This window comes from Tahibacter harae, from assembly GCF_024437735.1.
GTDB classification, from domain to species: domain Bacteria; phylum Pseudomonadota; class Gammaproteobacteria; order Xanthomonadales; family Rhodanobacteraceae; genus Tahibacter; species Tahibacter harae.
Genome location: NZ_JANFQO010000017.1, coordinates 57,672 through 114,109, shown reverse-complemented (window position 1 = coordinate 114,109; position 56,438 = coordinate 57,672). Strand labels below are relative to the sequence as shown.

General features: G+C 69.0%; 48 protein-coding genes, 2 pseudogenes and 1 riboswitch (2 of these 51 cut by a window edge). Of the genes and pseudogenes, 21 read left to right on the top strand and 29 right to left on the bottom strand.

Going from position 1 to position 56,438, the window contains the following annotated elements; all coding sequences use genetic code 11:
* Positions 1 to 700, top strand: the 3' portion of a protein-coding gene (locus NM961_RS17425) for an amidohydrolase (protein ID WP_255915686.1). The gene continues 116 nt to the left of window position 1, outside the view; the window shows 700 of its 816 coding nt (coding positions 117–816); its start codon lies off the left edge, out of view; it ends in the stop codon at positions 698 to 700.
* A gap of 218 nt (positions 701 to 918) precedes the next feature.
* Here the strand turns inward: NM961_RS17425 and NM961_RS17420 are convergent, their stop codons facing one another.
* The 4 genes from NM961_RS17420 to NM961_RS17405 form a co-directional block, all read right to left on the bottom strand.
* The gene (locus tag NM961_RS17420; protein WP_255915685.1) at positions 919 to 4,368 is read right to left on the bottom strand and encodes a S8 family serine peptidase; all 3,450 of its coding nucleotides are present in this window, start codon (positions 4,366 to 4,368) and stop codon (positions 919 to 921) included.
* Positions 4,369 to 4,518: 150 nt separating this feature from the next.
* The gene (locus NM961_RS17415; RefSeq protein WP_255915684.1) at positions 4,519 to 5,424 is read right to left on the bottom strand and encodes a LysR family transcriptional regulator; all 906 of its coding nucleotides are present in this window, start codon (positions 5,422 to 5,424) and stop codon (positions 4,519 to 4,521) included.
* Between the two features lie 8 nt (positions 5,425 to 5,432).
* Positions 5,433 to 5,780: an arsenate reductase family protein gene (locus NM961_RS17410; protein WP_255915683.1), complete on the bottom strand. Its 348-nt coding sequence runs from the start codon at positions 5,778 to 5,780 to the stop codon at positions 5,433 to 5,435.
* Positions 5,781 to 5,873: 93 nt separating this feature from the next.
* On the bottom strand, positions 5,874 to 6,122 hold the full coding sequence (locus NM961_RS17405; RefSeq protein ID WP_255915682.1) for a hypothetical protein: 249 nt from the start codon (positions 6,120 to 6,122) through the stop codon (positions 5,874 to 5,876).
* A gap of 599 nt (positions 6,123 to 6,721) precedes the next feature.
* Between NM961_RS17405 and NM961_RS17400 the strand changes: the two genes are divergently transcribed.
* The gene (locus NM961_RS17400; RefSeq protein WP_255915681.1) at positions 6,722 to 7,438 is read left to right on the top strand and encodes a CsgG/HfaB family protein; all 717 of its coding nucleotides are present in this window, start codon (positions 6,722 to 6,724) and stop codon (positions 7,436 to 7,438) included.
* 210 nt (positions 7,439 to 7,648) lie between these two features.
* Here the strand turns inward: NM961_RS17400 and NM961_RS17395 are convergent, their stop codons facing one another.
* Complete coding sequence (locus tag NM961_RS17395) at positions 7,649 to 8,149, bottom strand: DUF4166 domain-containing protein (RefSeq protein ID WP_255915680.1); 501 nt, start codon at positions 8,147 to 8,149, stop codon at positions 7,649 to 7,651.
* An 80-nt stretch (positions 8,150 to 8,229) separates the two neighbouring features.
* On the bottom strand, positions 8,230 to 8,565 hold the full coding sequence (locus NM961_RS17390) for a hypothetical protein (protein ID WP_255915679.1): 336 nt from the start codon (positions 8,563 to 8,565) through the stop codon (positions 8,230 to 8,232).
* A gap of 218 nt (positions 8,566 to 8,783) precedes the next feature.
* On the opposite strand from NM961_RS17390, the gene NM961_RS17385 reads away from it, so the two are divergent.
* The 3 genes from NM961_RS17385 to NM961_RS17375 are packed head-to-tail and all read left to right on the top strand — an operon-like array spanning position 8,784 to position 10,460.
* Positions 8,784 to 9,173, top strand: a complete 390-nt coding sequence (locus tag NM961_RS17385; protein WP_255915678.1) for a hypothetical protein — start codon at positions 8,784 to 8,786, stop codon at positions 9,171 to 9,173.
* Positions 9,170 to 9,673, top strand: coding sequence for a hypothetical protein (locus NM961_RS17380; protein ID WP_255915677.1), 504 nt, complete (start codon positions 9,170 to 9,172; stop codon positions 9,671 to 9,673). The genes NM961_RS17385 and NM961_RS17380 overlap by 4 nt, the downstream gene beginning before the upstream one ends.
* A gap of 13 nt (positions 9,674 to 9,686) precedes the next feature.
* A complete protein-coding gene (locus NM961_RS17375) occupies positions 9,687 to 10,460 on the top strand; it encodes an SDR family oxidoreductase (RefSeq protein ID WP_255915676.1) in 774 nt (257 codons plus the stop codon).
* 123 nt (positions 10,461 to 10,583) lie between these two features.
* On the opposite strand, the gene NM961_RS17370 is transcribed toward NM961_RS17375, so the two are convergent.
* Together NM961_RS17370 and NM961_RS17365 are read right to left on the bottom strand one after the other, a co-directional pair.
* Entirely contained in the window at positions 10,584 to 11,462 is an 879-nt protein-coding gene (locus NM961_RS17370) for a PhzF family phenazine biosynthesis protein (RefSeq protein WP_255915675.1), read from the bottom strand.
* A gap of 26 nt (positions 11,463 to 11,488) precedes the next feature.
* Positions 11,489 to 12,376, bottom strand: coding sequence for a LytTR family DNA-binding domain-containing protein (locus tag NM961_RS17365; protein WP_255915674.1), 888 nt, complete (start codon positions 12,374 to 12,376; stop codon positions 11,489 to 11,491).
* A gap of 149 nt (positions 12,377 to 12,525) precedes the next feature.
* Here NM961_RS17365 and NM961_RS17360 point away from each other — a divergent pair, with 149 nt between their 5' ends.
* Positions 12,526 to 13,755, top strand: a complete 1,230-nt coding sequence (locus tag NM961_RS17360; RefSeq protein ID WP_255915673.1) for an acyltransferase family protein — start codon at positions 12,526 to 12,528, stop codon at positions 13,753 to 13,755.
* 30 nt (positions 13,756 to 13,785) lie between these two features.
* Here NM961_RS17360 and NM961_RS17355 read toward each other — a convergent pair whose 3' ends face one another.
* Complete coding sequence (locus tag NM961_RS17355) at positions 13,786 to 14,163, bottom strand: YajD family HNH nuclease (protein ID WP_255915672.1); 378 nt, start codon at positions 14,161 to 14,163, stop codon at positions 13,786 to 13,788.
* A gap of 122 nt (positions 14,164 to 14,285) precedes the next feature.
* Here NM961_RS17355 and NM961_RS17350 point away from each other — a divergent pair, with 122 nt between their 5' ends.
* Positions 14,286 to 14,807: a hypothetical protein gene (locus NM961_RS17350; protein WP_255915671.1), complete on the top strand. Its 522-nt coding sequence runs from the start codon at positions 14,286 to 14,288 to the stop codon at positions 14,805 to 14,807.
* Between the two features lie 54 nt (positions 14,808 to 14,861).
* On the opposite strand, the gene NM961_RS17345 is transcribed toward NM961_RS17350, so the two are convergent.
* The gene (locus tag NM961_RS17345; protein ID WP_255915670.1) at positions 14,862 to 15,734 is read right to left on the bottom strand and encodes a hypothetical protein; all 873 of its coding nucleotides are present in this window, start codon (positions 15,732 to 15,734) and stop codon (positions 14,862 to 14,864) included.
* A gap of 72 nt (positions 15,735 to 15,806) precedes the next feature.
* Between NM961_RS17345 and ligA the strand changes: the two genes are divergently transcribed.
* The 3 genes and pseudogenes from ligA (at position 15,807) to epmA (ending at position 19,549) form a co-directional block, all read left to right on the top strand.
* Positions 15,807 to 17,972: an NAD-dependent DNA ligase LigA gene (ligA, locus tag NM961_RS17340; RefSeq protein ID WP_255915669.1), complete on the top strand. Its 2,166-nt coding sequence runs from the start codon at positions 15,807 to 15,809 to the stop codon at positions 17,970 to 17,972.
* A pseudogene (locus NM961_RS17335) lies at positions 17,969 to 18,274 on the top strand (endonuclease domain-containing protein); the annotation flags it as partial. The gene ligA and the pseudogene NM961_RS17335, both read left to right, overlap by 4 nt.
* 369 nt (positions 18,275 to 18,643) lie before the next feature.
* The gene (gene epmA / locus NM961_RS17330) at positions 18,644 to 19,549 is read left to right on the top strand and encodes an EF-P lysine aminoacylase EpmA (protein ID WP_439334226.1); all 906 of its coding nucleotides are present in this window, start codon (positions 18,644 to 18,646) and stop codon (positions 19,547 to 19,549) included.
* Here epmA and NM961_RS17325 read toward each other — a convergent pair.
* From NM961_RS17325 to NM961_RS17315, 3 genes are all read right to left on the bottom strand, one after another.
* Entirely contained in the window at positions 19,528 to 20,703 is a 1,176-nt protein-coding gene (locus NM961_RS17325; RefSeq protein ID WP_255915668.1) for an MFS transporter, read from the bottom strand. The genes epmA and NM961_RS17325 overlap by 22 nt on opposite strands.
* A 142-nt stretch (positions 20,704 to 20,845) precedes the next feature.
* Complete coding sequence (locus NM961_RS17320; RefSeq protein ID WP_255915667.1) at positions 20,846 to 22,066, bottom strand: DUF4785 domain-containing protein; 1,221 nt, start codon at positions 22,064 to 22,066, stop codon at positions 20,846 to 20,848.
* A 10-nt stretch (positions 22,067 to 22,076) separates the two neighbouring features.
* A complete protein-coding gene (locus NM961_RS17315; RefSeq protein WP_255915666.1) occupies positions 22,077 to 22,931 on the bottom strand; it encodes a Fes1 domain-containing protein in 855 nt (284 codons plus the stop codon).
* A 372-nt stretch (positions 22,932 to 23,303) separates the two neighbouring features.
* Between NM961_RS17315 and NM961_RS17310 the strand changes: the two genes are divergently transcribed.
* Positions 23,304 to 23,855: a hypothetical protein gene (locus NM961_RS17310; RefSeq protein ID WP_255915665.1), complete on the top strand. Its 552-nt coding sequence runs from the start codon at positions 23,304 to 23,306 to the stop codon at positions 23,853 to 23,855.
* 20 nt (positions 23,856 to 23,875) lie between these two features.
* Here NM961_RS17310 and NM961_RS17305 read toward each other — a convergent pair whose 3' ends face one another.
* From NM961_RS17305 to NM961_RS17290, 4 genes are all read right to left on the bottom strand, one after another.
* Positions 23,876 to 24,559, bottom strand: coding sequence for a DUF2461 domain-containing protein (locus tag NM961_RS17305; protein WP_255915664.1), 684 nt, complete (start codon positions 24,557 to 24,559; stop codon positions 23,876 to 23,878).
* Between the two features lie 32 nt (positions 24,560 to 24,591).
* Positions 24,592 to 26,040 (bottom strand): exodeoxyribonuclease I, encoded by a 1,449-nt coding sequence (gene sbcB / locus NM961_RS17300; RefSeq protein ID WP_255915663.1) that lies wholly within the window; start codon positions 26,038 to 26,040, stop codon positions 24,592 to 24,594.
* A gap of 70 nt (positions 26,041 to 26,110) precedes the next feature.
* Positions 26,111 to 28,867, bottom strand: a complete 2,757-nt coding sequence (locus NM961_RS17295; RefSeq protein ID WP_255915662.1) for a serine/threonine-protein kinase — start codon at positions 28,865 to 28,867, stop codon at positions 26,111 to 26,113.
* Positions 28,864 to 29,448 (bottom strand): ECF-type sigma factor, encoded by a 585-nt coding sequence (locus NM961_RS17290; RefSeq protein ID WP_255915661.1) that lies wholly within the window; start codon positions 29,446 to 29,448, stop codon positions 28,864 to 28,866. The genes NM961_RS17295 and NM961_RS17290 overlap by 4 nt, the downstream gene beginning before the upstream one ends.
* A gap of 140 nt (positions 29,449 to 29,588) precedes the next feature.
* On the opposite strand from NM961_RS17290, the gene NM961_RS17285 reads away from it, so the two are divergent.
* A complete protein-coding gene (locus NM961_RS17285) occupies positions 29,589 to 31,076 on the top strand; it encodes a delta-60 repeat domain-containing protein (RefSeq protein ID WP_255915660.1) in 1,488 nt (495 codons plus the stop codon).
* Between the two features lie 147 nt (positions 31,077 to 31,223).
* Here the strand turns inward: NM961_RS17285 and NM961_RS17280 are convergent, their stop codons facing one another.
* The 10 genes and pseudogenes from NM961_RS17280 to btuB all read right to left on the bottom strand — a co-directional run bounded on the left by NM961_RS17280 (position 31,224) and on the right by btuB (position 40,474).
* Positions 31,224 to 31,427 (bottom strand): hypothetical protein, encoded by a 204-nt coding sequence (locus NM961_RS17280; RefSeq protein WP_255915659.1) that lies wholly within the window; start codon positions 31,425 to 31,427, stop codon positions 31,224 to 31,226.
* A gap of 80 nt (positions 31,428 to 31,507) precedes the next feature.
* The gene (locus tag NM961_RS17275) at positions 31,508 to 32,089 is read right to left on the bottom strand and encodes a histidine phosphatase family protein (RefSeq protein WP_305119228.1); all 582 of its coding nucleotides are present in this window, start codon (positions 32,087 to 32,089) and stop codon (positions 31,508 to 31,510) included.
* Positions 32,089 to 33,144, bottom strand: a complete 1,056-nt coding sequence (gene cobT / locus NM961_RS17270) for a nicotinate-nucleotide--dimethylbenzimidazole phosphoribosyltransferase (RefSeq protein WP_255915658.1) — start codon at positions 33,142 to 33,144, stop codon at positions 32,089 to 32,091. Before cobT ends, NM961_RS17275 begins: the two co-directional genes overlap by 1 nt.
* Before the next feature lies 1 nt (position 33,145).
* Complete coding sequence (gene cobU, locus NM961_RS17265) at positions 33,146 to 33,661, bottom strand: bifunctional adenosylcobinamide kinase/adenosylcobinamide-phosphate guanylyltransferase (RefSeq protein ID WP_255915657.1); 516 nt, start codon at positions 33,659 to 33,661, stop codon at positions 33,146 to 33,148.
* The gene (locus NM961_RS17260) at positions 33,649 to 35,187 is read right to left on the bottom strand and encodes a cobyric acid synthase (RefSeq protein ID WP_343231926.1); all 1,539 of its coding nucleotides are present in this window, start codon (positions 35,185 to 35,187) and stop codon (positions 33,649 to 33,651) included. Before NM961_RS17260 ends, cobU begins: the two co-directional genes overlap by 13 nt.
* A gap of 108 nt (positions 35,188 to 35,295) precedes the next feature.
* Positions 35,296 to 36,261: pseudogene (gene cobD, locus NM961_RS17255) on the bottom strand (threonine-phosphate decarboxylase CobD); the annotation flags it as partial.
* A complete protein-coding gene (cbiB, locus tag NM961_RS17250; RefSeq protein ID WP_255915656.1) occupies positions 36,254 to 37,153 on the bottom strand; it encodes an adenosylcobinamide-phosphate synthase CbiB in 900 nt (299 codons plus the stop codon). The pseudogene cobD and the gene cbiB, both read right to left, overlap by 8 nt.
* Before the next feature lie 182 nt (positions 37,154 to 37,335).
* A complete protein-coding gene (cobO, locus tag NM961_RS17245; protein WP_255915655.1) occupies positions 37,336 to 37,956 on the bottom strand; it encodes a cob(I)yrinic acid a,c-diamide adenosyltransferase in 621 nt (206 codons plus the stop codon).
* A gap of 2 nt (positions 37,957 to 37,958) precedes the next feature.
* Positions 37,959 to 38,543, bottom strand: a complete 585-nt coding sequence (locus NM961_RS17240; protein WP_255915654.1) for a hypothetical protein — start codon at positions 38,541 to 38,543, stop codon at positions 37,959 to 37,961.
* An 83-nt stretch (positions 38,544 to 38,626) separates the two neighbouring features.
* Positions 38,627 to 40,474, bottom strand: coding sequence for a TonB-dependent vitamin B12 receptor (gene btuB / locus NM961_RS17235; RefSeq protein WP_255915653.1), 1,848 nt, complete (start codon positions 40,472 to 40,474; stop codon positions 38,627 to 38,629).
* Between the two features lie 139 nt (positions 40,475 to 40,613).
* Positions 40,614 to 40,820, bottom strand: a riboswitch (cobalamin riboswitch).
* Positions 40,821 to 41,185: 365 nt separating this feature from the next.
* On the opposite strand from btuB, the gene NM961_RS17230 reads away from it, so the two are divergent.
* Positions 41,186 to 42,952 (top strand): radical SAM/SPASM domain-containing protein, encoded by a 1,767-nt coding sequence (locus NM961_RS17230; RefSeq protein ID WP_255915652.1) that lies wholly within the window; start codon positions 41,186 to 41,188, stop codon positions 42,950 to 42,952.
* 82 nt (positions 42,953 to 43,034) lie between these two features.
* Here NM961_RS17230 and recN read toward each other — a convergent pair whose 3' ends face one another.
* Positions 43,035 to 44,711: a DNA repair protein RecN gene (recN, locus tag NM961_RS17225; protein WP_255915651.1), complete on the bottom strand. Its 1,677-nt coding sequence runs from the start codon at positions 44,709 to 44,711 to the stop codon at positions 43,035 to 43,037.
* Between the two features lie 119 nt (positions 44,712 to 44,830).
* On the opposite strand from recN, the gene hrcA reads away from it, so the two are divergent.
* The 4 genes from hrcA to dnaJ all read left to right on the top strand — a co-directional run bounded on the left by hrcA (position 44,831) and on the right by dnaJ (position 49,901).
* Positions 44,831 to 45,892, top strand: a complete 1,062-nt coding sequence (gene hrcA / locus NM961_RS17220; protein WP_255915650.1) for a heat-inducible transcriptional repressor HrcA — start codon at positions 44,831 to 44,833, stop codon at positions 45,890 to 45,892.
* A gap of 103 nt (positions 45,893 to 45,995) precedes the next feature.
* Entirely contained in the window at positions 45,996 to 46,538 is a 543-nt protein-coding gene (gene grpE / locus NM961_RS17215) for a nucleotide exchange factor GrpE (protein ID WP_255915649.1), read from the top strand.
* Positions 46,539 to 46,657: 119 nt separating this feature from the next.
* Complete coding sequence (gene dnaK, locus NM961_RS17210) at positions 46,658 to 48,577, top strand: molecular chaperone DnaK (RefSeq protein WP_255915648.1); 1,920 nt, start codon at positions 46,658 to 46,660, stop codon at positions 48,575 to 48,577.
* Positions 48,578 to 48,770: 193 nt separating this feature from the next.
* Positions 48,771 to 49,901, top strand: a complete 1,131-nt coding sequence (dnaJ, locus tag NM961_RS17205; protein ID WP_255915647.1) for a molecular chaperone DnaJ — start codon at positions 48,771 to 48,773, stop codon at positions 49,899 to 49,901.
* A 169-nt stretch (positions 49,902 to 50,070) separates the two neighbouring features.
* Here dnaJ and NM961_RS17200 read toward each other — a convergent pair whose 3' ends face one another.
* Complete coding sequence (locus NM961_RS17200) at positions 50,071 to 50,700, bottom strand: TetR/AcrR family transcriptional regulator (protein WP_255915646.1); 630 nt, start codon at positions 50,698 to 50,700, stop codon at positions 50,071 to 50,073.
* Between the two features lie 286 nt (positions 50,701 to 50,986).
* Here NM961_RS17200 and NM961_RS17195 point away from each other — a divergent pair, with 286 nt between their 5' ends.
* The 4 genes in view from NM961_RS17195 to NM961_RS17180 are tightly spaced (at most 47 nt apart) and all read left to right on the top strand, a layout consistent with a single transcriptional unit that may run on beyond the window.
* Positions 50,987 to 51,853 carry a beta-keto acid cleavage family enzyme gene (locus tag NM961_RS17195; protein WP_255915645.1) on the top strand — a complete coding sequence of 289 codons (867 nt, stop codon included), beginning with the start codon at positions 50,987 to 50,989 and terminating at the stop codon, positions 51,851 to 51,853.
* A 10-nt stretch (positions 51,854 to 51,863) separates the two neighbouring features.
* Entirely contained in the window at positions 51,864 to 53,039 is a 1,176-nt protein-coding gene (locus NM961_RS17190) for an acyl-CoA dehydrogenase family protein (protein ID WP_255915644.1), read from the top strand.
* A 5-nt stretch (positions 53,040 to 53,044) separates the two neighbouring features.
* Complete coding sequence (locus NM961_RS17185; protein ID WP_255915695.1) at positions 53,045 to 54,670, top strand: acyl-CoA carboxylase subunit beta; 1,626 nt, start codon at positions 53,045 to 53,047, stop codon at positions 54,668 to 54,670.
* A gap of 47 nt (positions 54,671 to 54,717) precedes the next feature.
* Positions 54,718 to 56,438, top strand: the 5' portion of a protein-coding gene (locus NM961_RS17180; protein WP_255915643.1) for an acetyl/propionyl/methylcrotonyl-CoA carboxylase subunit alpha. It continues 304 nt past the right edge of the window; only the first 1,721 of its 2,025 coding nucleotides appear in the window; the start codon lies at positions 54,718 to 54,720; its stop codon lies off the right edge, out of view.

The window sequence follows — 56,438 nt, the reverse complement described above, 5'->3', positions numbered from 1 at the left end:
GAGCGACCTGATCGTGCTGCCGGAAACCTTCACCAGCGGCTTCACCAACGAAAGCCTGGGCAATGCCGAGAGCATGGACGGCGAAAGCCTGCGCTGGCTGCAGGCCCTGGCGGGCGAGGTCGGCGCCGTGATCACCGGCAGCCTGGTCACGCGGCTGGGCGACAAATGCGTCAACCGCCTGGTGTGGATGCGGCCCGACGGCAGCTACGAGATCTACGACAAGCGCCACCTGTTCCGCATGGCGCGCGAGCACGAGCGCTACGCCAGCGGCGAATCGCGCCTGATCGTGGAACTCAAGGGTTGGCGCATCTGCCCGCTGATCTGCTACGACCTGCGCTTCCCGGTGTGGATACGCAACCGCTACGACCGCAGCGCCGCCGGCCGTTTCGACTACGATCTGGTGATCTTCGTGGCGAACTGGCCCAGCCCGCGACGCTATGCCTGGCAGACCTTGCTGCGCGCGCGAGCGATCGAGAATCTTGCCTACTGCATAGGCGTCAACCGGGTCGGCAGCGACGGCAACGGGCTGAGCTATTCCGGCGACAGCGCGGTGCTGGATTTCCTCGGCCAGCCCCTGGTCGAACTGGGGGCGGCGGAACTGGTTGCGACGGCGACGCTGGATGCGGATGCGCTGGCCGCGCATCGCGAACGCTTCCCGGCCTGGATGGACGCGGACGCCTTTGAACTGGGCGCGGGCTGACCCGCTTTTTCTGCCGCAGTCCCGATCACTGGCGCACGGCGTGCGCAATAGCCCGCGGCGCCCAGGCCGGCCAGTCGAGTCCAGGCGCGGCAGCTGCTGTTGGTGGTAGCCAAAAAGGAGCGCAATTCGCGCTCCTTTTTGCTGTCGGCTGTCGGATCGCGGCGCTCGATCGACCGGCACCGCCCCGCAGCACGATCTTGCGAGTCCCGAATCCCAACCTAGCGCCGCTTCCCGTCCTGCTCAAAGCCGTTCGCGAAAATCCCGTCCGGCGCATTGGACTGGCAGCTCTTCACGCGGATGTCGTCCACGTACCAGCCATGCGGCTCCAGGCCCTCGGCGCTGTCGGTGGAGACGCGGAAGCGCAGGCGCACGGTCTGGCCGGCGTACTGTTGCAGATCGACCACCGATTTGCGGTACGGCCGCGTGCCGCACCAGACCGGCAGGCCGATGGCGGGGCCGGCGTTGGCGGCGCCGGTATAGGGATCGGTCAGCAGTTGTGCGTTCATGATCTGGGTCCAGCTGACGCCGTCGTTGGCGGAGATTTCCAGCAGGCCGCCGTCCCAGCAGGACGAGGCCGAGCGCGCTTCCAGGTTCAGGTCGCTGGCGAAGCTCAGCGTCAGCGGCAGCTCGCCTGCGGGCAGGGTGATCGGCGGCGAGATCAGGCGCTGGTCCGAGAGCGTGGTGAGATCGGCGGCCAGCCAGGAGCGGGTCGGCGACTGGGGCCGTGCCGTGCTGACGGCCCAGGTCGCGGCGCCGCTGCTGCCGCTGGTGCTCCAGCCGCTCATGTCGCCCTCGACATCGCTGGCGTAGATCACGCTGGGCTTCTGCAGCGCGTTGCAGTCGCCCGGCCCCGGCGCGGTGCGGAAGGTGAACACCGGCGAATTCGCGCCGCCGCCGCAGATATTGCTGCTGCGCACGCGCCAGTAATACAGCGTATTGCTGGCCAGTTCCTGCGGCAGCGCGAGGCTGGTGCTGGCGGCGCTGACCGTGTGCGCGAATACCAGCGTACTGAAACCGGGATCGGTGGCGACTTCGACCACGTAGTCGCCGGCCTGGTCCACCGCCTGCCAGCTCAGGGTCGGTTTCAGCACGACATCGCCGGCGCCGTCGCTTGGCAGATTCAGTTGCGGCGCGTCGGGTGCGGCCGTGGTCACGCGCACGTCGAACAGGCGGGTCTGGTTGCCGGTGCTGGCCGTGGCGTCGATATTGAAGCTGTAGTCGCCGGCGGCGACGGAACCCGGCATGAAGGTGATGGTGCTGGCATCGCCCGCATTCACGCTGGCCGGCATTGCGCTGACGCTGGCGCCGGCCGGCACGTTGCTGGCGGAAAATGCGACAGGGCCGTTGAAGCCAAGCACGCCGGCAGTGCCCAGGCTGAAGCTGGCGCTGGAGGTGGCGCAGATCGCCTGTGCGGTGGGCCGGGCCGACAGCACGTAGCCCGGTGCGGCGGCGCAGTTGTCGCAGACCAGGGCGAAATCCTGGTCGCTGGCGTCGGCGTTGCCGGGAATGCCGTCGCCGGGCAGGGCGCTGGCGCGCACGCTCAGGTTCAGCGTCCCGGCGGTGCCGGCGGGCAGGAATATATTTTCCACATTGTTTTTTGTATCCGGGCTGCCGCCCGGTACCGATGCGCCGGCGCTGAGCACGTTGCCGCGGTAACTGTCGGCGCCGTGCGTCACTTCCAGATCCAGATCGTTGACCAGGGCCGGATTCGCGCCGACCGCACCGGCGGCGTCGGTCCAGGCCAGGGTGATGCGCACCGGCCGGGAGCTTTCCACTACCTGGAGGTTGACCGTGTGCACGGCGCCGGGGCCGTCGAGCACCACGCTCTGGTCGATCACATGGCGCTGGGCCAGGCTGGCCGCGCTGCGGCGCAGGTTGATGCGGCCCCAGCCCTCGCTGTTGTTGGGTACATCGGCAGCGCCCATGTCCAGCGCGCCGTTGACCAGCAGGGCCTTGGCCAGGGCCGGGCTGGGCGTGCCGCCGTGGTTGATGCGCCACCATTGCGTCAGCACCGCCAGTGCGCCGGAGACCTGCGGCGCGGCCATGCTGGTGCCGCTGCACAGGGCGTAGTGGGAGCTGGTGCCGGGAATGGACTGGCCGCACTGGGCGGCACCGGCGCGGCGCATGGTCGAGGCGATCTGGTCGCCGGGCGCGCTCACGGTGGGCAGCACGCGGCCGTCCACGGCCGGGCCGCGGCTGGAGAAGTTGGCGATGGCGTCGATCGCGCCGATGCGGAAATTCAGCGAGGCGGCGGTGCTGATCGCGTTCTTGGCTTCCTTGGGCGCGGTCAGCGTCGCGGCGCCGGGGCCGGAATTGCCGGCGGAGAAGGCGATCATGAAGGGCTGGTTGCCGGGGGCGAGGAAATCGCCGTCGCGCACCATCAGGTCGAAGGTGCGCTCGCTGGCCTGGTAGCCGTGGGCGGTGCCTTCGCCGGTGGCCCAGCTGGCATTCATGCCGACGGCGTTGCCTTCCAGGCTGAGGCGGGACAGGGTCTGCCAGCCGCCGGCCGGCGGCCAGGCCGCGCCGGTGCAGAGCGGAAACAGTCCGGTGCCGGGCGCCAGTCCCTGGCCGTAGCGGAAGCCGGCCGGATCGTCCTCGTCGATGGCGCTGCCCGCACCGTCGCCCAGACCCAGGCCGGCGACGATCCCGGCGACATGGGTGCCGTGGCCGCCGCTGGCTTCGTCGTCGCCGTTAGGTGCGGCGCAGCCGGACAGACTGAGGCCGCCCTGCAGGCGCGGGGCGAGGTCGGGGTGGCCCAGGTCCACGCCGGTGTCGACCACCGCCCAGGTCACGCCGCTGCCGTCGTAGCCGAAGCCGGTCAGCCAGGGCAGGTAGCCGGTCTGCGGCTGGCCGGCCAGGTTGTAGTTGCCGGCGACGATCTGCGCCGCCATTTCATCCTCGTACTGCGGCTGCGGGCTGGCATAGGCCAGCGCGACGACCTGGGGCAGGGCGGCGATGGCCGCGAGCTGGCCGGCGTCCACCGTGATCCAGGCATCGAAGAAGGCCTGGTCCGGCTGCGCCGGCGCATGCTGCAGCACTTCGGCGCCGAGCTTGCGCAGCTGGCGCAGCACGGATTCCACATCGCCATCATTGTAGAAATGCACGTCGACATTGCCGATGCGGCCCTGGCGCGCGTGCAGATCGGGATTGACCTTGTACTGCGGCAGGAAGCCGCCCTGCCAGCGCACGTGCGGCGCGCGCGCCGCGGCCGCGGCGGCCTCGGGCGTGCCCCAGACCAGGAAAGCCTGGCCGGGGTAGGGCTGCAGCAGGCGCAGGCCATGGGCTTCGACGGCCTCGCGCCAGGCCGGGCGCACGGGCAGATCGAATTGCAGCAGATGCAGGCCGGCGCCGGCGGCGCTGAGCGGCAGCGCGTCCGCGCCGCTGCGCGGCGGATCGCGCAGGGGATCGAAGTCGACCTGGTTGAAGCGGATGCGGCCCAGCTCCGGCAGCGGCGTTGCGCCGATGGCGAGCAGCCGGCCGGCTTCGGCCGGCTGCACTTCGACAATCTGGAAGCTGCCGTAATTGACCGCGGACAGCGGCCGTACGCCGCTGCGCCCCAGCGCGGCGCGGGCGCTGTGATCCAGGCGCAGATGGACGCTGTCGGCGGCCAGGGCGGTGCCGCCGCCGCACAGCAGCGCGGCCAGGGCGAGATACAACGGTGTACGCATCGGGACTCCCCAGAACCAGCGGCGGCGGGCCTGGCCTGCGGCGCTGGTCGCATGCGGCAGCGCCTACGGCGCGGAACCCGTGGACAGCGGGACTATAGGCCAAGCGCCGCCGTGGGCGACAGCGCGCCGCGGGGGCGTCGGTCCCGCGTTCTAGGGCAGATCCCAGTAAGGTTCCGGCCCGAAGCGTTCGACCAGGAAGTCGATCAGGCTGCGGGTCTTTGCCGGTACGGTGCGTCCGGCCGGGTAGACCGCGTGCACGGCGATCTCCGGTATCTGCCACTGCGGCAGCACCGGCACCAGCTCACCGCGGCGCATGCGCTGCCAGACCAGGAAGCTGGGCGAGATGCAGATGCCCAGCCCGGCCACCGCGGCCGAGGCGATCACATCGCCGTTGTTCACCCGCAGCGTGCCGCTGAGGTTCACCGTATGCCGTTCGTTGCCGCGCACCAGCACGATCTCGTCGCGCCGCGCGGCCAGGGTGTAGCTGAGGTAATTGTGCGCGGCCAGGTCCTGCGGCTGCTCCGGCGCGCCGGCGCGGGCGAGGTAGGCCGGGCTGGCCACCAGCAGCATGCGGCAGGGCGCGATGCGCCGGGCGACCAGGCTGGAATCGGCCAGCTTGGCGATGCGCACCGCCATGTCGAAGCCTTCCTCGACCAGGTCGACCTGGCGGTCGTTGAGATTGAGTTCCAGCTCGATGCGCGGATGGCGCTGCTGGAACTCGGCGATGGCGCTGCCCAGGTGATGGATGGCGAAGGACATCGGCGCCGACACGCGCAGGCGCCCGCGCGGATCGGCCTGCAGCTCCGAGGCCACGGCCTCGGCTTCGCTCAGATTGCTGAGGATCTCGGCCACGCGCTGGTAATAGCGTTCGCCGGCCTCGGTCAGGCTGAGCTTGCGCGTGGTGCGGTGCAGAAGGCGTACCCCGAGCTGCTCCTCCAGCGACTGCACCAGCTTGCTGGCGAGGGCGCGGGAAATCTCCATCTGGTCGGCGGCGGCGGTGTAGCTGCCCGAATCGACGACGCGCACGAACAGCTGCATGGCCTGGAGCTTGTCCATGCCGGGCCTCAGAGCAGTTCCAGCACGCGCTCGGGCGGCCGTGCGATCAGCGCGCGGTCGCCCAGCACTACCGCTGGCCGCTGCATCCACTGCGGTTGCGCATGCAGCAGGGCGGCCAGTTCGGCGATGGGCAGCACGGGCGCCAGCTGCAGGCCGGCGGCTGCGGCCTCGTCGCGGCGCAGCAGGTCCTGGGCCTGGTCGCCGAGGAGTTCGGCCAGGCGGGTGAGTTCAGCGATGTCGGGCGGGGCCTGCTGGTAGTCGACCAGGCGCGGCGTGATACCGCGCCCGGCGAGCAGGGCCAGGGTTGCGCTGCATTTGGAACAGCGCGGGTTGTAATAGACGGTGCAGGCGCTCATGCGGGGCGGCGGCGGGAAAACAGCCGACACTGTGCCGTTCCCGGGCGTCCGCGGCAAGCGCAGGCGCGGCGCCGGCGGGCGCCGCTGCAAGGTTCAGGCGGCGATGCCCGCGGCGGCGGCGCCGGGGTTCAGGCGCAGCGCGCGGCGCGCCTGTTCCAGTTCGCGCCGGATCACGATGCGTTCGGCATCGGCGCGCTGGGCGCAGCTGCCCAGCACATTGCCCTGTTGCGGGCAGATCACCTCATACCAGCTGGCGCGCACGGTGCCGAGGTGATCGCGTTCGTCCACGCGCTCGATGAGGTAGCCGAGCACGCGGGTTTCCAAAGTGCGCAATGTGCGCATAGTAGATCTCCTTGGGGTCTGAAGCGGAGCGCAGAGCATACGCACCGCATGTGGAGAGGGTGTTAACAGCGGGTTGCAGTGCGGTTAACGCGGATGACGACAGCCAGGCGGATACGAAGTTCAATCGCTGTGTATCACGCCGGTCTTGAACTTTGTATATAAATTTAAAATATGTGGACATTGCGGTGCGGCAGGCGCGCGCCGCGGTCGGCAGCGCCGGCTCATGCCGCCGTGCGAGCGTGCCGTCGTTCCGGTCCCGGCATCGCCGCCGGCTGCCGCCGCCGGCGGGGACAGCCCGCCGGGCTGGCTGAACGGCAGCTGCAGCCGCCGGCGTTGCCGCATGACGCTGCCCGGCGCGGATTTGCGTATACAGGAGGTGCCGCGGCGGACATGTTCGGATTCGCCGCGGCGCCGCGTTCAGGCATGCAGCAGACGGGCGGCTCGGTGGCGATGGCCACGGAGGGGTCGCTAGAATAGGCCCGTTCGCGGTGCGAACGCCGTTCTGAAGAATCACCTGCTTGCGCGGATGCCCAGACCGGGAACCGTGAGGCGGCAGGGGGCAGCCGAACTTTATCCGCAGTATTTCGAGGAGCAGGGTAATGAAGCAGTGGGTCCTTGGTGTGGCACTGGCGCTGACCGGCGCCCTGGGGGCGGGCCCGGTACTGGCCGCCGGCGGCAAGATCGCCATCGGCGTGGCCGAGTTCAAGAACGAGTCCGGCGCCGGCTGGTGGCGCGGCGGGGTGGGCTGGGAACTCTCCGGCATGCTCTCCAACGAACTGGGCTCCAGCGGCAACTTCACCATCGTTGAGCGTGCCAAGCTCGACAAGGTGCTGGAGGAACAGAACCTGGCCGCTTCCGGCCGCGTGCGTTCCGGCACCGGCGCCAAGATGGGCAAGGTCACCGGCGCCGACTACCTGGTCATGGGCACTGTGACCGCGTATGAGGAAAACACCGCCTCCACCGGCGGCGGCATCAGCTTCAAGGGCATCTCGCTGGGCGGCAAGAAGAGCGACGCCTACCTCGCCGTCGATGTGCGCGTGGTCAACACCAGCACCGGCGATATCGAATTCTCCCGCACCATCGAAGGCCGTGCCTCCGGCGGCGGCGTCGCGGTCGGCGTCTACCGCGGCGGCTTCGGCGGCAACCTGGCTTCGGAGAAGAATACCCCGGCCGGCAAGGCGATCCGCGCCGCCCTGGTGGAGATCAGCGAATACCTGGATTGCGTGATGGTCGAGCGCAACGGCTGCGAAAGCGAATACCAGGCCAAGGAATCCGGCCGCCGCGAACGCACCAAGAAGTCGCTCAAGCTGGATTGACGGCACCTCTGCCGGCAGCAAGCAAAGAACCCCGCTCCGGCGGGGTTCTTTGTTTTCCGGGGCTGCGGTTTGGTATTGCGCCGGTGAGGCCGGGCAGCAGTCGGATTTCGTCTGAGCGTCAGCTGTGCGCGCCCGGTACCCCAGCTGGCGGCTGCCGGCCGGAAGACGAAGTGATCGGCCGGGCGCGGTTCTACAGGCCCGTACCGTCTCTCAATCCGGGGCGGCCTGCGGTGTCAGCAGGCCGCGGTAGCTCAGCAGCGGCCCCAGCAGCGGCAGGCTGAAAGCGACCTCGAATTCATAGCCGCCCTCGCGTATGCGCTTGCCGGCGCGCAGGCGCGGCGCCAGCCAGCGCGGCAGGACGTGGCCGCGCCAGCGCAGGCGGCGCAGGATCCAGTACCAGCCGCCGCCGGCGATATCCACACCCAGTTCCAGTTCCAGCGCGCCGGTCTGCTCGAACCAACTGCCGTGCGGAAAACGGCCGGCGGGCCGGAAGCGGGAAACCAGCTCGCCGCCTTCGCCGAAACGGCGCTGCCAGAGCAGGGCTCCGTCCTCGTGGGCGATGCGGACTTCGAACGCGCAGCGCCCGTTCGCGATCGGCAGGCCCAGCCGGTGCGCCAGGCGCCGTCCCAGCCGCCGCGCCGGGCCGCGGCCGGTCTCGACCACGACTTCGCCGCGCAGCAGCGCGCCGCCGCAATGCACGGATTGCAGCATTGGATGCAATTGGGAAAATGCGTCGCCGAACCAGCGGGTAACGGCGTTGTCGGGTGGTGTGGCCGGCTCGGCGCCGCTATTCAGCGGTCGCGCCAATGCAGCAGGCGCGCCATGCGGTAGGCGAAGGCGAACAGCAGTGCGGCCAGCAGCGCCGGCACGGCGGCGGCCAGCCATTCGGCGGCGCCGTTGGCGACCCAGACCGCGAGGCCGGTCACGATAAAGCTGCAGGCAAGCAGGGATAACAGCAGGGAGACGGCGGCGACCAGTCCGAGCGAGAAGGCGGAGACCGGTGCCTGCGGCGAAGCGGGAATGGAACTGCGCTGGGGCCGGTTCCGCAGCCGGCGGCGGCGCGGCGAGAAAGCCCTGGGCAGGTTGCCGGTGGGAATTCCCGCGGATAGAGCCTTGGAGGCGCTCATAATGGTGACGAGTATCGAGGCAGTCGTGTGGATTGCTTGTGATGACGCAGCAGAGGCGAATATCCCCTCATATTCTTTCCGCGCGCCGGAAATTCGGGGCGAATTGCGGCAAAAACAATGGCAAATTCCGGGCAGTCCGGGGCGCGCGCCAGGGCCGGTTTGACCGGTCCGGGTTACAGACCGTAAAAAGACGCACGCTATTTCAAGGGGAATGCGACGTGACGATGAGCGGAGCCGGCGGCACGCCGGGCGGCATAGGTCAGTTCCTGCTCGGTTTCGCGCTGGCGGTGGCCGGCGGCTGGCTGCTGATGAATCAGGTGGTGGTCAGCGGCGGCAGTTGGGGCCTGTGGGGCTACAACAGTTTCGGCCTGTCCCTGCTGCCTTTCATCCTGGGCACCGGGATGATCTTCTTCAACGGCAGGTCGGTGCTGGGCTGGCTGCTGCTGCTGGCGGGGCTGGCGATCATTTTCGCCGGCGTCATCGTCAACCTGCGCGTGTATTTCCTTTCCACCAGCCTGTTCAACACCCTGGCCATCCTGGTGCTGCTGTTCGGCGGGATAGGCCTGATCGCGCGCTCGCTGAAGTCGCACGGGACGGTGGCGCGATGAGGACGCGGAGCCTATTGCCGGCGGCGCTGCTGGCCGCGCTCTCCGGCAGCCTGCAGGCCTGGCCGGCGCAGCCCGTGGAACCCTTCGTGGCCGACTGCGACAGCCTAGACAGCGTGCCGCTGCGCCAGCACATGAACTACAACGCCGACATCCAGCCGATCTGGAGCCAGCGCTGCGCCAACTGCCACGTGGATTTCGGCGACGACCAGCCCGAGGCCGATCTCAGCCTCAACCCGGAAAAATCCTGGTATTTCCTGGTCAACCAGGGCAGCAGCATGGCCGGCAGCAACCTGATCCGCGTAGTGCCCGACAAGCCGCTGGCCAGCCTGCTGTTCAACAAGGTGAATTGCGAAGTGCAGGATCAGGGCCTGCGCATGCCGCGGGCGCGGCCGCCGCTGCCGCTGGAGGAACAGGCGCTGATCCACGACTGGATCCTCGCCGGTGCGCCGCAGGAAGGCGACGACACCATTTTCCGCACCCGTTTCGAGATCCGCGGCTGAGCGCCGCGCCTGCATGGATCTGCAGCTCGCGGGCAAGACCGCCATCGTTACCGGCGCCAGCCGCGGCATAGGCCGCGCCATCGCCGTCGCGCTGGCGGCCGAGGGGGCCAGTGTGGTCGCCGTCGCGCGTTCCGGCGATGCGCTGCGGCAATTGGTTGGCGCGCTGCCTGTGCCCGGGCTGGCCGTGGCCGCCGATCTGCGCGAGGACGCCGCCGCCGAACACGTCGTCGCCCAGGCGCTGGGCCTGAGCGGCCGCCTCGACATCCTGGTCAACAATGCCGGCGCCACCGTGCGCGGCGATTTCCTCGCCCTGGACGACGGCGCCTGGCAGGACGGTTTCGCCCTCAAGTTCTTCGGTGCCATGCGCCTGTGCCGCGCCGCCTGGCCGTCGCTGCGCGCCCGCGCAGGTGCCATCGTCAACGTGGTCGGCATCGGCGGCCGCAGCGGCAGTGCGGAATTCAGCATAGGCGGTGCGGTCAACGCGGCGCTGCTTAACCTGACCAAGGCCCTGGCCGACCGCGGCGTCGCCGACGGCGTGCGCGTGAACGCGGTCAATCCCAGTTCCATCGCGACCGACCGCCTGCAGGCCCGCGTGCGTACGCAGGCCGCCGCCCAGGGCGTGGACGAGGCCGAGGCGGCGCGCCGCATCGCCGCGGAACTGCGCGTGGCGCGCTTCGGCACGCCGGAGGAGATTGCGGCGGCGGTGGTATTTCTGGCATCGCCGCGGGCGGCGTATTGCCAGGGCACGATCCTCGATGTGGACGGCGGCCAGACGCGCACGCTGTAGGCGTTCGCCAAGTGGGCCCGCGCTTTGCCGCGCCGAGGACGACTGGGGGCGGCTGATGACCCGGTGCCCGGACAGGCGACGGTAACGGGGCCCGGTTCGTGCGCTCGCGGGTGCCGGCGCCGCTCAGCGCCAGCGCGCCTGCCCGTCGATCACGGTATGCGTGACACCGCCGACCCAGACGCCGCCGTCTGCCTCGATGCGGATGCCGATGCGTGCATCGCGGCCGATCTCGCGGCCCTGGCTGACGCGGTAGCCTCGGGCCAGTTTGCCCTGCGGTTCGCCGGCGGCGATCCAGGCGCCGATCAGGCCGTTGGCCGCGCCCGAGGCGGGATCCTCGACAATGCCCACGCCGGCCGGGAAGGCGCGCACGGCGACTTCATATTCCTGGCTGTCGCTGCGCGCGAACACGCACAGGCCCAGGCTGTCGCTGGCCTTGGCCAGGCGCGCGATGGCGGCATGGTCGGGCTGCCACTGGCGCAGCGTGGCTTCGTCGGCGAATTCGGCGATCCACCAGCGCCGGCCGCCTTCGACGAAACCCGGCGGCAGCGCGCCCAACGGGGTGCGGTCGAGGATGGCGCGTACCAGCTTGGCGTGCAGCACATCCGGCTCCAGCGCGCGGGCGCGCGGCGCTTCCACCGACAGCACCCGCGCGCCGTTTTCCTGGCCGATGCGGATGGGCAGCAGGCCGGCGCCGCATTCCTGCACCAGCTGGGTGCTGCCCGCCGGCACCAGCCCGGTTTCCAGCGCCGCATGGGCGCTGCCGATAGTGGGATGGCCGGCGAAGGCGATCTCGCGGCTGGGCGTGAAGATGCGCGCGCGATAGCTGGCGCCGGGCTGGCTGGGCGGCAGCAGGAAAGTGGTCTCGACCAGGCCGGTCCAGGTGGCGAAGCGCTGCATGGCGCTGTCGCTCCATTCGTCCGCGCCGATCACGACGCCCAGCGGATTGCCGCCGCCGGCCTTGTCGGCGAAAACATCCAGTTGCAGATAGCGCACGGTGTCCATGCGCCCAGCGTAGCGGCACAACCGTGTCAGACGCCAGCGGCCGCGGCGCTGCCGGCACGTTCGCGCAGGCCGTTGCGGTAGCGCCGGCTGCAGGGCAGGGTGGTGCCGTCCTTCAGGTGCAGGCGGGCGTCGCCGGTTTCCAGCGGCTCGATCATGGCGACGTGGTCCAGGTTGACGACGTAGCTGCGGTGTACCCGGGCGAAGCGCTGCGGATCCAGCCGTGTCTCCACGCTGGCGAGGGTGCTGCGCAGCGGGTAGTCGCGGCCGCGCACATGCAGGTTGGCGTAGTTGCCGGCAGCCTGTATCCATTCGATATCGGCGGCGGCGACCAGGAATTCCTTGCCCAGCTTGCGCACCAGGAAACGCTCCGGCCGTTCGATGGCTTCCACCGGCGGACCCACGTCCGGTTCGGCCAGCAGGCTGGCCTCGCCCTGCAGGCGCAGCAGGATGAAGCGGTAGGCGTGGATCAGCGCGACCGTGGCGACGAACTCGCGCACGTCCTTGAGGTATTCGTAGAGCAATTCCATCGGCCAGTTGCCGAAGTCGTAGTGCTCGCCCTGGCTGGCATAGGCCAGCTTGCGCAGCGCGACCATGCCCAGCACATGGGCCACAGACCAGACCACGCTGGCCGCGGCATAGCGCGGCAGCAGGGCGCGCCAGCTGTCGCGGTGCAGCGGCCAGCGCCGGGTGAAGGCGACTACGGCCGGCACCAGCAGCAGCATGAGCAGGCCGCTGGAGGTTTCCCAGACCACCGGCTTCCACGGCGCGTAAGGCAGGGCCGAGCGCTGCACATCCATGATTACGGTGAGGCTGTTGAACAGCGCGTTGATGAGGAAGGCGCCTATCCAGAAGGCGATCTCGGCGCTGCGGCGCCAGGGCTGGTAGCGGTCCAGCCAGGAGGTGGTGTCGGTCATGCGCGGATTCTAAGGACTGCGCCGCCGCACCGGCCGCGTTTCGTCCCCACCATCCGCCGCTGATCCCAGGTCCTGTGCAATCAAGCCCTTGGCGACGGCAAGGCGGCCTCGCGCAGGGCAAGCTGCGGGCCTGATCCACCGGAGCCGCCATGCAACGCCGCCACGATATCGACGCCCTGCGCGTCATCGCCTTCGCTTTCCTCATCCTCTATCACGTCGGCATGCTCTACGTGCACGACTGGGGCTGGCATATCAAAAGCAGCTATCAGTCCGAGGCGCTGCAACTGCCCATGCTGTTCATGAACCGCTGGCGCATGGACCTGATCTTCCTGATCTCGGGCGTGGCCGCGGCCTTCCTGCTCAAGCCCGGCCAGACCGGCCGCTTCCTCGGCCTGCGCAGCTGGCGCCTGCTGCTGCCGCTGACCTTCGGCATCCTGGTGATTGTGCCGGTGCAGCCGTATGTGCAGGGCGTGACGAACGGTGCGGTTGCGCCGGGTTTCTGGTCCTTCCTGGCCGAGTACTACACGGCCAGGCGCTGGCCTGAGAACGCCTTCGACGGCTGGCAGCACGGCTATACCTGGAATCACCTGTGGTATCTGGCCTATCTGTGGATGTACACGCTGGGCCTGGCCGCGCTGCTGCCGCTGCTGCGCAGCCGCCCGGGCCGGCGCCTTGCCGCGGCGTTCACCGGCCTGCGCGGGGCGGCGCTGCTGTTCCTGCCGGCGCTGCCGCTGCTCTTCTACACCCTGACCCTGCAGCACCGCTTCCCCGACAACGGCGACTTCATCCATGACTGGTACCGCAATGCGGTGTACTTCACCGTGTTCCTGTACGGCTACCTGATCGCCCGCGATGCCGGCTTCTGGGCCGAGGCGCTGCGCCTGCGCAAGACCAGCCTCGGCGCGGCGCTGCTGCTGTTCCTGGTCTACGCCGTCGCCCGCCACGACCTGCCGGAGGAGATTCCGTACTGGCACGAAGTGCTGATCATGGTCCTGCGCAATTTCTATATCTGGGCCATGCTGCTGGCCATCCTGGGCTGGGCCCATGCCTGCCTCAACCGCCCCTTCGCCTGGCTGCCGCGCGCCAACGAGGCGGTTTATCCCTGGTACATGCTGCACCAGAGCCTGATCGTGCTGATTGCCTACTGGCTGGTGCCGCTGCGCCTGGGCGGCTTCTGGGAGTGCCTGCTGGTGACCGGCGGCACCGTGCTGGGCTGCTGGCTGCTGCACGAGGGGCTGATCCGCCGCAGCAACTGGCTGCGTCCGCTGTTCGGACTCAAGCCGCCGGGCCCGCCGCGGGAGCTTCCGGCCCTGCGCATGGCCGCCTACGGCCTGCTGCCGTTCCTCGCCCTGGTGACTTTTATCATTGTGCAATCGTAAGGCTGCGCCGGCGGCGGCTGGCCGGCCGCGCTAGCCGCCGTTCTTCTTCGCCATCAGCTCGCGCAGCGCGGCGAACGGGTTGGCGGTGGCATCGGCCGTCTTGGTCTCGGAGCTGTCGCCGGTGTGGTCGATATAGCGCGAGTGCTCGTTGTCGTGGCAGTAGATGCACAGCAGCTCCCAGTTGCTGCCGTCGGGCGGGTTGTCGTCGTGATTGTGGTTGCGGTGGTGGACGGTGAGTTCCTGCAGGTTGGCGCGGGTGAATTCGCGCGCGCAGCGGCCGCACACCCAGGGATACATCTTCAGCGCGCGCTCGCGGTAACCCTTCTCGCGCTCGGCCGCGGCGGCGCGGGCGTCGGCGACGATGCGGTCGAGACGGTGGCTGTCCAGGCGGGGCTTGTTGTTGCTCATGCGGGTTCTTCCGGGGCGGACGTGATTACGACGGTGTTCGTATTCAAGCAGGTTCGGCAACGCGCGGCCGCCGGTTTGCTGGCAAAAATGCCTTGCCGAATCAACCACCGGCGGAGGATACGATGAAGCACCCGATCACGGCAGCCATGATCCTGGCTGCCACCCTGGCGCTGGGCGCCGCGGCCGGCGCCAAGGAGCGCGTGGAGCGGCCGCTGTCGGCCGGGAGCAAGGCCCTGTTCGACGATCAGGCGGCGGCGATACGCCAGCAGATGGAGCCCGGCGGCCACTACGAGTTCGTCTCCGCCGCCGAACGCAGCGAAGTCGAGCAGAATCTGGAAGCCATGTCCGGCCTGCTGGCCCGTCACGCCGACGCCGGCGCGCTGCCCGACCGCGACAAGGCCGCGCTGCTCAAGGCACAGGAAAACGTCAACGCCATTCTGACCCGCAACGACGGCCGGCGCCTGGTCTGCGAACGCAGCCGTCCTACCGGCTCGCACCTGGGCAAGGACAACTGCGTCACCTTCGCCGAGCGCGAACGCCAGCGCCGCCTGTCCGAAGTCGAAGTGCGCAAGCTGCAGATGAAGTCGCCCGGTCCCTCGGGCCTGCCCAATGCTTCCGAACTGCGCGGCGGTAGCGGCAACTGAGCCAGCGCCGCGCAGCCCCGCCGGCGGGACGGGCCGGACGGGGCGGCGCCGGTTTCAGGCCAGCTGTTCCTTGGCCCAGGCGGCGTCCAGCGCTTCCATGGCATCGCGCGGCTTGAGCTTGGCCGCCTTGGCATAGGCTTCGGCGACCGCGTCTTCCTGTTTTTCGCCGTGCAGCAGCAACAGGCCGTTGCCGTATTCGATCCAGGCGATGGGCGAATCCGGCGTGAGTTTGGTCGCTTCCTTCAGATGTTTTTCCGCCGTGGCCGCGCTGGCGCCGTAGGTCAGCTTGGCCAGCATGCCGCCGACCTTGCCGACGATCTCGGCGTGGTAGAGGCCCAGCGCCGTCTGCGCCTCGGCGTGCTTCGGCGCGATTTCCAGGGTTGCATCCAGCGATTCCTTGACCTTGCCGGCCAGGCCCTGGGCCAGCGCCTTGGTGATGGAGATGCACTGGCTGTAGCGGCCTATGGCGAAGGCGCGCCGGTAATGGCTGTTGGCTTCGCCGGGCAGGGCGGCGATGGCTTCCTCGGCCAGGGCGGCGAGGGCTTCGTAGCGCGCCAGCTTTTCCTTTTCGGCCTCGACCAGATAGGTTGCGTGGATGCCGCCGGCCTTGATCGCGACCGAGGCGCCCAGCGCCTTGAGCGCCTTGCCCTGGTCGAACGCGGCCTCGAAATCGCCGCGGTGGAAGGCGCGCCAGGCATCCTGCAGGGCTTCGGCCGCAGCGGCCGCGTCCTTGCCCAGCTTGGGATTGGCCTTGAGCAGTTTGGCCAGGTGTTTTTCGTCGGGGAACGGCTCCTGGTCGCCCGCATGCAGGCTCTTCCAGGATTTCGCCAGCTTGTCGCCGGCGTAGTCGTATGCCTTGTCGGCATGGGGGAACGCAGCCCAGCCCTTCTTCGCCATGGTCAGCTCTCCGTGAAGTCGGGCAAGCATTCCGCACTGCACGGAATCGCGCAACCGGTTGCTAGACTTGTGCCTCTGACACCCTGATTGCCCGAGCCCCGCATGACCGCCGATCCCGCCCGCCGCGCCGCCCAGTTGCGCGCCGAACTGGCCGAACACAACTACCGCTACCACGTGCTGGACGATCCCAGCATTCCCGATGCCGACTATGACGCGCTGCTGCGCGAACTGATCGCGCTGGAGACCGAATTTCCGGAGCTGCAGACCGAAGACTCGCCGACCATGCGCGTCGGCGCCGCCGGCTCGCGCGGCCTGCCCGAGGTGATCCACGACATTCCCATGCTGTCGCTGTCCAACGCCTTCGACGATGTCAGCGCCGAAGACGATGCGGGCCGCTATGCCGAGATCGTCGATTTCGTGCGCCGCATAGAGACCACGCTGGGCATCGAGGCGCCGGAATTCTCGGTGGAGCCCAAGCTCGACGGCCTGGCCATCAGCCTGCGCTACGAGGACGGCGCCTTCGTGCGCGGCGCCACCCGCGGCGACGGCACCAAGGGCGAGGATGTGACCGCCAACCTGCGCACGCTCAAGACCGTGCCGCTGCGCCTGCGCGGCGAAGGCTGGCCGGCGCAGTTGGAAGTGCGCGGCGAGGTCTACATGCCGCGGGCGGATTTCCTCGCCTACAACGAACGCGCCCGGGAGAACGGCGAGAAGACCCTGGCCAATCCGCGCAACGGCGCCGCCGGCAGCCTGCGGCAGAAGAATCCGCAGGAAACCGCCAGGCGGCCGCTGGCGTTCTACGCCTATGCAGTTCATCTGCCGGCCGCGCCGGAGCAGAACCTGGGCGAACGCCACAGCGCCGCGCTGCGCCAGCTGCGCGAATGGGGTTTTCCGATCTCGCCCGAGGTGGCCACCGCGCGCGGCTTCGACGGCCTGATCGCCTACTACAAGCGCATAGGCGAGCTGCGCGACAGCCTGCCGTACGACATCGACGGCGTGGTCTACAAGCTCGACGACTATGCCGGCCAGCGCCGCATGGGCTTCGTCTCGCGTGCGCCGCGCTGGGCCATCGCACACAAGTATCCGGCGCAGGAGCAGGCCACCGAGCTGCTGGCCATAGAAATCCAGATCGGCCGCACCGGCGCGGCCACGCCGGTGGCGCGGCTCAAGCCCGTGCAGGTGGCCGGCGTCACCGTCAGCAACGTGACCTTGCACAATGCCGACCAGATCGCGCGCCTGGACATGCGCATAGGCGATTCCGTCATCGTGCGCCGCGCCGGCGACGTGATTCCCGAGATCGTCAAGGTAATACCCGAGCGCCGCCCGCAAGGTGCCGAGCCCTGGCAGTTCCCGCAGGAATGCCCGGTGTGCCATTCCGCCCTGGTGCGGGTGCAGAAGGTGAAGAAGCAGACCAAGGCTGGCATCGAATACGAGGAAGGCGTGGCCTGGGTCTGCAGCGGCGGGCTGTTCTGTCCGGCTCAGCGCAAGGAAGCCCTGTTCCACTTCGCCGCGCGCCGCGCCATGGATATCGAAGGTCTGGGCGGCGAGATCATCGACGACATGGTCGAACTGCCGTTCCTGCGCCGTGATGGTGAAGCGCGGCCGCTGCAGAGCCCGGCCGAACTCTACAGCCTGCAGCTGGACGACCTGACCGAACTGCGCCGGCTCAGCCAGGAACGCGCGGGCAACGTGCCGGAAACCGTGAAAAAGGGAAAAGTGGCCACGCGCTGGGCCGAAAACCTGCTCGAAGCCATAGACCGCAGCCGCAGCACCACGCTGGAGCGCTTCCTGTTCGCCCTGGGCATACGCGATGTGGGCGAATCCACCGCCAAGCTGCTGGCGCGCTGGTTCGGCGGTCTGGATGCGCTGATCGCCGCGACCGAAGCCGAGCTGTGCCAGATTCCCGACGTGGGCGTGGTCGTCGCCCGCCGCATCACCACGTTCTTCGCCGAGGCGCATAACCGCCAGGTCGTCGCCGACCTGCGCGCCGCCGGCATCCGCTGGACCGAGAGCGAACCCCAGCGCACCAGCCAGGGCGTCCTGGCCGGCAAGACCGTGGTGCTGACCGGCACCCTGGAAAGCATGGGCCGCGACGAAGCCAAGGACAGACTCGAAGCCCTGGGCGCCAAGGTTTCCGGCAGCGTCTCCAAGAAAACCGACTTTGTTGTCGCCGGGCCGGGGGCGGGTTCAAAGCTGGAAAAAGCCACCGAGCTTGGCATCGAGGTCTGGGACGAGGCGCAGCTGGTGGCGTTTCTGGCGGAGCAGTGAGGGTGGATCATGCCAAAGCCACGCGCCGGGAGCCGACGGTTGCGGAACGGGTGATCTGGGATCGTCTGCGTCATGGGCAGCTGGGTTTCAAGTTTCGCCGGCAACATGCGATGGGCGGGTTTATCGTGGATTTTGTCTGCCGGGAGCGGTATCTGGCCGTTGAGCTGGATGGAGGGCAGCATGCGGATGATGTCGTCTACGATGCGCAGCGCACGGAGTTTCTGCAGGGAATGGGGTTTCGGGTTCTGCGTTTCTGGAACAACGAGGTTTCCGAGCGGCTGGAAGATGTGTTGGCAGAAATAGCGGTGAAGCTATCTGATGCGTTGCCACCTCACCCCAACCCTCTCCCCCGGCGCAGCCGGGGGAGAGGGAGCCGCGAGCGCATGCAGCGTGCTATGGATGCTGCTGCATCGAAGGATCCGGCAATCGAGTCCGATGATGGTGTTGTGCCGCAGAATCCAGTGATCGAATCCGAGCCAACGATTGATTCTCGCGAACTGGACGCCACGGCCAACACCTCATCGCAACCACCCGCCAAGGCTAGCCCTCTCCCCCAAGCCCCGCTTGGGGGAGAGGGTTGGGGTGAGGGGGCGGCGTCTCAGTCAGCCGCGGCGAAGGGTTTTCGCGGCGGCCCGCGCGGAAACCTCCACCTCCGCGCGCGGCTCTACGCCCTGATTCGCGACTTCTTCGCCGCCCGCCACGTCCTCGAAGTCGAAACCCCCATCCTCTCCCGCGCCGGCAATACCGACGCGAACATCGAAAGCTTCACCACGCAGTTCAGCGGCCACCGCGATGCCGGCCCACCGCTGCGCTGGCTGCGCACCTCGCCGGAATTTCCGCTCAAGCGCCTGCTCGCGGCGGGCGTCGGCGACTGCTACGAACTGGGCCGGGTGTTCCGCAACGGCGAGGCGGGACGGCGGCACAATCCGGAATTCACCATGCTGGAGTGGTACCGGGTCGGCTGGGATCACCGCGCGCTGCTGGCGGAGACCTGCGACCTGGTCGGTGCCGCGCTGGCGCTGGTCGGCCGCAGCGCCGCCATCGCGCCGTACAGTTACGGCGAACTTTTCCGCGAATACCTCGCTCTGGACCCGTTCACGGCGGACGAGGCCGCATTGGCTGCGCCATTGGCCGAGTTCTCCATCACGCCGGATGGGCTGGTGCGCGATGATTGGCTGGATCTGCTGATAACCCACTGCATACAGCCGCAGTTTCCGCGCGAGCGCATCACCTTGATCTACGATTACCCGGCCAGCCAGTGCGCGCTGGCACGCATACGTCGCGATACGCCGCCCGTCGCCGAACGCTTCGAGCTCTACCTGGGCCCCTACGAACTCGCCAACGGCTACCACGAACTCAACGACGCCGCCGAGCAGCGCGCCCGCTTCGAGCGCGACAATGCGCGCCGGCGCGAGCGCGGTCTTGCCGAGGTGCCGCTGGACGAGAACCTGCTGGACGTGCTCGACCGCATGCCGCGCTGCGCCGGCGTGGCCCTGGGCGTGGAGCGGCTACTGATGTGCCTGGCCGGCACCGACGATATCCGCGAGGTGCTGGCCTACGCCTTCGCCGAAGCCTGATCGTCGGGAATGGGCCGTACCCAGCGCCAGACGATGAAGGCCGCTATCGCTGAAAACAGCGCGGCGATTTCAAATGCCAGCTCGCCGCCGCCCAGGCGCCAGGCCTGTCCGGCGATCAGCGCGCCCAACGCGCCGCCTATGCCCGAGGAAAAGCCGTAGAACACGCCCTGGCCGTGGCCGCCCAGCGGGCCGGGGAAGTACTGCGCCATCAGCTGCATCACGCTGGCGAAGAAGGCGGCGAAGTTGATCGCGTGGGTGAGCTGGGCCAGGGTCAGCACGGCCACCGAATCCGGGAACAGCGCCGTGGCCAGCCAGCGCAGCGCGGCGCTGGCGATGGCCGCCAGCAGCACGGTCTGTGCCGGCCAGCGCGCGAACAGCCGCGGCGACAGGAAGAACACCAGCACTTCTACCGCAACGCCTATGGACCAGAACGCACCCAGCGCCGAAGGCCTGTAGCCGTGCTGTTCCAGGTACAGCGAGAAGAAGGTGTACAGCGGCCCGAACGACAGCTGCACCAGCAGGCAGGCAATGAAGAAGGCGATCACCTCCGGCCGGCGCAGGCGGCGGCGGAATTCCGCGCCGGCCGCGGGCGGCGCGTCGCGCTGGGCCGGGCCGTAGTCGTTGACCAGGGCGGAGCCGGCCACGCCGGCCAGCAGCGGCAGCATCAGCAGCGGCAGCCAGGCCACGGCCAGATGGTCCAGCAGCAGGCCGAACAGGGCGACCACGGCGATGAAGCCGATCGAACCCCACACGCGGATCGCGCCGTAGCGTTCGCTGATGCCGTGCAGATGCGACAGCGTGATCGCCTCGAATTGAGGCATTGTTGCGTTATGGAAAAAGCAAAAGACGCACATGGCCAGGAACAGTCCGGCGAATTCCAGCGGCAGCAGGAACGCGCAGAAACTGGCCAGGCTGGCGAAGCAGCCCAGCTGCAGCCAGCGTATCGGCCGCGGCGAGCGCGCCGCCAGCCAGTTCCAGCTGCTGGGCGCGACGATGCGGGTGGCGTACCAAAGGCTCATCAGCACGCCTATCGCCGCCGCGTCCTGGCCGCGGTCCTTGAGGAACAGGCTCCAGTAGGGCGTGAACCCGCCGAGCACGGCGTAGTACATGAAGTAAAAGCTGGACAGGCGCAGCTGGGGAACGGCATGGCTCATGGCGCGGAAGGGTGCCACAAGCGGGCCGGGCGCCGCGAACGGAAAAAAGTAGGCTGGCGCAAACCGGCGCGACGGTATTGCGCCGCCGCGGAGCCGTCCGCGGCGGCGCCGAGGCGGCCCGGCAAGGCCGGGCCGCGCGGCTTCAGCGCAGTTCCAGCGCCACGGCGCGGCGCTCCAGCGTGGTCTGGTCGGCCTGGTTGCCCAGGCGCAGGTCGCGCAGCTCGTACGGCGCAGAGAGGCCGGCGGCGGCCAGGCTCTGGGCGTCGTACTTCAGCACCAGGCGCTGCGCGCCGGCTTCCAGCCAGGCGGCCGACTGGGCATAGGCGGCGGGGCGGCGCAGGCCGTCCTTGCCGGTGCCGTACAGCACGCCGGAGAGCTGGTAGCGGCTGGCGCCGGCGACCTCGATGCCCACGCCCAGCTCCACCGTGCCGCGCGCGCTCATCAGGTTTTCCACCGCGCCGCTGAAGCGGGCCGTGGGCCGGGCCACCGCGACCGCGGTCTTGGCATCGCGCAGCACGCGCGCGCCGTCGCTGCTGCCGCTGGCGAAGGCATGGATTTCCCACAGGCCGGGGCCGTTCGCATGGGCCGCATCCGGTACCACGTCGGCCTGCCAGCTGCCGTCGCGCAACTGGCGGAACTCGAAGGCCTGGCTGTGGCCGTCCGGCGCGGTCAGCAGGCCCTTGGCGCTCTCGCCGCGGGCGCTGTCGAGTTTCGCGCTGATGCGCAGGCTGTCGCCGGCGACGACGCTGTCGCGCGCCGCGCCCAGCTTCAGCACATTCTTGCTGGCCGGCTCAAACACGTGGATCAGATAGTTGCCGCGGGCCGCGGGTGCAGCCAGCTCGATGCGGCCCTGGCCGACGGCGGGCGCGAGTTTCACGATCACCGTACCCTCGGACACGTCCATGCCGGCGGCGCGCAGGGCGGCGGTGTCGGCCAGGCTCTGGCTGGCGGCGCGGCCGTCGAACTCGCCGGCGGCGCTGCGCACGACCAGGTCGTCGATGCCGAGCTTTGTGGAATTGTTGCTGTGCGGGCTTATCCGGATCAGCGCGGCCGCGGCCGTGGTCGGCAGGCTCACGCCGCGCTGCAGCTCGGCCTCGCTGGCGTCGAGCCAGTATTCGCGGCTTTCCTGCACGAAGACTTCGGGCCTGGCGGCCAGCGGCTGCTGCGGATCCAGCGCCCAGGCTGCGCTGAGCGGCTGGCGTTCCAGCGCGGCAGCAGCCGCGCCGGGATCGGCGGCGACGAGGCGGGTGACCACCTGGTCATCGGCGGCAGCGGCGGCAAGACGCAGTTCGGCCGCCTGGGCCAGGCCGGCGAGGGCCAGCAGCAGGCTCGCGGCCAGCGCCGCGGTTTTCAGATTCGACATGGCGGGTTCCTCAGATATCGTCGCGCAGGATGCGGTCCAGGCCGAAGCAGGCGCGCCGGCTCTGGTTGTGGGACAGCGGCTCGGAGCCCGCCATGCGGTCGATGTCGCGGAACCACAGCCGGCCTGCGGCCTGCTGGCTGGTGCAATTGAGGAAGCCGTCGGAGCAGCTGGCCAGCCAGTTCTGCGTGGTCTCCAGTCCGACGTTGAGGTGATAGCCGCCGCACCAGCTGTCGCCGTCGAAAGGCGAGGAATCCACGTCGGTGCCGACCACGCTCCAGAAGCCCTTGGGCAGGGCCGGCCGGCCGGTGGTGCCGAGCAGATTGTTCTGGTTGTACTGCGCCATCCAGCCCACCTGCTGCATGCGCACGGCGTCGGACTTGTAGCCCAGGATCCAGCCCAGCGCCTGCTCGAACACATTGCCGTTCATGACCGCATCGGCCAGCGGCGTGCCGGCGCTGGAGGCGGCCAGTGCGTTGACCCAGCGGATCTTGGAGATGATCGCGGGATAGCGGCTGTCGTAAGTCGGATTGGACAGGATCCAGCGCATGACATTGCCGCCGTTGGAATGCGTGATGACCACCAGGTCGGTGATGCCCGCGCTGTTGATGAAGCTGGTGAGCTGGCCGGCCAGGCAGCCGGCGGCGCGGCTGTCCCACATGTACTGTTCAAAATCGCAGTTGATGACGACGTACTTGGACTGGTCCGGCAGTCCCTGGCGCACCGAATTGACGAAATCGGCGCCCCAGTAGTCGTTGAGTGCATTGGTCTGTTTGCCGGTGCCGTGCACGAAGGCGACGCCGGTGGCGGCAGTAGCGGTGGCGGCGGCTCCCAGGGCGAGCGAGAGCGCCAGAGCAAGACGAAGCATTGATCCTCCCGATGCGGCTCGGGCGGTTGGAAATCGAGCCGCGGTCAGGCTGCGGCCTTGCCGGGTACAGGGTGAGCGTCCATGCCGCTACCGGGCAGAAGCCGGAGCACGAAAAGGTCGATCCGCCGGTGGATGCCCTCCCGCACCCGCCCCGCGGCGGACGCAAATTAGCAACCGGCATAAGCGAGTGTCAAACGTTCGTTTCATGTCCCTTTGGGAAGTGTCGCAAGGTATACACGAGCCGCGATTCCCTGCGGCGCGTACTTGCCACGGCCTGGCGCAGCGCAGCAGAAACGGCGCCGCCGCCGCGGGCGGTTGCCGGCAGACTGCGGCATTGCGCCGGGAAAAACCGGTATCTCGGGGGAAAACCGCATGTCCACCTATTCCACTGCACGACTGCGACAGGTATTGATCGTCGCCGCGCTGGCACTGCTGCCGCTGTGTTCCTCATCGGCTTTTGCTGCGGACGCACAAGCCGCCTTCGCCCGCCTGGGCCAGCTCGCCGGCGACTGGGAAGGCCAGTTCGCCAACGGCCGCCACCACACGGTCAACTACCGCTTCAGCGCCGGCGGCACCGTGCTGGTGGAAACCTGGGCGCTGGCGCCGGGACGCGAATCGATCACGGTCTACTACGTCGACGGCGACGAGCTGCTGGCCACGCACTACTGCCCGCAGGGGACACAGCCGCGGTTGAGGCTGGTGGACGATGCCGGCGGCAGGCTGAGTTTTGAGCTGCGCGACGGCGGCAATCTTGCGCTGGCGGGCAAGTCGCATCAGCAGGCATTCTGGCTGGAACTTTCGGGTGAGAACGGCTACCGCCGTAGCGAGACATATGTGGAAAATGGCGGGGCCGCGCAGTCAGGGCAGGCGGATGCGCCGGTGCAGTACCGGCGCATCGCCGCCGGCGATGCGCCGCGTATCTAGCTGTTCCGGCTTTTTTCCGCTCAGAAATCCAACCCCATCGCCGCACACAGATAGTCGATCATCGGCGCCACCCGCTTCAGCGTATCCACCACGCGCGGCTTGAATTCCGCGGAGATCACTTCGGCATCGGTGAAGCTGGCGGAAGCGACGAAATCCTTGCGCTTGATGTCCTCGATCAGTTCGTGGTTCGGATCGAAGCCGCGCGGCGGCCGGCTCAGGGATTCGCCGCCGGGTTCCAGGTGGTCGCGGAAAGCCTTGGACTGGGTTGCTTTCTTCCACGCGGCCGGATTGTCGGCGAGAAATTCGCGGATCTTTTTCAACGTGTCCGCCTCGGGATGCCACAGCCCGCCGCCGACGAAGCAGGCGCCGGGCTGAATATGCAGGTAGAACACGGGCGCGGCTATGCCCTTGCTGCGTTCGTGGAACAGGCGCGCGCCGGTCCAGGTCTTGTATGGGGTCTTGTCGTTGGAGAAGCGCGTATCGCGGTGCTGGCGGAACAGCGAGCCGCCCTGGCCGCGCACATCGGCGCGGTAGTGCGGGCTGATCCTGGCCAGCGGCGCCTGCAGGTCGCCGAGCAGGTTGAGGAAGGGCGTGCGTATCTGTGCCTCGTAGCGCGGCTTGTTGGCCAGGAACCAGTCGCGGTTGTTGTTGCGCGCGAGGTCGCCGAGGTATTTGAAGCTGGCGGCGGTGAAGTATTCGCTCATGGTCGTGGTTCGGACAGGGGATAGGTGGCTGTTCAGTCCAGCGCGCGGCGGCGTTCCAGGCCGTAGTCCTGCAGCGCATCGAGCAGGGCGCCGTGGACGGCCAGGGCAGGGTCTTCGCGCATTTGCTGGAGAGTGGAAAAGTACTGTTCCAGCGTCAGCGTGGTGAGTTCGGTGGCGCTGTCCAGGCGGCGCCGGCAGAACTCCTGCCAGCGTGCACTTTCCGCGGCATCCAGCGTCTGCGGCCAGTTGCGCGCGCGGTAGCGCCACAGCAGTTCGGGCAGGCGCGCATCGCGGAACGGAAAGCGCGCCGCGGCCAGCTGCTCCGGCGGCGTGCTGCGCACTTCGCGCAGCAGGCGCCGGTCGGCGTCGTTGAGGAAACCGGAGTACAGGGCCAGCTCGGGATCGGGCGCGGCCTCGTCGTAGCGCTGGGCGAACACCTGCTGCAGCTTGACCGCCAGCCCGGGGTGGCCGCGCAGCCGGGCCAGGTGCTCCTGGCAGCGCGCCACGTCCAGGCCGATGCGCGCGGTATCCACGCCGGTCAGGGCCGACAGCGGCGCCAGCGCCGGCGAGCGGTTGGCGTGCACCAGCTTGAGCGGAATGCGCTCCACGCCTTCGGGCAGGGCGTCGCGCGGGCTGAACACGCGGTCGGCGATGGCGGCGGCGTCCAGTTCCAGCAGCGGCACGGGATCGCAGTCCAGGTCGTAGACGATGACCGCATTGGGCTGGGTCGCGTGCGCGGCCAGCGGCACCACCAGGGCCAGGCAGCCGCGGCTGGCGGGAAAGCGCGAAGAAGCGTGCAGCACCGGTACCTGGTGGGCTACGTCCAGCAGTTCGAAGGCGCGCTGCTTGCGGCGCAGCTGGAAGTAGTAGTCGAACAGGCGCGGCTGGGCCTGGCGCAGCAGGCGGGCCAGACCGATCAGCGCGTGTACGTCGGACATCGCATCGTGGGCACGTTCCTGCTGCAGCCGGTTGGCCGTGGCCAGGTCTTCCAGACGGAAGCTGGGCGTGCCGTCCTCGCGCAGCGGCCAGTTCACGCCCTGCGGGCGCAGCGCATAGCACAGGCGTACCAGGTCGATCAGGTCCCAGCGCGAATTGCCGTTCTCCCACTCGCGCGCGTAGGGCTCGTAGAAATTGCGGTAAAGCAGGTGGCGGGTGAATTCGTCGTCGAAGCGCAGCGAGTTGTAGCCGACTACGCAGGTGCCCGGCGCGGCCATTTCCTCGTGCACGCGGGCGGCGAAGGCGGCCTCGTTCAGGCCTTCGCGCTGCATGCGCTGGGGCGTGATGCCGGTGATCAATACCGCCTGCGGATGCGGCAGCACGTCGGGTGCGGGCGCGCAGAAGAATTCGACCGGGTCGCCCAGCGGTTGCAGATCCAGCGTGGTGCGCTGGGCGGCGAATTGGCTGGGACGGTCGCGGCGCGGATCCGCGCCGGTGGTTTCGTAGTCGTGCCAGAGGAAACTGGGAGGCGGGCTGCGGCTCATGCGGACGGCGATCGTTCCTTCGGTCGGCGCCGGCCTTGCCGGCCGGCAGCCGTGAGCTTACACGCTGGGCTCAGGACGACTGTAGTTGCGCCAGCAGACGGGCCTGCTGGCGCAGCAGCGGCGCGTTCTTGACGAAGTGCTGTTCCAGCGCGCCCTGGATGGGCTGCAACAGGGCAAGGGCTTCCGTCCGCGCGCCGGCCGAGGCCAGCACCTGCGCCAGCTGCACCTGGCATTCCAGCGTGGTGTTGGATTGCGGCCCGTTGGCCTTGCGCAGCACCTCCAGCGCCTGGCGCAGCTGTTCGGCGGCTTCGGCCAGGCGGCCCTGATCGCGCAGGATCAGGCCGCGCGCGCGGGCGACGGCGGCGTGGCGCGGATGCCCCGGCGGCAGGAACTGGGCGAAGGCGGCGCCGGCCTGGTTGGCATAGCGCGCGGCCTCGGTCAGCTGGTTGCTGCGGCGCATCCATTCGGCCAGGTGCAGCAGGCGGCGGGCGCGCTCGGTGTTGCCCTCCATCGATTCCTCGATCTCCACCGAGAGCAGCGGCCAGGCCTGGTCCAGCTTGCCCGCCAGCAGCAGGCTGCGGCCGTAGTTCTGGCGGAACATGGCCAGGCGCGGCGAGGGCGGCTTGCCGGGCTTGGGCAGTTCGTTTTCGTAGGCTTCGCGGAACAGCGGGATGGCGCTGTCGAAATCCTCGGCCTGTTCCGACAGGCTGGCCAGGTTGTTCAGCGTGATCGAATAGCTGGGGCTGTCCTGCTGGCCGCTGGCGCGCAGGTGCTCGAGGTTCTCGCGGAACAGCGGCAGGGCCTCCAGCATGCGTCCCTGCAGGTAGATCGCCTGGGCCAGGTTGTTGCGCGCGGTGATGGCCCAGGCGCTGCCCGGCGCGAGATTGCGCAGGCGGGTCTGCAGCATCTCGCGCAGCAGGCGCTCGCGGTCGGCGTGGCGTTCCTGGCGTTCGTAGATGTCGGTCATGAAGCCGGTCGCCGACACCACTTCGGCCGAATCCGCCGGCAGGTGGCGGCGCAGCAGGTCTATCGCCTGCTGTGCGGCCTGTTCCGCCTCGGCCAGCTGGTTGTTGCGCATGTGCGCCTCGGCCAGCGAGGTCAGGCTGCGGGTGACCAGCAGGTAGTCGCTGATGTTGTACTGGCGCAGCAGCTCGCGCGTCTGCTGGGCATGGGCCAGGCCGGTGCGCAGATCGCCGCGGCGCGACTCGGCCAGGGACAGGGTGGCGTAGAGGTCGATCAGCTCGCGCGGCTCGGGCGGATCCAGCGCCTGCAGCTTGGCCAGGGCCTGGTGCAGCACGGGCTCGGCTTCCTCGGGCCGTTCGGCCAGGTTCAGCACATAGCCCAGCTGGTTGAGGTAGATCGCCTCCTGGCGCGTGTTGCCCAGCAGTTGCTCGGCCTCGGCGGCCTTGCGGTAGACCAGGGCGGCGCTGTCGGGATCGCCCAGCTCGGTGTAGATGCGGCCGAAGGCGGCCAGCAGGCGGGCGCGCTGCTCGGGTTCGTTGGCCAGGCGGGTGTCGATGTCGTGCTGGCCGCGGTCGATCAGCTCCTTGGGCGAGAGGCTGGTATTGCCGGCGTTTTCCGGTGCGGCCGCGTCGAACAGCCGTACCAGGTAATCCACCACATGGCGCGAAGTGGCGGATTCCCTTTGTGCATCTTTTTCCGCGCGCAGGGCGCGGTCGCGCTCGGCCGCCAGGCGCACGGTGAACAGGGCAATGGCGACCAGCGCCAGGCATGCCGCGAACACCGACAGCGGATGGCGGTTGAGGAACTTGCCCGTACGGTAGGACCAGCTATCCGGTGCGGCCAGGATGGGCCGGCCGCGCAGGTAGCGGCGCAGGTCTTCCGACAGGGCTTCGGGCGAGGCGTAGCGGCGCACCGGATCCTGGTGGGTGGCGCGGCCCACGATCAGCCCCAGCTCGGCCGGCAGGCGCGTGCCGTCGCCGCGCAGCGGCCGGCCCACATGGAAATGGCCGTCGCTGCCGGGCGCGGGCACCTGTTCGGTGAGCACTTCGTACAGCAGCAGGCCCAGGGCGTAGACATCGGTGGCGGTGTTCACCGCTTCGCCGCGGCGCTGCTCGGGGCTGGCATAGGTCGGCGTGAACCAGTGTGCGCCGGTGGCTTCCTGGCGTCCGCTGCTGTTGGGATCCAGCAGCTTGGCAATGCCGAAATCCAGCAACGCCGGTTCGCCGTCGCGGCGCACCAGCACATTGGCGGGTTTCAGGTCGCGGTGTATGACCAGACGCTGGTGGGCATACTGCACCGCCAGGCAGACCTTGCGGAACAGCTCCAGCCGCGCCGCCAGCGGCGTGCGCTGCTCGCGGCACCAGCGCGTGATCGGTTCGCCGGCGACGTATTCCATGACCAGGTAAGGCTGGCCGTCCGGGCTGGTGCCGCCGTCGAGCAGGCGGGCGATGTGCGGATGCTCCAGCTTGGCCAGGATCTGGCGCTCGCGGCGCAGGCGTTCGGCCGCATCGCGCGTGGGGATGCCGCGGATCAGCTTGATCGCGACCTGGCGGTCGAATTCCGCATCGGCGCGCTCGGCCAGGAACACCGTCCCCATGCCGCCGGAGCCGATCTCGCACAGCAGCCGGTACGGCCCCAGCATCAGGCCGCTGGCCGGCGCCGGGGCGAGTTCCGCCACGGCCGAGCCGAACTGGCGCGTGACCGCGGCACTGTCGCGTTCGTCGGCCAGCACCAGCGCCAGCGCTTCCTGCTTCAGCGCGTCCTCGTCGGGCTGCTGCGCCAGCCAGGCGGCGCGGTCCTCGGGCGCCAGCTCCACCAGTGCGTCGAACAGCTGCTGCAGGCGCAGCCAGCGCGCATTGTTCATGCCTGCAGCTTCTCCTTGAGCCAGGCGCGGGCGAAGCGCAGCTCGCGGTCGACCGTGGCCAGGGACACGTCCAGCGTCGCGGCGATTTCCTCGCGCTTGAGGCCGAGGAAATAGGTCAGCTCGATCACCTCGCATTTGCGCGCATCCAGCGTGCGCAGCTCGTCCAGGGCGCCGTTGAGCTGGTCGGGTTCGCTGGTCTCGCCGGGCTGGTCGGCGGCGGAGGACAAGGTCAGATGGATCTGCCCGCCGCCGCGCTTCTCGCTGCTGCGGGCGCGCGCCATGTCGATGAGCAAATTGCGCATTGCTGCAACTACGACGCCGAAGAAATGGCGCCGGTCGCGCCAGTCGATGTCCTTGCCGAGCAGGCGCAGGAACAGCTCGTTGGCCAGTTCCGTCGGTGCCAGGGTCACGTCGCCGTCGAACTGGCGCAGGTGCTTGCCGGCGATCGCGCGGACCTGGGCGTAGACCAGTTCGGTCAGCTCGTCCGCCGCGCCGGACTGGCCCTGGTTCCAGGCCAGCAGCAGGCGGGTGACTTCGTGGTCGGTGCCGGTTCCGGCGCTGGAATCATCGCGATCGGTCACGCGTAGTGCTCCTTGGAAAGCGTGGGGCGGTGCCGATGATGACAGGATCCAGGCTGCTATCCCGTCCTCGGCTGGCAAGCGTTGCAGCGTGCTCCCGGCACGCAATGCAGGCGTTTTCTGGACTCGACGAGGAAACCACCGTGAAGCATACGAATACCCCGTACGGTTTGCACTGGTGCCGCAAGGCACTGGCCGCCGCCGCCCTTCTGTTCGTCGCGCCGCCGCTGCTGGCGCAGTGGGGCCCGCCGGGTGAACTGGATCCCAGTTTTGCCGGCACCGGCAAGCTGACCACGGATTTCTATGACCGCAACGACCGGATCAATGCGATCGACACCATGAGCGACGGCCGTTTCGTCGTCGCCGGCGTCGTGGTCGGCCCGAATGTGGGCGGTGGATACTCGGACAATTTCGCCCTGGCGCGCTATCTGCCGGACGGCCGCCTTGACGGCAGTTTCGGCAACAACGGCCTGGTCATGTTCGATGTCAGCGGCAATGTGGACGAAGCCCATTCGGTGAAAGTGCTGCGCGACGGCAGCATCCTCGCCGCCGGCGTGATCGCGCCGGGCGCTTATTCGGATTTCGTGCTGTTCAAGCGCCGCCGCGACGGCAGTGCGGATACCAGCTTCGGCGACGACGCCCCGGCCGGCGGCCGCACGGGCTCGGTGCGGCTGGACGTGCGCGGTCCCAGCTTCCACGACGAAGGCCGCCATTTCGCCGTGCAGAGCGACGGCAAGATCGTGATGATCGGCAACACGCTGGTGCCCAACGGCAACTTCAATTATCGCCGCGTGACCGCCGCACGCTTCACCGCCGACGGCCGCCTGGACCCGGGTTTCGGCGGCAGCGGCACCGGCTACGTGGTGCTGGGCAACCAGTACGCCAACAACGGGCAGACCAGCGACTACGTCACCGGCATTGCGCTGGACCAGCGCGGCAATCTCTGGTCGGACGACACGATCAACATTACCGGCTATACCGATTCGGCCAACAACGCCTTCGTCGTCCGCCTGACCCGCGACGGCCTGCTCGACACCACCTTCGGCACGCTCAACAACGGCGTGCGCAGCGGCAGCCTGCTGCTGACCGCGACCAACTCCGGCGGCGTGGCCAGCGGCATTTCCGAAGTGCGCGCCGGCCGCATCGACGCCGCCGGCCGCCTGGTGCTGGTCGGTCCCGGCACCGACCGCGGCCTGGCTTTCCTGCGCCGCCAGCGCAACGGCGATGCCGATATGAGTTTTGGCAGCAACGGCCGCACCCTGGTCAAGCTCAGCGACTCGTCGCGCTATGACGAGCCCGCCGCGATGGCGCTGCAGGGCAATGGCAAGATCGTCGCTTCGGGCTATGCAACGCAGATCGTCGGCAGCACGCCGCAGAAGGATTTCTTCGTGGTGCGCCTGGATGCGAACGGCCTTGTCGATGTGCCCTTCGGCGACCAGGGACGCAAGGCGGTGACGGTGTCGACAACGACCGACGAATCGACGTCGATGGCGGTGGATGTGTGGGGCAACCTGGTCGTCGCCGGCTACGCCCTGCGCGCCGGCACCGCACAGACGGATTTCGCCATCCTGCGCGTCTACGGCGATCCGGACCGCATCTTTGCCGATGATTACCAGGTCCCGGCATTCTGAGCCGCGCCGTTCACGGCGGCTTGCCGCGGGGGAGGGTGTCGGCTCTCCCTGCGGTTTCCGGCGGCCGGTTCGGCAAGGCTGCTGCACCAGCGCAGGAGTCGTCGATTCCTGCGTTGAGTTTCGTCGGCGGGGATTGCGGCGGTGTACTCAGGCGCCGCAGTGCTGCCGCGTATGCCGTGCTCTGTACAGGTGCAGGAAACCTCCCACTGCACAGACCAGCTGCGGATCGCCCGGCGGATCGGCGCAGTCGATCCAGCCGATGCCGGCGACGGGCTGGTAATTGCCGCTGGTGTAGCCGTCGCTGGTGGTCGAACAGGGGAACTTGCCGTTGGGACCGGCGAGGAACAGCACATAGTCGTCCCGCGCCGCGTCGTACTTGGGACACAGTCTCGGCGTGCCGGCCGGCTGGGAGACGCCGCGGCGTGCGGTGATCAGGCGGCAGGGATCCGCGGCTCCGGCGATGCGGCGCGCGGCCAGGCGACGGCGTGCAGCGAGGCATTGGCGATGCTGGTCTCGGCCATGGCGCCGAAGGGCAGGGCGGCCAGGTGACATTGCACCCAGCGGATCACAGCGCCGTGGGTCAGCACCAGCACGCGCCGGTGCCCACTGGCCAGGGCTGTCTCCACGGCCTGGTCCAGCGCCGCGGCGATACGCCGGCCGAAGGCGGCGAAATCTTCACCCTGAGGCGGCGGGCAGCGCTGCGGATCGGCGCGATAGGCGGCCAGGGCGCTGGGTTGCTCGCGCTCCAGTTGCGCCACCGTAACACCCTGCCAGGCACCGAAGTCGTATTCGACCAGGCGTACGTCCGGGCACAGCGGAATGCCGCGCGTGGCGCTGAGCTGCGCGGCAAATTCCGCACAACGCCGCAGTGTGGAGGAAACGATGAAATCCCATCCGAGCCCAGCTACGGCGGCGTGCGACTGTTCCCAACCCAGGGCACTGAGCGGGTCGTCGATGCGGCCGCGGTAGCTGGGCTGGCCGGTGGCGCCGTGGCGCATCAGGGTGAGCCGCATCAGGATTTTGCAGAAACGCCGGCCTGCTCGAACGTCGCCATGCCCGCGTGCAGCGCGCAGGCCAGGCGCAGCAGGGGCAGCGCGGCGGCGGCGCCGCTGCCTTCGCCCAGGCGCAGGCCCAGGCTGAGCAGCGGCCTCGCCTCCAGCGCCTCCAGTACGCGCGCGTGGCCGCGTTCGGCCGACTGGTGGGCGAACAGCAGCCAGTCGCGGCAGGCCGGATTGATGCGCACCGCGGCCAGCGCGGCGACCGAGCTGATGAAGCCGTCCACGAGCACGGCCACACCGGCCTGGGCCGCGGCGATGTACGCGCCGGCCAGTGCGGCGATCTCGAAACCACCGAGGCGGCGCAGCGATTCCAGCGGATCCACGGCAAAGGCGCGGTGGAAGGCCACGGCCTGCGTGACGATCTCGGCCTTGTGGCGTATGCCCGCTGCATCCAGGCCGGTGCCGGCGCCGGCCAGTTCCAGCGGGCTGGCGTCGATCAGGGCGCAGGCCAGGGCGGTGGCGGCGGTGGTGTTGGCGATGCCCATTTCGCCGCCGATGAATAATTCCGTCCGGTTTTCAACGGCCGCGGCGATGCTGGCGCGGCCGGCGGCCAGGGCTTGGGCGAGCTGGGACGGATCCATCGCGGCGGCGTGCAGGAAGCTGGTGCTGGACGCGGCGATCCAGTCGCGCCGCACGCCGGGCAGCGGGCCGGGATCGTTGACCGTGCCCAGGTGCACCACTTCCAGCGTCGCGCCGAGTTCGCGCGCGAGCACGCTGATGGCCGCGCCGCCGGCGGCGAAATTGCGCACCATCTCGCCGGTCACGGCCTGCGGAAAGGCCGACACGTTTTCCGCGGCGATGCCGTGGTCGGCGGCGAACACGCTGATCTGCACGCGCTGCAGCGCCGGCCGTTCGCGCCGCTGCAGCGCGGCCAGGGTGACGGCGAGCTGTTCCAGCTCGCCCAGCGCGCCGGGCGGCTTGGTCAGCACGCCCTGGCGTGCGAGCGCGGCGGCGCGGGCGGTTTCATCGGGTGCGGCGATGGGCTGGTGCAGCCAGGCGAAATTGTCCATGTCACAGAGTTCCTTTGAGTACCAGCGGCAGGCCGGCGACGGTAAGGATGACGCGCTCGCAGCGCGCGGCGATGTCCTGGTGCAGGCGGCCGGCTTCGTCGACGAAGCGCCGGCTCAGCTCGCCCAGCGGCACCACGCCCTGGCCGACCTCATTGCTGACCAGGACGAGTTCGCCCGGCAGCTGCGCCAGCGCATCGAGGAGTTCCGCGCGCTCGGCCGCGAACAGTGCGGCGTCGTCGCGGCAGAGCAGGTTGCTCAGCCACAGGGTGAGGCAGTCGACCAGCAGGCAGCGGCCGGCGCGGGCTTCGCGGCGCAAAGCCGCGCCCAGCGCCAGCGGCGTCTCGCTCAGGCCCCAGTGGGCCGGGCGGCGCGCGCGGTGGTGCTGGATGCGCGCGGCCATCTCGTCGTCGCCGGCCGCGGCGGTGGCGATGTAGAGCACGGCGTCGTGGCTGGCGGCCAGGCGTTCGGCCAGGGCGCTCTTGCCCGAGCGGGCGCCGCCGAGGATCAGGGTGCGCATGGCGGCTCCGTGACGGTCAGGCCTAGCAGGCGCTCCAGCGCGGCCAGGTCCAGGTGGGTTTCCACCGCGTCGGCCAGGCGTTCCAGCGCCTGTTCGCGCAGTGCGTCGCGGTCCGGCGCGACAGCGTGTTCCAGCCCGGCCCAGCGCAGCAGCGCGGCGCAGGCGGCGGGGTGGTCGAACAGGCCGTGCAGATAGGTGGCGATGACCTGGCCGTCGGCGGAACAGGCGCCGTCGGCGCGGCCGTCGGACAACTGCACCGGCGCCTGCCGCAGCGCCGCGCCGCGGCTCACGCCGCAGTGGATCTCGTAGCCGCGCACCGGCGCGACGTGGTCGCCCAGGCGCAGTTCGCCGTCTACATTGCGCAGTTGTTTCTGCGCTTCCAGCGTGGTTTCCAGATCGAGCAGGCCCAGGCCCTCGCTGCTGCCGGCCGCGCCTTCCAGGCCCAGCGGATCGGCGATGCGGCGGCCCAGCATCTGCAGGCCGCCGCAGATGCCCAGCAGCTTGCCGCCCAGGCGCAGATGGCGCTGGATCGCCGCTTGCCAGCCGTTGGCGCGCAGCCAGGCCAGGTCGGCGCGCACCGACTTGGAGCCGGGCAGCACGATCAGGTCGGCGCCGGGTATGGCCTGCTGCGGGCCTATGAACTCGAAGGCCACGTCCGGATGCAGGCGCAGCGCATCGAAATCGGTATGGTTGCTGATGCGCGGCAGGGCCGGCGCGATCACGCGCAGGCGCGCGCCGGCGCGGCCCGGGTCGCGGGGCAGGGCGTCCTCGGCATCGAGATCCAGACCGTGCAGATAGGGCAGCACGCCCAGCACGGGCTTGCCGGTTTCGCGTTCCAGCCAGTCCAGCCCGGGTTGCAGCAGGGACAGGTCGCCGCGGAAGCGGTTGATGACAAAGCCGCGCACGCGCGCCTGTTCGCTGGGCGAGAGCAGGGCCAGGGTGCCGACCAGATGGGCGAACACGCCGCCGCGGTCGATGTCGGCGACCAGGATCACGTCGCAGTCCACCGCTTCGGCATAGCCCATGTTGGCGATGTCGTTGGCGCGCAGGTTGATCTCGGCCGGGCTGCCGGCGCCTTCGACCACGACGGCGCGGTACTGCGCGCACAGCCTGCGGTGCGAGGCGAGCACGGCCTCCAGCGCGATGCGCTTGTAGTCGTGATAGGCGACGGCATGCATGTTGGCCACGGCGCGGCCGTGGATGATGACCTGGGCGCCGGTGTCGCTGTTGGGCTTGAGCAGCACCGGATTGAAGTCCGTATGCGCCGGCAGGCCCGCGGCCTGGGCCTGCAGGGCCTGGGCGCGGCCGATCTCGCCGCCGTCGACGGTAACGGCGGAATTGAGCGCCATGTTCTGCGGCTTGAACGGCGCCACCGCCACGCCGCGCCGGCGCAGCCAGCGGCACAGGCCGGCGACCAGGGTGCTCTTGCCGGCATCGGAGGTGGTGCCCTGGACCATCAGTACGCGGGCGCCGGGTGTTGCCGGTCTGGCCGTGGCGGTTGCCGTTGCGCTGATCGGCGTCGGCATTTCGTCGGCTTGATCGGGGCTTGCTCTGGTGGCCGATGCCGTTGTCTGCGCCGTTGGCAGCGGCGTGGACGCCGGCAGCGCTGCGGCACGCGCCAGATCCAGCCCCGTCAACGCGGTTTCGAGCCGTCCCCAGCCGTCCTCATCGCCCGGCAGCCCGAACCGCAGGCTGGGCGGTTCGTCGAAGCGGCGCACCAGGATGGCCTGGCGCGCGAGTGCGTTGTGGATTTCTTCCGTCGCGTCGGTTTTTACCCAGTGGAACAAAGGCGTGCCCGCTGCCGGCGCCAGTGCATGCCGCCGCAGCAGTTCTTCCAGCCGGGCGGAGGCTTCAGCCAGTTCGCCGCGGCTGCGCTCCTGCCAGCCGGTATCGGCCAGCGCCTGGCGCAGCAGCCAGCGCGTGGGCGCGGTCACGCACCAGGGGCCCTGCGCCTCGCGCAGGCGGGCCAGCAGGCCGGCGGCGGCGATGACGAAGCCGGCACGGGCGCCGGCCAGGCCGAAGAACTTGCCCGGCGAACGCAGCACGATCAGGCCCTCGCGCCAGGCCTCGCCGGCCAGGCTGTGCTGCGGCGTCGTGTCCATGAAGGCCTCGTCCAGCACCAGCCAACCGCCGCGCGGCTGCAACTGCGCGTGCAGCTCCCGCAGCCGCTCCGGATCGAAGCGTTCGCCGCCGGGATTGTTGGGATGGATCAGCACGATCACGTCGTAGCGCGCCGCCGTCGCCAGCAGCGCCGCCGCGGGCAGGCGCTCGACCGCGTGGCCGGCGCGTTCCCAAGCTTGGGCGTGTTCGGCATAGCCTGGTGCGATCACGCCGACCCGGCCCGGCCGGCGCAGCCGCGGCAGCAGCTGGATCGCGGCCTGGGTGCCGGCGACGGGCAGCAGGCCGCGGGCGCCGTAAAAGGCGGCGGCCACGCCTTCCAGGCCGTCATCGTCCTCGGGCAGGCGGGTCCAGACTTCGCGCGGTATGCGCGGCAGCGGCCAGCCGCGCGGATTGATGCCGGTGGAGAGATCCAGCCAGTGTTCGGCGGCGATACCGAAGGTCTGCGCCGCGCGCCGCAGGCGCCCGCCGTGTTCAAGCATGGGTGAGGCTCCATTGCAGCAGCAGGACGGCGGCCAGCCACAGCAGCACGGCGCGCTGCACCAGGCGCAGCGCCTGGCGGATCTGCAGCGGCCCGGGCACTTCGCCGGCGCCCAGCGGCGGCCGTTCGTGCCACTGGCCTTCGTACGGGGCTGCGCCGCCCAGGCGCACGCCCAGCGCGCCGGCGCCGGCAGCCATCACCGGGCCGGCGTTGGGACTGTCCCACGCCGGCGCCTGGCGCCGCCAGCAGTCCAGCGCCAGGCGGCAGCGGCCGGCCAGGGCGTAGCTGAGCGCGGTCAGGCGGGCGGGCACATAGTTGAGCACGTCGTCCAATCGCGCCGCGGCCCAGCCAAAGTATTCGTAGCGCGCGTTGCGGTAGCCCCACATTGCGTCCAGGGTATTGGCCAGGCGGTACAGCACCGCGCCGGCCGGGCCGGCCACGGCGAACCAGAACAGGGCGCCGAAGACGGCGTCGTTGCCGTTCTCCAGCACGGATTCGGTCGCCGCCGCGGCGACCTGGGTTTCGTCCAGCAGGGCCGCGTCGCGGCTGACCATGCGCGCCACCGCGGCACGTGCGGCGGACAGATCGCCGGCTTCCAGCGCGCGGGCGACCGGCAGCGCGTGCTCGCCCAGGCTGCGCAGGCCCAGGCTGAGATAAAGGATCACGATGCCTGCGACCCAGCCCGGCCAGCCCGCACGGCTGCACAGGCCGGCGAGCAGCACCGGCGGCGCCACGGCCAGCAGCACGGCGAGCACGCCGCGGCCGCGGCTGTCGCGGTACAGCCGCGCCTCCAGCCAGTGCGCAAGGCGGCCGAAGCCGATCAGCGGATGGGCGCGGCGCGGCTCGCCCAGCAGCCGGTCCAGCAGCAGGGCAAGGAGCAGGGACTGGAACACGGGCAGGACTCCGCCTGGCGGGTTGGCGCGGCCTGCGCCGGATAGGATCTGTGGAAAGCGGGAGACCGCCCGCCTTCCGCCGGACGGCGCGGGCGGACCCGCACACGTCAGTGGAACAGTGCCGCGGCGCGACCCGGGCGCCGCTGATCCGTCCCTGGACCGCTGCGGCCGGCTCGCGCCGGCTAGAGTTCTATGCCTTTCTGCGCCTTGATGCCGGCCTGATAGGCGTGCTTGACCACGGCCATTTCGGTGACGGTATCGGCGGCGTCGATCAGGGCCTGCGGCGCGGCGCGGCCGGTAATCACCACGTGCTGGCGCGGCGGCCGCGCGGCCAGCGCGGCGAGCACCTTGTCCAGCTCCACATACTGGTATTTCAGCGCAATGTTGAGTTCGTCCAGCAGCACCAGGTCGAAATCCGCATCGGCCAGCATGGCGGCGGCGATGTCCCAGGCCGCACTGGCGGCGCGGATATCGCGTTCGCGGTCCTGCGTTTCCCAGGTGAAGCCCTCGCCCATGACGTGGTAGCTGACTTCATCGGCGAAGCGGCGGAAGAATGCTTCCTCGCCGGTGGCGAAGCTGCCCTTGATGAACTGCACCACGCCTGCGCGCAGGCCGTGGCCCAGGGCGCGGGCGACCATGCCGAAGCCGGACGAACTCTTGCCCTTGCCGTTGCCGGTGGTGACCACGACGACGCCGCGCTCCACCGTCGCGCGGGCGATGCCCGCGTCGACGACGGCCTTCTTGCGCTGCATGCGTTCGCGGTGGCGCTGGGCCAGCGCGGCGGCATCGTTCTCGCCGCTCATGCTCAGGCCTTGTGCGCGCCGTCGGCGCCGCGCTCGCCCAGGGCGACCACGGCCAGGGCGTGGATCACGCCGAAGGCGACGATATAGAGCAGGGCGACGCTGACGAAGCTCGGCATGTACTGCATGAAGCGCCCGGCCCAGCCGGCCAGGCTGGTGTTCAGCTCGCGGCCGCCCATCCAGTAGAACGAGCCGTTGGAAACGACGAAGGAAAGCAGGCAGCTGGCCGCGGCGATCAGGCCGCCCGGCAGCGCGGCGGAAAGGCTGGGCCTGTAGTACTTCTTCGCGAACAGGGCGCCGCCGTACCAGAGCACGCCGTAGGCGACCACCAGCATGGAATAGGCCGGGGTGACGCAGAAATCGCTGACGCCGGCCAGGGAGATGGCGATGTAGTCGATCAGGCCGGCTTCCAGCAGCAGCAGCGGCAGGGCGACGGTGCCGGCGAGGTAGAAGCCGGCAACGAAGAAGATGGCCATGGAGGCGTCCGGCAGGTGCAGCGCGGTGCCGAAATGGTGATAGCGCGTCGCCAGCATCAGCACCATGAGGGCAAGCAGGATCAGGGATTGCTTGGGCGTGGGCAGGAACTTCATGGATTACTCCTGGCGGACAGTGGAATCGGAGATTGGTCGGCACCGCGGCGGCCGGTGGCTGCGCCGCCGCGGTGACGCGGCCCTCAGCGGGCCGGCGAATAGCGCAGGGTGACGAAATAGCTGCGACCGGGCTGATTGTAGAACGCCGCGGTCTCGTAGTCGTGGTCGGCGACATTGGACACCCGGCCCTGCAGCAGCCATTGCGGCGAGAAGCTGTACTCGGCGCGCAGGTCCAGCGTGGCATAGCCGCCCAGGCGGGTGCGGTTGCCCAGGTCGTCGTAGCGCTTGCCCTGGCCGGCCACGGTCAGGCCGAAACCGAAATCGCCGAAGCGGCGGTCCAGGTCGACGCGGCCGGACTGGCGCGCGCGCCGCGGCAGCTGCTTGCCGTGGTTGCTGCCGGCCGAATCGTTCTTCGGATCGAGCAGGGTCAGGCTGGTGTTGAGGTCCCAGCCGGCGAAGCTGGCCGCCCAGCTGGCTTCCAGGCCGCGGATGCGCGCCTCGTCCACATTGCCCGGGGCGAAGATGGCGGCGTCGTAGGCGATCAGCTCGTCGACGCGGTTCTGGAACGCCTGCACTTCCCAGCGTCCCAGGCCGCCGTGGCCGCGCAGGCCGATCTCGACATTGCGCGATTCCTCGGGCTTGAGCTGGGCATTGCCGAAGCCGGGAAAATACAGCTCGTTGAAGGTCGGCGCCTTGAACGCGGTGCCGTAGCTGGCGATCAGGCGCAGGCCTTCGCTGAAGGCGTAGCCGTAGGACAGGCCGCCGGTGGTGTGGCTGCCGTACTGCTCGTTGTCGTCGTTGCGCGCGCTGGCCTGCAGCTCGTGCGCGCCGAACTGGCCCTGGTACTGGGCGAACACGCCGGTGGTGTCGCGGGAATCCTCGACATAGGCGGTGGTGCCTTCGACCCGGTCGTCGTTGTAGTCGGCGCCGATGCTGAGCAGCTGCTGCTCGCCCAGGCCTATGTCGCCCTGCGCCGAATAGCTGTCGCGGCGCGTGTCGAACTTGCTCTTGAACACGCCGGCGCCGTAGTTGTCCGACAGGTCCTCGCTGCGCCCGGCGCTGAAATTCAGCACGAGATTTTCAGAGGCCTGCAGGCGCAGGCGCGTGCCGAGCACCTGCTGGCGCCACAGCGATTCATTGACGAAGCTGCCGTCGTAGGCGTTGCGGCCTTCGGCGCGCAGGAAATTGGCCTGCAGGTCGCCCTTGCCCTCGAAGCGCCAGCCGCCGTTCAAGGTGAGCGAGGAATTGCGGTAGGGATCGTCGTCCGGCTCGTCGGTGAAGCAGCCGGCGCCGGGACTGGCGCGGCCGCGGCAGGAATTGAAGCCGTCGGTGTCGGCATGGGCCAGGTTGGCGTTGAACCAGCCGTGTTCGCTGTTGAGGCTGACGCCGGCGCTGGCCTCGCGCGTGTTGTCGCTGCCGACGGTGGCGCTGAAGCTGGGCGTGAAGCCCTGGCCGCGGCCGCGGCGGGTGAAAATCTGGATCACGCCGCCCAGCGCCTCGGAACCGTACAGGCTGGAACGCGGGCCGCGCACCAGTTCCACACGTTCGATCTGCTCCACCGGCAGATCCTGGAAGGCGACATTGCCGGCGGTGGCCGAGCCGACCTTGACCCCGTCGATCAGCACCAGCACGTGATCGGATTCGGTGCCACGCAGGAACAGCGACGCCTGCTTGCCCGCGCCGCCGTTGCTGGCGAAGCTCACGCCGGGCAGGCCGCGCAGCAGGTCGATCAGCGAACGCGCCTGCACGCGCTCGATGTCCTGGCGGGTGAGGACGCTGACCGGAGCCAGGTTGTCGTTCACGCTGACCGCGGTGCGGGTCGCGGTGACGATGACGTCGTCGAGTTCGGGAATATTGGGATCGGCCAGCAGCGGGGCCGAGGACAGGGTCAGCAGCGCGGCGACGGCCGCGGAAAGCGAAGTGCGATGCATGGAATTCCTCCGCGCTCACCCGCGCGGTTGCAGAACAAAAGATTCGGCGCACGGAGGATGGACGGCGGAGACAGGCCAGGGGCGCGTTCGCCGCGGCGCCGCCCTCCGCAGCACCACCAGGCCCGGCGCGCCGGAGGCGCGCGATGGACCGCTGCAGGCCGGTCTCCGGACTCACGAGTGGATCGTTGCCGACCCTGCGCGGCGCCTTCCCGGGCCTTGGGCCCAGTGGCTTGGTTGCCGCGCTTTGACTCGTTCACCGTTGCGGGGGCAGTGCCGGGTTGTTCACCGGCTTCCCGTTTAAGCGTCTGGACGGCCGTCCGACGCCACCTGAAAGCGCGCGGATGTTAACAGAGGGGGCTACGGGTGGATAGTCGCGAAAACCGCGGCGGCGGCGCATCCGGCTGCGTCTGTTCCGGCGACGGCACGCGCTCCTGCTGAAGGCTGAGGGCGCCGTTGCGCGGCCGTCCCGGCAGGAGTACGCGCCTTCGCCAACGGCTGGGACCGCCGCGGCGGTAACCCTTTTTTGACTTCTACTTGTTGTCTTTCTGCAGGGCGCTTCCTGTAAGGTAGCTGACGCATGCAGCGCAGCAGCCCCAACGGGAAACACGACGCGAGGTGTCTGCTGCCGGTACAGGCAACCCGGAAATCGCAGAATGTTTGGCTGCATGCATCGCCGGGTTCCGGCCTCGCCTGCGGTCGAAGGAGAAAGGCATGACGCAGGAAACGCACCGGGATCACACCGACGCCGTCCCACTGGCCGATCCCGTCGCCCGGGCGCCCAGAGGCAGGCCGCTGCGCATGGCGCCGCGCGACATGGGCGCGCACCCGGGGCGCGGCCTGGCGCTGGAACCGGGCTGGCAGTACGCCGGCGGCGAGTTCAGCGGCGCCGTGGTCGCCAAGGCGCGCGAAATGTCCACCTTGCGGCCGGATTCGCTGACCGTGCTGGTGGACATTGTCAACAAGTGCAATCTGCGCTGCATCATGTGCCACTTCAGCTTCGACGAAGTCTTCTATCAGCGCTCGCAGCTGATGCAGCCGGAGACCTTCGCCGCCATCGTGCGCGCGGTACGGCCGTATACGCGCCGGCTGTTGCTGTCGGCCGCGTACGAGCCGACGTCGTCGCCGCATTTCGCCGAGATCCTGCGCCTGGCCGGGGAACAGCGCTTCGCCGAACTCAGCTTCCTGACCAACGGCAATCTGCTCAACGACAAGCTGGTGCAGGCCATCGCCGACGCCGGCGTCACCGAGGTCTGCGTGTCGGTGCATGCCGCCACCGCGGCGACCTACGCCCACATCCTGCGCGGCGGCGCGCTGGAAAAGGCGGTGGGCAATGTGGAGAAGCTGCTCGCCCTGCGCCGGGAGCGCAACAGCGCGCTGCCGCGCATCCAGTTCAACGTCGCGCTGATGCGCAGCAATCTGGAGGAACTGGTCGGGATCATCGAGCTGGCGGCGAAGCTCGGCGTGGACGCGGTCGCATTCCGTCACCTGATCGTATTTGAAGGGCTGGACATGGAGGCCGAGTCCCTGGCCCGGCACGACCGGCACCAGGTGAACCGCTGCATACGCGCGGCGCTGCTGCGCGCCCAGGAACTGGGCGTCACCCTGACCAATGCGACCGATTACTTCGATGTGGAAGGCTTCGAGGCGAGCCGCCAGTGCGTCGAGATGCCGGCCGCGCCGGCGGCGCCCGGGCCGGAGCCGGCCGGCATGCCGGCGCGCGGACTGTTCGCGCGTCTGCGCGCGCTGTTGTCGCCGCCGGCGGTGGCGCCGGCCGCCGCGCCGGTGCCCACCGTCATCCAGGGCAGCGTGGATACGCCGGCGGGCGATCTGCATTTCTACGGCGATACGGTGGAGCTTTCCGGCTGGGCGCTGACCGAGGAGGGCCTGCTCGAAGTCGCCCTGTCGCGCGACCCGGTTCCCGGCGACGCGCCGGAGCAGATCAACGCGGACGGCCATGTGCCGCTGGGCCTGGCCACGTTTCACAACGGTACCCGTGCCGATGTGATGCGCGCCTTTGCGGACAACCGCTACGCCCACCGGGCGGGCTGGTCCTACGCCCTGCGCCGCAGCGCGCTGCCGCCGGACGGTGCCGACGGCCTGACCGTGCATGTGATCGCCAAGGCGCGCAACGGCAACCGGCTGCTCATCGGCAAGCGGCAGGTGAGCCTCTCCGGCGGCGACGGCGCTTCCTGCCATGTGCGCTGCCACAAGCCGTTCGATTCGCTGTATATCGACGCCCGCGCCCACGTCTATCCGTATCCGGACTGCCATACGGACCAGCCCTTCGGCGACATGCAGGGCGGCCAGTCCTTCGAGGATGTCTGGCACGACCCGCGCCTGGCGGCACTGCGGCTGGACATGGTGGCCGGCAACGCGCCCGGCATGTGCGTGCGCTGTCCGCTGTTCATCAACCGCGACGTCAACGACGCGCAGACCTTCGCGCCGCACGCGGATTTTTCCACCGAAGCGAAACGCTGACGCCGGCGGACGCGGCGCGTGCGGGGCTGCGGAATCCAGCCGGCCCGCTGCGGCGGGCCGGACGCCGCGGTGCCGCCGCCTTTCAGCCGGCCTTGCTTGCCCGCTCCAGCATCTGCCTGGCGTGGGCCAGCGTTTCTTTCGTGATCTCGATGCCGCCCAGCATGCGGGCGATCTCGTCGCGGCGGGATTTTTCGTCCAGGGCTTCGATGCGGGTGAAGGTGGCGCCGTCCTGGCTGGCCTTGCTGACACGGAAATGCTGATGGCCCTGGGCGGCAACCTGGGGCAGGTGGGTGACGCAGAGGGCCTGGCGCGCGGCGCCCAGGCGGCGCAGTTTCTGGCCGACCACTTCGGCCACGGCGCCGCCGATGCCGGAATCGACCTCGTCGAACACCATGGTGCCGACTTCGTCCAGGCCCAGCGCGGCGACTTCGATGGCCAGGCTGATGCGCGACAGCTCGCCGCCGGAGGCGACCTTGCGCAGCGGGCGCGGGCTCTGCCCCGGGTTGGCGCTGACCAGGAACTCGCAGCGCTCGGCGCCCAGCGGATCGGGTTCATCGCGGGCGGCGGGTTCCAGTTCGATCGCGAAGCGGCCGCCCTTCATGCCCAGCTCGTCCATCAGCTGGCTGACTTCCGTGCCCAGGCGCTGCGCGGTGGCGTCGCGGCTGGCGCTGAGCAGCTGCGCGGCCTGGCGATACTGCCCCAGCACTTGCTGGCGCTCGCGCTCCAGTTCCTGCAGCAGGCTGCCGGCGTTGCGCAGGGTCTCGACTTCGCCGCGCAGTTCCTCGGCGCGGTTCCTCAGTTCCTGCATGGGCAGGCGGTGGCGGCGCGACAGTTCATGCAGCTTGGACAGCTGCGCCTCGGCTTCCAGCAGGCGCTCCGGATCCAGTTCCAGCCCGTCCTGGTAGCGCGCCAGCGTGTCGGCGGCTTCGCCGAGCTGGATTTCCAGGCTTTCCAGCAGCTCGGCGGTGGCGCCCAGGGCGGGATCGATCTCGGCCAGCTTGGCCAGTTCGTGGCGCGCCCGGGCCAGCGAGCGGCGCAAGGCGAATTCGCTGTCGCCGTCGATCAGCTCGGCCACGTTGGAGCTGCCGGCGACCAGCTGGCCGGCGTTGGCCAGGCGCTTGTGCAGGTCGTTGAGTTCGGCCAGCTGGGCCTCGCCCAGGGCGTGGCGGTCCAGTTCCTCCAACTGGCGTTCCAGCAGGGCCAGTTGTTCGCTGTGATCGCCGCGGGTGCTCAGTTCGGCCATGCGCTGGCCCAGTTCGCGCCAGCGCCGCGCCGGCTGGCGCACCGCGGCCAGGGCTTCGGCATGGTCGCCGAAGGCGTCCAGCAGCTGCAGCTGGTGCTGGCGGTCGAGCAGGGCCTGGTGTTCGTGCTGGCCGTGGATCTCGATGAGGTGCTCGCCCAGGCGTGAAAGCTGGGTCAGGGTGACCGGGCGGCCGTTGATCCAGGCGCGCGAACTGCCCTCGGCGCGGATCACCCGGCGCAGCTGGCAGGCGCCGTCGTCGTCCAGTTCCTCGGCGGCGAGCCAGTCGCGCGCGCCGGGGCAGGCGGCCAGGTCGAATTCGGCGGTCAGCTCGGCGCGGTCGCAGCCGTGGCGGATCACGCCGGCGTCGGCGCGGCCGCCGCTGAGCAGCAGCAGGGCGTCGACCAGCAGCGACTTGCCGGCGCCGGTCTCGCCGGTAACCACGCTGAGCCCCGCCTGGAAGGCGATGTCGGCCTCTCCCACGATGGCGAAATCCTTGACGTACAACGAGCGCAGCATCGGCAATTCCGGCGGCAAGGCGAGGGCGCGCACTCTAGCGCGACTGTGTCTCAAGCCCCAAGACAGGGCGCGCCCGCGGCGCGGCCACGGCGGTGCCGGGCCTGCTATGCTGCGCGCCGATGTCACGAAGCCCTTCCGCCCCGCCACTGGATCCGCGTGCGCGCCAGCTGCTGCGCACCCTGGTCGCCCGCTACGTCGCCGACGGCCAGCCCGTGGGATCGCGCCTGCTGGCCAAGTCCTCCGGCCTGGACGTGAGCCCGGCGACGATCCGCAACGTCATGTCGGATCTGGAAGAACTGGGCCTGGTTGCCGCGCCGCATACCTCGGCCGGGCGGGTGCCGACGGTGCAGGGCTACCGCGTCTTCGTCGATTCCCTGCTGGAACTGCGCCCGCTGGGCGAGCCCCAGGTAGAGGAACTGCGGCGCGAGCTGCCCGCCACGGCGACCACGCCGGACCTGCTCAACAGCGCCTCGTCGCTGCTGTCCCAGGTGACCCATTTCGTCGGCGTGGTGACGGTGCCGCAGCACCAGGAAGTGCCGTTCCGGCACATCGACTTCGTGCCGCTGGACCAGCGCCGCACCCTGGTCATCCTGGTCTTCACCGACGGCCAGGTGCAGAACCGGGTGATCGAGCTGGAGCGGGCCTATCCGCCCGCCGAGCTGGAGCAGGTGGCCAATTACCTCAACGCCCAGTTCTCCGGCCAGCGCCTGGACGAGATCCGCCTGCGCCTGCTGCGCGAGATGCAGGAAACCAGCAATCAGATGAACCGGCTCATGGCCGCGACCGTGGAGCTGGCCCAGCAGGCCTTCAACAGCGCGCCGCCCCAGCCGGACATGTTCGTGGCCGGCCAGACCAACCTCATGGGCCTGCACGAGGCCAGCAGCCTGGAGCGCCTGCGCGAGCTGTTCGAGGCCTTCCAGCGCAAGCGCGACCTGCTCGCGGTGCTGGAACGCTGCGCCCGGGCCGAGGGCGTGCGCCTGTTCATCGGCGAGGAATCCGGCTTCGCCGCACTGGACAATTACAGCCTGATCACCGCGCCCTACGGCGTGGGCGGCCGCGTGCTCGGGGTGCTGGGGGTGATCGGGCCCACCCGCATGGCCTACGACCGGGTCATTCCGGTGGTGCAGGCCACGGCGCAGATTCTTTCCGGTGCCTTGAACCGCAACCAGACGCCCCAATAGCAACGGCTGTTGTCAATCCGTATCATGCCGCGCCCTCGGGTCTGGGGATTGAAGGACAGGTCCGCCGCCCGTGGGGACGGGTAGTTTCTTCGTTGGAGTCTCAATGCAAAACACTGAATCGACCGCGCCCCAGGGGGCGCCGGGCGCCGAAGAGGGCATGTCCGCGGCCGAAGCCGCCGTACAGGCCGACATGGAAGCCCTGAGCCAGCAGCTCGCCCAGGCCGAAAACGCCGTGGCCGAGATGCGCGATGTACTGCTGCGCGAACGGGCCGAGCTGGAAAACCAGCGCCGCCGCCTGCAGCGCGACCTGGAACAGGCGCGCAAATTCGCCAATGAACGCCTGCTTTCCGACCTCCTGCCGGTGTTCGACGGCCTGGAAGGCGGCCTGGCCGTGGAAACGGCCGACCTCGCAGCCATGCGCCAGGGCCTGGAGCTGACCTACAAGTCCCTGCTCAAGGTCGCCGAGGGCAATGGCCTGAAGGTCATCAAGCCGGTGGGCGAAGCGTTCAACCCGGAACTGCACCAGGCGGTCAGCATGATCGACAGCCCGGCGCACACGTCCGGCAGTGTGGTCAGCACGCTGCAGACCGGCTACGTGCTCAATGATCGTCTGCTGCGGCCGGCCATGGTCGTGGTTGCCAACTGAGAACTGGAGAAAGTCGGGCGAAAAGCCCGATCCCAGGCTTGAATAACCGCTGCGCGACTACAGATACCGCAGCAGCAGCGATCCGGCAGGGTCGAAGAACCAATTCGAGGAGCTAAGCAATGGGCAAGATCATCGGCATCGACCTGGGCACGACCAATTCGTGCGTGGCGATCATGGAAGGCGGCACGGCGCGCGTCATCGAGAACTCCGAAGGCGATCGCACCACCCCGTCGATCGTGGCCTTCACCAAGGACGGCGAAACCCTGGTCGGCGCACCCGCCAAGCGCCAGGGCGTGACCAATCCCAAGAACACCTTCTACGCGGTGAAGCGCCTGATCGGCCGCAAGTTCACCGACGCCGAAGTGAAGAAGGACCTGGACTTGGTGCCGTATGCCATCGTCGCGCATGAAAACGGCGACGCCTGGGTCGCCACCAGCGACGGCAAGAAGATGGCGCCGCCGGAAGTCTCGGCCAAGGTGCTGATGAAGATGAAGAAGACCGCCGAGGACTTCCTCGGTGAAGCGGTCACCGAAGCCGTGATCACGGTGCCGGCTTATTTCAACGACTCGCAGCGCCAGGCGACCAAGGACGCCGGCCGCATCGCCGGCCTGGAAGTCAAGCGCATCATCAACGAGCCGACCGCGGCGGCGCTGGCCTACGGCCTGGACAAGGCCGGCGGCAAGGACAAGAAGATCGCCGTGTACGACCTGGGCGGCGGTACCTTCGACGTGTCCATCATCGAGATCGCCGACATCGACGGCGAGAAGCAGTTTGAAGTGCTGGCCACCAACGGCGACACCTTCCTCGGCGGCGAAGACTTCGACAAGCGCGTCATCGACTATCTCGTCGAGGAATTCAAGAAGGACCAGGGCATCGACCTGCGCAACGACCCGCTGGCGCTGCAGCGCCTGAAGGACGCGGCCGAGCGCGCCAAGATCGAGCTGTCGTCCTCGCACCAGACCGAGGTCAACCTGCCGTACGTGACGGCCGACGCCTCCGGTCCCAAGCACCTCAACATCAAGCTGACCCGCGCCAAGCTCGAAGCGCTGGTGGACGATCTGGTCAAGAAGACCATCGAACCCTGCCGCATCGCGCTCAACGACGCCGGCCTGCGCATGTCCGACATCACCGAGGTCATCCTGGTCGGCGGCATGACCCGCATGCCCAAGGTGCAGGAAGCGGTGAAGGATTTCTTCGGCAAGGAGCCGCGCAAGGACGTCAACCCGGATGAAGCCGTCGCCGTGGGCGCGGCGATCCAGGGCGGCGTGCTCGGCGGCACCGTCAAGGACGTGCTGCTGCTGGACGTGACCCCGCTGTCGCTGGGCATCGAGACCGCCGGCGGCGTGTTCACCAAGCTGATCGAGAAGAACACCACGATCCCGACCAAGGCCTCGCAGATCTTCTCCACCGCCGACGACAACCAGACCGCCGTCACCGTGCACGTGCTGCAGGGCGAACGCGAACGCGCCAGCGCGAACAAGTCGCTGGGCAAGTTCGATCTCTCCGGCATCGAGCCGGCGCCGCGCGGCATGCCGCAGATCGAGGTCGGCTTCGACATCGACGCCAACGGCATCCTGCACGTCCAGGCCAAGGACAAGAAGACCGGCAAGGAACAGCGCATCGAGATCAAGGGCAGCTCGGGTCTGTCGGACGACGAGATCCAGCGCATGGTCCGCGACGCGGAAGCCAACAAGGAAGAAGACAAGAAGTTCCATGAGCTGGTCGGCTCGCGCAACAAGGCGGACCAGCTGGTCCATGCGGTGCGCGATGCGATCAAGAACCACGGCGGCAAGGTGGCCGACCAGATCGGCCGCATCGAGGAAGCCCTGAGCGACCTGGAGAAGGTCATGAAGGGCGACGACAAGGCGGCGATCGATTCGCGCACGGCCAAGCTCGAAGAAGCGGCGCAGCCGCTGTTCGCGGCGGCCCAGGGCCAGGGCGGCGGCGACGCCGGTCCGCAGGGCCAGGCCGGTGCGGGCGGTGCGGCGCAGGACGATGTCGTCGACGCCGAGTTCACCGAAGTCAACGACAAGAAGTAAGCCCCCGCCTCAGGCAAAAACACAACGGACAGTCCTCCCGGCTGTCCGTTTTGTTTAATGCCGCCGGCGAATTCGAACCCGGCGGGCCGCCGCAAAAGCGGCTGGCCGGGCGCTCCAGGGATTGGAAGACCGGCAGCCGCCTGTCTTCCGGCAGACCGCAAGGGGATTTGCCGCGACAGCGGCAAAGTGGAATATGGCAAAGCGCGACTACTACGAAATACTCGGCGTCGAGAAGAACGCCGGCGAGGACGATCTCAAGAAGGCCTTCCGCCGCCTGGCGATGAAATATCACCCGGACCGCAACCCGGACGCCGATGCGCAGGAGAAATTCAAAGAGGCCAAGGAAGCCTATGAAGTCCTCTGCGACACGCAGAAGCGCGCGATGTACGACCAGTACGGCCACGCCGCGTTTGAACAGGGCGGCATGGGCGGCGGCCGCGGCGGTTTCCACGGCGCCGATGTCGGCGACATCTTCGGCGACATCTTCGGCGATATTTTCGGCGGCGGCCGCGGCGGCGGCGGCCGGCCGCGGCGCGGTTCCGACCTGCGCTATGTGATCGAGCTGGACCTGGAGGAAGCCGTGTTCGGCGTGGAGCGCACCATCGAGGTGCCCACCCTGGTCAGCTGCAAGACCTGCGACGGCTCGGGCTCCAAGGACGGCAAGACGTCCACCTGTACGACCTGCCGCGGCCACGGCCGCGTGCGCATGCAGCAGGGCATTTTCTCGGTGCAGCAGGTCTGCCCGCACTGCGCCGGCACCGGCAAGAGCATCAGCAACCCGTGCAGGGACTGCCGCGGCGAAGGCCGCGTCGAGGACGAGCGCACCCTGCAGGTGAAGATTCCCGCCGGCGTGGACTCGGGCGACCGCATCCGCCTGGCGGGGCAGGGCGAAGCCGGCCCGGCCGGCACCGAGCCCGGCGACCTGTACGTGGAAGTGCGTGTGCGCGAGCACGCCATCTTCCAGCGCGAAGGCGACGATCTCTATTGCGAGGTGCCGATACGCTTCACCCAGGCCGCGCTCGGCGCCGAACTCAAGGTGCCGACCCTGGACGGCGAAGCCGTGATCTCGCTGCCGACGGAAACCCAGACCGGCAAGCTGTTCCGCCTGCGCGGCAAGGGCGTGAAGAACGTGCGTTCCGGCCGCCTCGGCGACCTGCACTGCCGCGTCGTGGTGGAGACGCCGGTCAAGCTGACCAAGCGCCAGCGCGAATTGCTGGAAGAACTCGAAAGTACGTTTGAAGGCGCCGAGCCCGGCGCGCATACGCCGCGGGCGAATTCCTGGTTCGACGGCGTCAAGCAGTTCTGGGAACGCATGACGTCCTGAGCCGTGTCCGTGCGGCGGTGTCCGGCCGCCGGTAGCAGATGGTATTCGCGGCGGCCCTGGGCCGCCGCGAGCGTTTTGGACTGCCTGATTTCGTGTGTGGCCTTGGCGGAACCTGCCTTGGCCGGCGTCGGTGCTTTGTCGATTCGTTTTCGCGCGGTAGTTCCGCTGCCTAATCCGCGTCGCCGCCATCCTGCGGCACATACATCGCGTTCCACACCACATGGGTCAGCGCGTCGACCAGGGCGTTGACCTGGGCCGGCTTGCGATTGCGCACCAGCTGATGACAGCTGCGCTCGAAAGCCCAGGTCACCACGTCGGCGACCAGCGGCGGCGTGCGCGGCTGGCCGGCCTGCTTCATTTGCTGCTGCAGGCGCCGGTTCACGCCGATCAGGGTGTCCATCATCTGGCGGAACAACTGCTCGACCTGGGCATCGTAGGCGGCGGTCTCGACGATGGCCGCCATCACCGCGTAATGACGCCGGTAGACGTCGACCACGGCCTTGATCATGCGGCGCAGCTCGCTGCGCGAGCGTGTCTGCGGCGAGGCGGCGCGGGTCGCGCCGACGACTTCCTCGGTCACGCGCGCCATCAGCCGCGCCACGAGTTCGCCCTTGTCGCGGAAATGCAGATAGAAGGTGGCGCGGGCGATGTCGGCCTCGGCGGCGAGCTGCTCGACGCTGACCTGGGTGAAGCTGTGACCCTGTTCGAGCAGACGTTCCATCGCCTGCTGGAGTTTGTCCTCCACCGCCAGGCGACGGTCCTTGCCGCGGGCGCCGGTGCGGCGGGTGACGGAGACCATGGCGCATTCTGGCATGGCGCGCGCGGCGGCAACAACGGCCACTGCGGCATCGGATCTGTACAGCCTGTCCAATTGCTGCCGGGGCGGGGTAGCCGCCCTGGCGTTTCCGGCAAACTGCCGCGGCCGGATTTGCCGGGGTTTTTCCTACTGTTTCCCGCCGCCTGTGCGGCAACGGCAGCCACCGTCGCCGCGCCGCAACTTGCAAAAAATAGACAGCGTGTATAGAAATCGTGACCTGGAAGGGCGGCAGCCCGGCGGCCCCGGAATCGCGCGGCGGAGGGACAACGTGGAAAAGGCCATAGTCACCTGCAGTCTCACCGGCGTGCTGACCGATCCGCGCCAGCATCCGGTGCCGGTCACCGTAGCGGAGATGGCGGCTTCGGCGCGCGATGCCTACAACGCCGGCGCCGCGGTCATGCATCTGCATTTCCGCAACCAGGAGCCGGGCAAGGGGCATTTGCCGAGCTGGGATCCGCAGCTCGCCGCCGGGATCGCCCAGGCCATACGCGAGGCCTGTCCCGGCGTGGTGCTGAATTTCTCCACTGGCACTGTCGGTGCCGACATTTCCGGGCCGCTGGCCTGCCTGGAGCAATGCAAGCCGGAAATGGCGGCGATGAACTCCGGTTCGCTGAATTACCTGAAAGCCACCTCGGCCGGCGAGTGGGCCTGGAAGCCGCTGTTGTTCGACAATCCGGTGGACAAGATCGCGGCTTATCTCAAGGTGATGCACGAAAACGGCATTACGCCGGAATGCGAGTGCTTCGACGTAGGCATACTGCGTTCGATCAGCATGTTCCGTCAGGTCGGGCTGATGCGCGATCCGCTGCATGTATCGCTGGTGATGGGCGTGGCCTCGGGCATGCCGGCGGATGTGGAACTGCTGCAGGTGCTGATGAAATACCTGCCTCAAGGCGCGCACTGGCAGGGCATCGTGATCGGCCGCCAGGAGGTGTGGCCGGTGCACCGGCGCGTGGCGGAACTCGGCGGCCACCTGCGCACCGGCGTCGAAGACACGTTCTACCTGCCCGACGGCAGCCGCACCACGGGCAACGGTCCGCTGATCGCCGCGCTGGTGCGGCTGGCGCGGGACTGCGGGCGCGAGATCGCCTCGCCGGACGAGGCCCGCGCCGCGATCGCGCGGCGCGCGGCCTGAGGCGGCGGCCATGTCCGAACCTACGGCAACGGCCGAGCATCTGGCCCTGCGCGCGAGCGTCGCGCGCGTCGTCGACGAATACATCAATCCACAGGTGGATGCCTGGGAGGCGGAGAAGATCTTTCCTGCCCATGCGCTGTTCCGCCGGCTGGGCGAGCTGGGCCTGCTCGGCATCAGCAAGCCCGTGGAATACGGCGGCCTGGGCCTGGACCATTCCTATGCCCTGGTGTTCGCCGAGGAACTGGGCCGCATCCGCTGCGGCGGCGTGCCCATGGCCATAGGCGTGCAGACCGACATGTGCACGCCGGCGCTGGCGCGGCATGGTTCGGACGCATTGCGCGCGGAATTCCTCGCCCCCGCCATCGCCGGCGAGCGCGTAGGCTGCATCGGCGTGAGCGAGCCTGACGCCGGTTCCGATGTCGCCAGCCTGCGCACCACGGCGCGGCGCGACGGCGGCGACTACCTCATCGACGGCTGCAAGCTGTGGATCACCAACGGCACCCAGGCCGATTGGATCTGCCTGCTGGCCAATACCTCGGACGGGCCGGCGCATCGCAACAAGTCGTTGATCGTCGTGCCGCTGGATGCGCCCGGCGTGGTGCGCGCGCGCAAGCTCGAAAAGCTGGGCATGTGGTCTTCGGACACGGCGCAGATCCACTTCGACGGCGTGCGCGTGCCGCAGCGCCATCGCATCGGCGCCGAGGGCGCGGGCTTCGCGCTGCAGATGCAGCAGTTCCAGGAGGAGCGCCTGTTCGCCGCGGCGGTGATGCTCAAGGGCCTGGAATACGTGATCGCCGAAACCATTGCGTATACGCGCGAACGCCAGGTGTTCGGCGCCAGCGTGCTGGACAACCAGGTAGTGCATTTCCGCCTGGCCGAACTGCAGACCGAGGTCGAGGCGCTGCGTGCGCTGACCTACCGCGCCAGCGCGCTGCATGTGGCCGGCACGGATGAGAACCAGGTGCTGAAACTCGCCTCCATGGCCAAGCTCAAGGCCGGCCGCCTGGCGCGGGAAGTCACCGATGCCTGCCTGCAATACTGGGGCGGCATGGGCTATACCTGGGACAACCCGGTGGCGCGTCTGTACCGCGATTTCCGCCTGACCTCCATCGGCGGCGGCGCGGACGAGGTGATGCTGGGCATCATCTGCAAGCTCATGGGCACCTTGCCGCAGAAGAGGGCGTGATCGCGATGGCGGCCATCCAGTCCCAGCTCGATGCCGGTTCGGAAACCTTCCGGCGCAACCGCGCCGACATGCTCGCGGCAGTGGCGGAATTCCGCGCGCTGGAGCAGAAAGTGCGCGATACCGAAGCCGGCCGCATTCCGCAATTCCGCAAGCGCGGCCAGCTGCTGCCGCGCGAACGCATCGCCCTGCTGCTGGACCGCGGCTCGCCCTTCGTGGAGCTGTGCTCGCTGGCTGGCCTGCGCCAGCACGACGACAAGGACGGCACCCTGGCCGGCGGCAATTTCATCGCCGGCATAGGCTACGTCAGCGGCGTGCGCTGCATGATCTCGGCCTCCAACAGCGCGATCAAGGGCGGCACGGTCACGCCCTGGGGCATGCGCAAGAGCCTGCGTATCCAGGAGATCGCCCTGCGCCAGCAACTGCCGCTGATCTCGCTGGTGGAATCCGGCGGCGCCAATCTCATGTACCAGGCCGAGATGTTTGTCGACGGCGGGCGCGTATTCGCCAACCAGGCGCGGCTTTCGGCCGCCGGCATTCCGCAGATCACCCTGGTACACGGTTCCAGCACCGCCGGCGGCGCCTATATGCCGGGGCTTTCCGACTACGTGGTGATGGTGCGCAACCGCGCCAAGGTGTTCCTGGCCGGGCCGCCGCTGCTCAAGGCCGCCACCGGCGAAATCGCCGATGACGAGGATCTCGGCGGCGCACTGATGCACAGCCGCGTCGCCGGTACCAGCGAATACCTGGCCGAGGATGATGCCGACGCTGTGCGCATTGCGCGCGAACTCGTCGCCGCGCTGGACTGGAATGCGGCGCGGCCGGCGTTCGACGCCGCGCCCGTGCGCGAACCGCTGTACGACGTGCAGGAACTGTGCGGCGTCAGTCCCGTCGACTACCGCAAGCCCTACGACTGCCGCGAAGTGATCGCGCGCCTGGCCGATGCCTCCGAGTTCACCGAGTTCAAGCGCGAATACGATGCACACACCATCTGCGGCCAGGCGCGTATCCACGGTGTGGCGGTGGGCGTGCTCGGCAACAACGGCCCCATCACCGCGCGCGGCGCGGCCAAGGCCGGGCAGTTCCTGCAACTGTGCGACCAGGCCGGCCTGCCGCTGGTGTTCCTGATGAATACCACCGGCTACATGGTCGGCAGCGAATCGGAGCAGGGCGGCATCGTCAAGCACGGTTCCAAGATGATCCAGGCCGTGACCAATGTGCGCGTGCCGCGCATCACCCTGGTCATTGGCGGCAGCTTCGGCGCCGGCAATTACGGCATGTCCGGGCGCGGCTTCGATCCGGATTTCATCTTCGCCTGGCCGAATGCGCGCACCGCGGTCATGGGCGGCGAGCAGGCGGCCCAGGTCATGGTCACGGTGGGCCGCGAGAAATTCGCCCGCGAAGGACGCGCGCCCACAGCGGAAGAGGAACAGCAGCTGGCCGCGCTGCAGGCCGGCATCGTCAGTCAATTCGAGCGCGATTCCCATGCCCTGGCCGGCACGGCGCGGCTGTACGACGACGGCCTGATCGACCCGCGCGATTCGCGCCGGCTGCTCGGTTTCCTGCTCACGGTCTGCCGCGAAGGCCGGGCGCGGCAGACCCGGCGCAACAGCTACGGCGTTGCGCGTTTCTAGTCTTGTAGTTTTTTATCCGAAGCACAGACAGCCGAAGGCGCGCAACGATGAGCCAGGGATTCGACAGCGTACTGGTGGCCAACCGCGGCGAGATCGCGTTGCGCGTGCTGCGCAGCTGCAAGGCGCTCGGCCTGGCCACGGTCGCGGTGTATTCGGAGGCCGACCGCGCCGCGCCGCATGTGGCCCTGGCCGACTGCGCCGTCTGCCTGGGGCCGGCAAGCGTGCGGGAATCCTATCTGTGCATGGACCGCATCATGCAGGCCGCGCTGGACAGCGGCGCCCGGGCCGTGCATCCCGGCTACGGTTTTCTGTCCGAGCGCGCCGATTTCGCGCGTGCCGTGCAGCAGGCCGGACTGGTGTTCATAGGCCCGGATCCAGCCGCGATCGAGGCCATGGGCAACAAGGCGCAGGCCAAGCAGCGCATGCGCGCGGCCGGCGTGCCCTGCGTGCCTGGCTGCGAAAGCGCGCAGCAGTCGGACGAGGCCTTGCTGGCTGCGGCGAAGAACATTCCCTTGCCGCTGATGATCAAGGCCGCAGCCGGCGGCGGCGGCCGCGGCATGCGCCGGGTGGATACCTTGCAGGAATTGCCCGCGGCGCTGGCGGCCGCGCGCTCGGAAGCGCACAGCGCGTTCGGCGACGGCGAACTGCTGATCGAACAGCTGCTGCCGGCGGCGCGGCACGTGGAAATCCAGGTATTCGGCGATCGCCATGGCCATATCGTCCACCTGGGCGAGCGCGACTGCAGCGTGCAGCGGCGCAATCAGAAACTGATCGAGGAAACCCCGTCGCCGGCGGTCGATGCAGCGCTGCGCGCGCGCATGGCCGCAGCCGCAGTCGCGGCGGCGCAGGCGGTGGACTATGTCGGTGCGGGCACGGTGGAGTTCCTGCTCGCCCCTGACGGCCGTTTCTATTTCCTGGAGATGAATACGCGGCTGCAGGTCGAGCATCCGGTCACGGAACTGGTGCACGACATCGATCTCGTCGCCTGGCAGCTGCTGGTCGCCCAGGGAATGCCGCTGCCGCTGAGCCAGGAACAGATCGACGCGCGCCGCAGCGGCTGCGCGATCGAAGTGCGCCTGTGCGCGGAAGATCCGGCTGACGGCTTCCGGCCGCAGACCGGCCGCGTGTTGTGCTGGCGGGTGCCCGAAGGCCCGGGGCTGCGTGTGGATCACGGCCTGTGCGAAGGGCTGGACATCGGCCCGCACTACGATTCGCTGCAAGCCAAGCTCATAGCTTACGGCGCGACACGCGAACAGGCGCGGCGGCGTCTGGGCCGGCTGTTGCGCGATACGCTGTTGTTGGGCGTGGCGAACAATCGCGATTTCCTGCTGGCGGCGCTGGAGCATCCGGCGTTTACCGCGGGCGATTTCTCCACCGCGTTCGTCGTCGAACATTTTCCCGCCGCGCACCTGCGCGCGTCGGCCGGGCCGACGCCGTGGCAGACCCTGCTCGCTGCGCTGGTCCTGCATCACAGCGACGCCGTGGCGCTGCGCCGCGCAGCCGGCTTCGCCGCTGCGCTGAGCAACTGGCACAGCGCGCCTGGCCTGGCCACGCCGCTGCTGCTGCGGTGCGCGGGTGTGGAACGGCGTTGCCTGGTGCAGGCGCTGGGCAATGACCAATACGTGCTGAGCCTGGCCGATGCGCCGCAGGCCGCAGGCGAGACGGTGAGCGTGCTCGCCTGCGACGACGGCCTGCTGCGTTATCGCCGCAACGGTATCGACGCACAAGTGCGCCATGCCCGCGAGGGCGACCGCCTGTGGCTGGATGC

Coding starts and splice junctions, on each gene's coding strand:
- NM961_RS17420 (WP_255915685.1), bottom strand. CDS start 4,368: ATGCGTACACCGTTGTATCTCGCCCTGGCCGCGCTGCTGTGCGGCGGC.
- NM961_RS17415 (WP_255915684.1), bottom strand. CDS start 5,424: ATGGACAAGCTCCAGGCCATGCAGCTGTTCGTGCGCGTCGTCGATTCG.
- NM961_RS17410 (WP_255915683.1), bottom strand. CDS start 5,780: ATGAGCGCCTGCACCGTCTATTACAACCCGCGCTGTTCCAAATGCAGC.
- NM961_RS17405 (WP_255915682.1), bottom strand. CDS start 6,122: ATGCGCACATTGCGCACTTTGGAAACCCGCGTGCTCGGCTACCTCATC.
- NM961_RS17400 (WP_255915681.1), top strand. CDS start 6,722: ATGAAGCAGTGGGTCCTTGGTGTGGCACTGGCGCTGACCGGCGCCCTG.
- NM961_RS17395 (WP_255915680.1), bottom strand. CDS start 8,149: ATGCTGCAATCCGTGCATTGCGGCGGCGCGCTGCTGCGCGGCGAAGTC.
- NM961_RS17390 (WP_255915679.1), bottom strand. CDS start 8,565: ATGAGCGCCTCCAAGGCTCTATCCGCGGGAATTCCCACCGGCAACCTG.
- NM961_RS17380 (WP_255915677.1), top strand. CDS start 9,170: ATGAGGACGCGGAGCCTATTGCCGGCGGCGCTGCTGGCCGCGCTCTCC.
- NM961_RS17375 (WP_255915676.1), top strand. CDS start 9,687: ATGGATCTGCAGCTCGCGGGCAAGACCGCCATCGTTACCGGCGCCAGC.
- NM961_RS17370 (WP_255915675.1), bottom strand. CDS start 11,462: ATGGACACCGTGCGCTATCTGCAACTGGATGTTTTCGCCGACAAGGCC.
- NM961_RS17365 (WP_255915674.1), bottom strand. CDS start 12,376: ATGACCGACACCACCTCCTGGCTGGACCGCTACCAGCCCTGGCGCCGC.
- NM961_RS17360 (WP_255915673.1), top strand. CDS start 12,526: ATGCAACGCCGCCACGATATCGACGCCCTGCGCGTCATCGCCTTCGCT.
- NM961_RS17355 (WP_255915672.1), bottom strand. CDS start 14,163: ATGAGCAACAACAAGCCCCGCCTGGACAGCCACCGTCTCGACCGCATC.
- NM961_RS17350 (WP_255915671.1), top strand. CDS start 14,286: ATGAAGCACCCGATCACGGCAGCCATGATCCTGGCTGCCACCCTGGCG.
- NM961_RS17345 (WP_255915670.1), bottom strand. CDS start 15,734: ATGCTTGCCCGACTTCACGGAGAGCTGACCATGGCGAAGAAGGGCTGG.
- ligA (WP_255915669.1), top strand. CDS start 15,807: ATGACCGCCGATCCCGCCCGCCGCGCCGCCCAGTTGCGCGCCGAACTG.
- NM961_RS17325 (WP_255915668.1), bottom strand. CDS start 20,703: ATGAGCCATGCCGTTCCCCAGCTGCGCCTGTCCAGCTTTTACTTCATG.
- NM961_RS17320 (WP_255915667.1), bottom strand. CDS start 22,066: ATGTCGAATCTGAAAACCGCGGCGCTGGCCGCGAGCCTGCTGCTGGCC.
- NM961_RS17315 (WP_255915666.1), bottom strand. CDS start 22,931: ATGCTTCGTCTTGCTCTGGCGCTCTCGCTCGCCCTGGGAGCCGCCGCC.
- NM961_RS17310 (WP_255915665.1), top strand. CDS start 23,304: ATGTCCACCTATTCCACTGCACGACTGCGACAGGTATTGATCGTCGCC.
- NM961_RS17305 (WP_255915664.1), bottom strand. CDS start 24,559: ATGAGCGAATACTTCACCGCCGCCAGCTTCAAATACCTCGGCGACCTC.
- sbcB (WP_255915663.1), bottom strand. CDS start 26,040: ATGAGCCGCAGCCCGCCTCCCAGTTTCCTCTGGCACGACTACGAAACC.
- NM961_RS17295 (WP_255915662.1), bottom strand. CDS start 28,867: ATGAACAATGCGCGCTGGCTGCGCCTGCAGCAGCTGTTCGACGCACTG.
- NM961_RS17275 (WP_305119228.1), bottom strand. CDS start 32,089: ATGCGGCTCACCCTGATGCGCCACGGCGCCACCGGCCAGCCCAGCTAC.
- cobT (WP_255915658.1), bottom strand. CDS start 33,144: ATGGACAATTTCGCCTGGCTGCACCAGCCCATCGCCGCACCCGATGAA.
- cobU (WP_255915657.1), bottom strand. CDS start 33,661: ATGCGCACCCTGATCCTCGGCGGCGCCCGCTCGGGCAAGAGCGCCCTG.
- NM961_RS17260 (WP_343231926.1), bottom strand. CDS start 35,187: ATGCCGACGCCGATCAGCGCAACGGCAACCGCCACGGCCAGACCGGCA.
- cobO (WP_255915655.1), bottom strand. CDS start 37,956: ATGAGCGGCGAGAACGATGCCGCCGCGCTGGCCCAGCGCCACCGCGAA.
- NM961_RS17240 (WP_255915654.1), bottom strand. CDS start 38,543: ATGAAGTTCCTGCCCACGCCCAAGCAATCCCTGATCCTGCTTGCCCTC.
- btuB (WP_255915653.1), bottom strand. CDS start 40,474: ATGCATCGCACTTCGCTTTCCGCGGCCGTCGCCGCGCTGCTGACCCTG.
- NM961_RS17230 (WP_255915652.1), top strand. CDS start 41,186: ATGACGCAGGAAACGCACCGGGATCACACCGACGCCGTCCCACTGGCC.
- recN (WP_255915651.1), bottom strand. CDS start 44,711: ATGCTGCGCTCGTTGTACGTCAAGGATTTCGCCATCGTGGGAGAGGCC.
- hrcA (WP_255915650.1), top strand. CDS start 44,831: ATGTCACGAAGCCCTTCCGCCCCGCCACTGGATCCGCGTGCGCGCCAG.
- grpE (WP_255915649.1), top strand. CDS start 45,996: ATGCAAAACACTGAATCGACCGCGCCCCAGGGGGCGCCGGGCGCCGAA.
- dnaK (WP_255915648.1), top strand. CDS start 46,658: ATGGGCAAGATCATCGGCATCGACCTGGGCACGACCAATTCGTGCGTG.
- dnaJ (WP_255915647.1), top strand. CDS start 48,771: ATGGCAAAGCGCGACTACTACGAAATACTCGGCGTCGAGAAGAACGCC.
- NM961_RS17200 (WP_255915646.1), bottom strand. CDS start 50,700: ATGGTCTCCGTCACCCGCCGCACCGGCGCCCGCGGCAAGGACCGTCGC.
- NM961_RS17190 (WP_255915644.1), top strand. CDS start 51,864: ATGTCCGAACCTACGGCAACGGCCGAGCATCTGGCCCTGCGCGCGAGC.
- NM961_RS17185 (WP_255915695.1), top strand. CDS start 53,045: ATGGCGGCCATCCAGTCCCAGCTCGATGCCGGTTCGGAAACCTTCCGG.